Source organism: Pseudomonas sp. Gutcm_11s (genome assembly GCF_028649395.1).
Taxonomy (GTDB): Bacteria; Pseudomonadota; Gammaproteobacteria; order Pseudomonadales; family Pseudomonadaceae; genus Aquipseudomonas.
Map to the genome: position 1 here is coordinate 1 of NZ_JAQSUW010000013.1, position 55343 is coordinate 55343.

Annotated in this window: 55 protein-coding genes (1 of these 55 running past the window's edge); 32 read left to right on the forward strand and 23 right to left on the reverse strand. The window is 65.0% G+C overall.

Annotated features, from left to right (window positions below):
- The coding region (locus PTT45_RS09845) for a VWA domain-containing protein (protein WP_273813019.1) at positions 1 to 3300 on the forward strand (3300 nt) is incomplete at its 5' end.
- 106 nt (positions 3301 to 3406) lie between these two features.
- Positions 3407 to 3748, forward strand: coding sequence for a tryptophan synthase subunit beta (locus PTT45_RS09850; RefSeq protein WP_273813020.1), 342 nt, complete (start codon positions 3407 to 3409; stop codon positions 3746 to 3748).
- Positions 3749 to 3821: 73 nt separating this feature from the next.
- Here the strand turns inward: PTT45_RS09850 and lapD are convergent, their stop codons facing one another.
- From lapD to PTT45_RS09870, 4 genes are all read right to left on the reverse strand, one after another.
- The gene (gene lapD, locus PTT45_RS09855) at positions 3822 to 5771 is read right to left on the reverse strand and encodes a cyclic di-GMP receptor LapD (protein WP_273813022.1); all 1950 of its coding nucleotides are present in this window, start codon (positions 5769 to 5771) and stop codon (positions 3822 to 3824) included.
- A 9-nt stretch (positions 5772 to 5780) separates the two neighbouring features.
- Positions 5781 to 6479 carry a cysteine protease LapG gene (lapG, locus tag PTT45_RS09860; RefSeq protein ID WP_273813023.1) on the reverse strand — a complete coding sequence of 233 codons (699 nt, stop codon included), beginning with the start codon at positions 6477 to 6479 and terminating at the stop codon, positions 5781 to 5783.
- Positions 6480 to 6549: 70 nt separating this feature from the next.
- Complete coding sequence (locus PTT45_RS09865; protein WP_273813025.1) at positions 6550 to 6954, reverse strand: YbaN family protein; 405 nt, start codon at positions 6952 to 6954, stop codon at positions 6550 to 6552.
- Between the two features lie 9 nt (positions 6955 to 6963).
- A complete protein-coding gene (locus PTT45_RS09870; protein WP_273813026.1) occupies positions 6964 to 7551 on the reverse strand; it encodes a YecA family protein in 588 nt (195 codons plus the stop codon).
- A gap of 129 nt (positions 7552 to 7680) precedes the next feature.
- On the opposite strand from PTT45_RS09870, the gene recQ reads away from it, so the two are divergent.
- The 7 genes from recQ (at position 7681) to PTT45_RS09905 (ending at position 16121) form a co-directional block, all read left to right on the forward strand.
- Complete coding sequence (gene recQ / locus PTT45_RS09875; protein WP_273813028.1) at positions 7681 to 9819, forward strand: DNA helicase RecQ; 2139 nt, start codon at positions 7681 to 7683, stop codon at positions 9817 to 9819.
- Positions 9820 to 10070: 251 nt separating this feature from the next.
- Complete coding sequence (locus tag PTT45_RS09880; protein ID WP_273813029.1) at positions 10071 to 11231, forward strand: GGDEF domain-containing protein; 1161 nt, start codon at positions 10071 to 10073, stop codon at positions 11229 to 11231.
- A gap of 84 nt (positions 11232 to 11315) precedes the next feature.
- Positions 11316 to 12320 carry a DUF2804 domain-containing protein gene (locus tag PTT45_RS09885; RefSeq protein WP_273813030.1) on the forward strand — a complete coding sequence of 335 codons (1005 nt, stop codon included), beginning with the start codon at positions 11316 to 11318 and terminating at the stop codon, positions 12318 to 12320.
- 119 nt (positions 12321 to 12439) lie between these two features.
- Complete coding sequence (locus PTT45_RS09890) at positions 12440 to 12874, forward strand: MarR family transcriptional regulator (protein WP_273813031.1); 435 nt, start codon at positions 12440 to 12442, stop codon at positions 12872 to 12874.
- Positions 12875 to 13104: 230 nt separating this feature from the next.
- The gene (locus tag PTT45_RS09895) at positions 13105 to 15120 is read left to right on the forward strand and encodes a FimV/HubP family polar landmark protein (RefSeq protein WP_273813032.1); all 2016 of its coding nucleotides are present in this window, start codon (positions 13105 to 13107) and stop codon (positions 15118 to 15120) included.
- 96 nt (positions 15121 to 15216) lie between these two features.
- Positions 15217 to 15495, forward strand: a complete 279-nt coding sequence (locus PTT45_RS09900; RefSeq protein WP_273813033.1) for a SelT/SelW/SelH family protein — start codon at positions 15217 to 15219, stop codon at positions 15493 to 15495.
- Positions 15496 to 15617: 122 nt separating this feature from the next.
- Positions 15618 to 16121 (forward strand): hypothetical protein, encoded by a 504-nt coding sequence (locus PTT45_RS09905; RefSeq protein WP_443218170.1) that lies wholly within the window; start codon positions 15618 to 15620, stop codon positions 16119 to 16121.
- Here PTT45_RS09905 and PTT45_RS09910 read toward each other — a convergent pair.
- The 3 genes from PTT45_RS09910 to PTT45_RS09920 form a co-directional block, all read right to left on the reverse strand.
- Positions 16114 to 16986 (reverse strand): DMT family transporter, encoded by an 873-nt coding sequence (locus PTT45_RS09910; protein WP_273813034.1) that lies wholly within the window; start codon positions 16984 to 16986, stop codon positions 16114 to 16116. The two genes, PTT45_RS09905 and PTT45_RS09910, sit on opposite strands and share 8 nt — an antisense overlap.
- A gap of 44 nt (positions 16987 to 17030) precedes the next feature.
- Positions 17031 to 17366 carry a tRNA-binding protein gene (locus tag PTT45_RS09915; RefSeq protein WP_273813035.1) on the reverse strand — a complete coding sequence of 112 codons (336 nt, stop codon included), beginning with the start codon at positions 17364 to 17366 and terminating at the stop codon, positions 17031 to 17033.
- A gap of 90 nt (positions 17367 to 17456) precedes the next feature.
- On the reverse strand, positions 17457 to 18200 hold the full coding sequence (locus PTT45_RS09920; RefSeq protein ID WP_273813037.1) for a helix-turn-helix domain-containing protein: 744 nt from the start codon (positions 18198 to 18200) through the stop codon (positions 17457 to 17459).
- A gap of 132 nt (positions 18201 to 18332) precedes the next feature.
- On the opposite strand from PTT45_RS09920, the gene PTT45_RS09925 reads away from it, so the two are divergent.
- Genes PTT45_RS09925 through PTT45_RS09935 form a run of 3 tightly spaced genes read left to right on the forward strand, consistent with a single transcriptional unit; the run spans position 18333 to position 21076 of the window.
- The gene (locus PTT45_RS09925; RefSeq protein ID WP_273813039.1) at positions 18333 to 19142 is read left to right on the forward strand and encodes a UDP-2,3-diacylglucosamine diphosphatase; all 810 of its coding nucleotides are present in this window, start codon (positions 18333 to 18335) and stop codon (positions 19140 to 19142) included.
- Positions 19139 to 20203, forward strand: coding sequence for a glycosyltransferase family 4 protein (locus tag PTT45_RS09930; protein WP_273813041.1), 1065 nt, complete (start codon positions 19139 to 19141; stop codon positions 20201 to 20203). Before PTT45_RS09925 ends, PTT45_RS09930 begins: the two co-directional genes overlap by 4 nt.
- A 42-nt stretch (positions 20204 to 20245) precedes the next feature.
- A complete protein-coding gene (locus tag PTT45_RS09935) occupies positions 20246 to 21076 on the forward strand; it encodes a class I SAM-dependent methyltransferase (protein WP_273813043.1) in 831 nt (276 codons plus the stop codon).
- On the opposite strand, the gene PTT45_RS09940 is transcribed toward PTT45_RS09935, so the two are convergent.
- The 4 genes from PTT45_RS09940 to PTT45_RS09955 form a co-directional block, all read right to left on the reverse strand.
- Positions 21066 to 22454 (reverse strand): adenylate/guanylate cyclase domain-containing protein, encoded by a 1389-nt coding sequence (locus PTT45_RS09940; protein WP_273813044.1) that lies wholly within the window; start codon positions 22452 to 22454, stop codon positions 21066 to 21068. The genes PTT45_RS09935 and PTT45_RS09940 overlap by 11 nt on opposite strands.
- 144 nt (positions 22455 to 22598) lie before the next feature.
- Entirely contained in the window at positions 22599 to 23174 is a 576-nt protein-coding gene (locus tag PTT45_RS09945; RefSeq protein ID WP_273813045.1) for an HD domain-containing protein, read from the reverse strand.
- 85 nt (positions 23175 to 23259) lie between these two features.
- A complete protein-coding gene (locus PTT45_RS09950) occupies positions 23260 to 23577 on the reverse strand; it encodes an Mpo1-like protein (protein WP_273813046.1) in 318 nt (105 codons plus the stop codon).
- A gap of 110 nt (positions 23578 to 23687) precedes the next feature.
- Positions 23688 to 23888 carry a hypothetical protein gene (locus PTT45_RS09955; RefSeq protein WP_273813047.1) on the reverse strand — a complete coding sequence of 67 codons (201 nt, stop codon included), beginning with the start codon at positions 23886 to 23888 and terminating at the stop codon, positions 23688 to 23690.
- Positions 23889 to 24071: 183 nt separating this feature from the next.
- Between PTT45_RS09955 and PTT45_RS09960 the strand changes: the two genes are divergently transcribed.
- Positions 24072 to 25073 (forward strand): AraC family transcriptional regulator, encoded by a 1002-nt coding sequence (locus PTT45_RS09960; RefSeq protein ID WP_273813048.1) that lies wholly within the window; start codon positions 24072 to 24074, stop codon positions 25071 to 25073.
- A gap of 163 nt (positions 25074 to 25236) precedes the next feature.
- On the opposite strand, the gene PTT45_RS09965 is transcribed toward PTT45_RS09960, so the two are convergent.
- Positions 25237 to 26691, reverse strand: a complete 1455-nt coding sequence (locus PTT45_RS09965; protein WP_273813049.1) for a TrkH family potassium uptake protein — start codon at positions 26689 to 26691, stop codon at positions 25237 to 25239.
- Positions 26692 to 26874: 183 nt separating this feature from the next.
- Here PTT45_RS09965 and PTT45_RS09970 point away from each other — a divergent pair, with 183 nt between their 5' ends.
- Together PTT45_RS09970 and PTT45_RS09975 are read left to right on the forward strand one after the other, a co-directional pair.
- Complete coding sequence (locus PTT45_RS09970) at positions 26875 to 27234, forward strand: YkgJ family cysteine cluster protein (protein ID WP_273813050.1); 360 nt, start codon at positions 26875 to 26877, stop codon at positions 27232 to 27234.
- 80 nt (positions 27235 to 27314) lie between these two features.
- Entirely contained in the window at positions 27315 to 27872 is a 558-nt protein-coding gene (locus PTT45_RS09975; protein ID WP_273813051.1) for a nitroreductase family protein, read from the forward strand.
- A 7-nt stretch (positions 27873 to 27879) separates the two neighbouring features.
- Here PTT45_RS09975 and PTT45_RS09980 read toward each other — a convergent pair whose 3' ends face one another.
- From PTT45_RS09980 to PTT45_RS10005, 6 genes are all read right to left on the reverse strand, one after another.
- Positions 27880 to 29196: a sensor histidine kinase gene (locus PTT45_RS09980; protein ID WP_273813052.1), complete on the reverse strand. Its 1317-nt coding sequence runs from the start codon at positions 29194 to 29196 to the stop codon at positions 27880 to 27882.
- A gap of 56 nt (positions 29197 to 29252) precedes the next feature.
- The gene (locus PTT45_RS09985; protein ID WP_273813053.1) at positions 29253 to 29681 is read right to left on the reverse strand and encodes a Spy/CpxP family protein refolding chaperone; all 429 of its coding nucleotides are present in this window, start codon (positions 29679 to 29681) and stop codon (positions 29253 to 29255) included.
- 132 nt (positions 29682 to 29813) lie between these two features.
- The gene (locus tag PTT45_RS09990; protein WP_273813055.1) at positions 29814 to 30491 is read right to left on the reverse strand and encodes a response regulator transcription factor; all 678 of its coding nucleotides are present in this window, start codon (positions 30489 to 30491) and stop codon (positions 29814 to 29816) included.
- A 40-nt stretch (positions 30492 to 30531) separates the two neighbouring features.
- Positions 30532 to 30957, reverse strand: coding sequence for a hypothetical protein (locus tag PTT45_RS09995; protein WP_273813056.1), 426 nt, complete (start codon positions 30955 to 30957; stop codon positions 30532 to 30534).
- 51 nt (positions 30958 to 31008) lie between these two features.
- A complete protein-coding gene (locus PTT45_RS10000) occupies positions 31009 to 31308 on the reverse strand; it encodes a YciI family protein (protein ID WP_273813058.1) in 300 nt (99 codons plus the stop codon).
- Position 31309: 1 nt separating this feature from the next.
- Positions 31310 to 31900: a septation protein A gene (locus tag PTT45_RS10005; protein ID WP_273813060.1), complete on the reverse strand. Its 591-nt coding sequence runs from the start codon at positions 31898 to 31900 to the stop codon at positions 31310 to 31312.
- Positions 31901 to 31965: 65 nt separating this feature from the next.
- Between PTT45_RS10005 and PTT45_RS10010 the strand changes: the two genes are divergently transcribed.
- The 6 genes from PTT45_RS10010 to rluB all read left to right on the forward strand — a co-directional run bounded on the left by PTT45_RS10010 (position 31966) and on the right by rluB (position 36620).
- Positions 31966 to 32826 carry a PHP domain-containing protein gene (locus tag PTT45_RS10010; RefSeq protein ID WP_273813061.1) on the forward strand — a complete coding sequence of 287 codons (861 nt, stop codon included), beginning with the start codon at positions 31966 to 31968 and terminating at the stop codon, positions 32824 to 32826.
- Between the two features lie 13 nt (positions 32827 to 32839).
- The gene (locus PTT45_RS10015) at positions 32840 to 33472 is read left to right on the forward strand and encodes an L-threonylcarbamoyladenylate synthase (protein WP_273813062.1); all 633 of its coding nucleotides are present in this window, start codon (positions 32840 to 32842) and stop codon (positions 33470 to 33472) included.
- 56 nt (positions 33473 to 33528) lie between these two features.
- Complete coding sequence (locus tag PTT45_RS10020) at positions 33529 to 34287, forward strand: segregation and condensation protein A (RefSeq protein ID WP_273813299.1); 759 nt, start codon at positions 33529 to 33531, stop codon at positions 34285 to 34287.
- Positions 34288 to 35082: an SMC-Scp complex subunit ScpB gene (scpB, locus tag PTT45_RS10025; RefSeq protein ID WP_273813064.1), complete on the forward strand. Its 795-nt coding sequence runs from the start codon at positions 34288 to 34290 to the stop codon at positions 35080 to 35082. It abuts the gene before it with no gap.
- Positions 35083 to 35173: 91 nt separating this feature from the next.
- A complete protein-coding gene (locus PTT45_RS10030; RefSeq protein WP_273813066.1) occupies positions 35174 to 35359 on the forward strand; it encodes a DUF1289 domain-containing protein in 186 nt (61 codons plus the stop codon).
- 91 nt (positions 35360 to 35450) lie between these two features.
- The gene (gene rluB / locus PTT45_RS10035; RefSeq protein ID WP_273813068.1) at positions 35451 to 36620 is read left to right on the forward strand and encodes a 23S rRNA pseudouridine(2605) synthase RluB; all 1170 of its coding nucleotides are present in this window, start codon (positions 35451 to 35453) and stop codon (positions 36618 to 36620) included.
- 55 nt (positions 36621 to 36675) lie between these two features.
- On the opposite strand, the gene PTT45_RS10040 is transcribed toward rluB, so the two are convergent.
- The 5 genes from PTT45_RS10040 to PTT45_RS10060 form a co-directional block, all read right to left on the reverse strand.
- A complete protein-coding gene (locus PTT45_RS10040; RefSeq protein WP_273813069.1) occupies positions 36676 to 37602 on the reverse strand; it encodes a GGDEF domain-containing protein in 927 nt (308 codons plus the stop codon).
- Positions 37603 to 37806: 204 nt separating this feature from the next.
- Positions 37807 to 38547 carry a YciK family oxidoreductase gene (locus PTT45_RS10045; protein ID WP_273813070.1) on the reverse strand — a complete coding sequence of 247 codons (741 nt, stop codon included), beginning with the start codon at positions 38545 to 38547 and terminating at the stop codon, positions 37807 to 37809.
- Positions 38548 to 38578: 31 nt separating this feature from the next.
- Positions 38579 to 39250 (reverse strand): N-acetylmuramic acid 6-phosphate phosphatase MupP, encoded by a 672-nt coding sequence (gene mupP / locus PTT45_RS10050; RefSeq protein ID WP_273813071.1) that lies wholly within the window; start codon positions 39248 to 39250, stop codon positions 38579 to 38581.
- 5 nt (positions 39251 to 39255) lie between these two features.
- Positions 39256 to 39954, reverse strand: a complete 699-nt coding sequence (gene ubiG / locus PTT45_RS10055) for a bifunctional 2-polyprenyl-6-hydroxyphenol methylase/3-demethylubiquinol 3-O-methyltransferase UbiG (protein ID WP_273813072.1) — start codon at positions 39952 to 39954, stop codon at positions 39256 to 39258.
- A 31-nt stretch (positions 39955 to 39985) separates the two neighbouring features.
- Positions 39986 to 41314 carry a TRZ/ATZ family hydrolase gene (locus tag PTT45_RS10060; protein WP_273813073.1) on the reverse strand — a complete coding sequence of 443 codons (1329 nt, stop codon included), beginning with the start codon at positions 41312 to 41314 and terminating at the stop codon, positions 39986 to 39988.
- A gap of 238 nt (positions 41315 to 41552) precedes the next feature.
- Between PTT45_RS10060 and mtnA the strand changes: the two genes are divergently transcribed.
- The 11 genes from mtnA to PTT45_RS10115 form a co-directional block, all read left to right on the forward strand.
- Positions 41553 to 42629 (forward strand): S-methyl-5-thioribose-1-phosphate isomerase, encoded by a 1077-nt coding sequence (gene mtnA / locus PTT45_RS10065; protein ID WP_273813074.1) that lies wholly within the window; start codon positions 41553 to 41555, stop codon positions 42627 to 42629.
- Positions 42630 to 42854: 225 nt separating this feature from the next.
- The gene (gene gyrA, locus PTT45_RS10070; protein WP_273813075.1) at positions 42855 to 45629 is read left to right on the forward strand and encodes a DNA gyrase subunit A; all 2775 of its coding nucleotides are present in this window, start codon (positions 42855 to 42857) and stop codon (positions 45627 to 45629) included.
- A gap of 7 nt (positions 45630 to 45636) precedes the next feature.
- Entirely contained in the window at positions 45637 to 46722 is a 1086-nt protein-coding gene (serC, locus tag PTT45_RS10075) for a 3-phosphoserine/phosphohydroxythreonine transaminase (protein ID WP_273813076.1), read from the forward strand.
- Positions 46722 to 47819, forward strand: a complete 1098-nt coding sequence (gene pheA, locus PTT45_RS10080; RefSeq protein WP_192316769.1) for a prephenate dehydratase — start codon at positions 46722 to 46724, stop codon at positions 47817 to 47819. Before serC ends, pheA begins: the two co-directional genes overlap by 1 nt.
- Positions 47820 to 47845: 26 nt before the next feature.
- Positions 47846 to 48955: a histidinol-phosphate transaminase gene (hisC, locus tag PTT45_RS10085; protein ID WP_273813077.1), complete on the forward strand. Its 1110-nt coding sequence runs from the start codon at positions 47846 to 47848 to the stop codon at positions 48953 to 48955.
- A gap of 4 nt (positions 48956 to 48959) precedes the next feature.
- Positions 48960 to 51191, forward strand: coding sequence for a bifunctional prephenate dehydrogenase/3-phosphoshikimate 1-carboxyvinyltransferase (locus PTT45_RS10090; RefSeq protein WP_443218171.1), 2232 nt, complete (start codon positions 48960 to 48962; stop codon positions 51189 to 51191).
- Positions 51188 to 51856, forward strand: a complete 669-nt coding sequence (gene cmk, locus PTT45_RS10095; RefSeq protein WP_273813079.1) for a (d)CMP kinase — start codon at positions 51188 to 51190, stop codon at positions 51854 to 51856. Before PTT45_RS10090 ends, cmk begins: the two co-directional genes overlap by 4 nt.
- A gap of 146 nt (positions 51857 to 52002) precedes the next feature.
- Positions 52003 to 53682 carry a 30S ribosomal protein S1 gene (rpsA, locus tag PTT45_RS10100; RefSeq protein WP_043310839.1) on the forward strand — a complete coding sequence of 560 codons (1680 nt, stop codon included), beginning with the start codon at positions 52003 to 52005 and terminating at the stop codon, positions 53680 to 53682.
- A 171-nt stretch (positions 53683 to 53853) separates the two neighbouring features.
- Positions 53854 to 54138 (forward strand): integration host factor subunit beta, encoded by a 285-nt coding sequence (gene ihfB / locus PTT45_RS10105; RefSeq protein WP_021702346.1) that lies wholly within the window; start codon positions 53854 to 53856, stop codon positions 54136 to 54138.
- A gap of 33 nt (positions 54139 to 54171) precedes the next feature.
- Complete coding sequence (locus tag PTT45_RS10110) at positions 54172 to 54420, forward strand: lipopolysaccharide assembly protein LapA domain-containing protein (protein WP_273813080.1); 249 nt, start codon at positions 54172 to 54174, stop codon at positions 54418 to 54420.
- An 83-nt stretch (positions 54421 to 54503) separates the two neighbouring features.
- Positions 54504 to 55343 carry the 5' portion of an NAD-dependent epimerase/dehydratase family protein gene (locus PTT45_RS10115; protein ID WP_273813081.1) on the forward strand. The gene runs 129 nt beyond the window's last position, so the window shows 840 of its 969 coding nt (coding positions 1–840); the start codon lies at positions 54504 to 54506; the stop codon falls past the right edge of the window.

Sequence of the window (55343 nt, forward strand, 5' to 3'; positions counted from 1 at the left end):
CTGGTACTGAATATCCGCAACAACGATGGTGATGTGACCATCAATGGCCTGGATATCCAGGGCCAGGAAGAGATCCTCTACGAGAACGACCTAGCTTTGGGCAGCAGCCCGAATGCCGGCGCGTTGACGCAGACGGGGACCTTCACGATCTCGGCAGCGGATGGCATCCAGACCTTCAGTCTGAACGGCACCAACTACTCGCTGGCTCAGCTGCAGAACTCCGGTACCACCAACCTGTTGGTCGATAGCCCTGCGGGCACGCTGCGTATCACCGGGTACACCGGTACTTCCACTGGTGGCACCGTGTCGTACAGCTACGTGCTGGACACTCGGGTGGCCCATGCCAATGCGGGCGGTGAGAACTCGGTGCTGGAAAGCTTCAGTGTCAAAGTGACGGACGTGGATGGTGATTCGGATACCGACAGCCTGGATATCCGTATCGTCGACGATGTGCCGGATGCTGTGAGTGACACCAATGCCAGCACGGCCTCCGAAAGCCTGTTGACACTGAGCGGCAACGTGCTGACCAACGATACGCAGGGCGCCGACCGTGTGGCAGGCGGCCCGATCACTGCAGTGACGCTGACCGGCACCTACGGCACCCTGGTGCTTAATGCTGATGGCTCCTACACCTATACCCTGAATCCCTCTGATCCGCAGTTTGTGGCACTACCTGGTGGCGCTACCGGTACGGAGACCTTCACCTACACCCATACGGATGCCGACGGCGATGCCGATACCGCGCAACTGGTGCTGAATGTTCGCAACGACGACCAGGGTGTGACCATCAACGGACTGAACGTGCAAGGGCAGGAGGAGATCGTCAACGAGGATGATCTGCCGGCAGGCAGCAGTCCGAATGCGAGTGCTCTAACTCAGACGGGCACATTCGACATTGTGGCTGGGGATGGTATCCAGACCTTCAGTGTTAACGGCAGTAACTTCACGCTGGCCCAGCTACAGAACTCTGGCACCACTAATCTGGTGATTGATAGCCCTGCGGGAGTTCTGCGGATTACCGGCTTCAGCGGCTCGGCCACAGGCGGGACGGTGTCGTACAGCTATGTGCTGGATAGCCGGGTTGCACATGCCAACGGCGCTGGGGAGAACACAGCGCTTGAGAGCTTCGCGATTCAGGTGACCGATACGGATGGCGACTCGGATACCGAGAGCCTGGATATCCTGATTATCGATGACGTACCCAATGCGGTTAACCAGACGGTCAGCCAGCAAGCTACCCAGAGCACCAACACAAACCTGCTGTTGATTTTGGATGTCTCTGGCAGCATGGCTGATGATGCTGGGTTCGGTGGTTACACACGTCTAGAGGCAGCCAAGCAGGCGCTACTGGAGTTGCTGGAGCAGTACGATGCGCTGGGCAATGTGAAGGTATGCCTCGTGACATTTGCGAGTAATGCCACCATTGAAACGGGCTGGGTCGATATCGCCACTGCCAAGGCTGAGCTGCTCGGGCTATCCGCCGATGGTTATACCAACTATGAAGATGCGTTGGTCGATGCCGCGACGGCGTTTGCTCAATCCGGGAAGCTGACGGGGGCTCAGAACGTTGCCTACTTCCTCTCCGATGGCGTGCCAAATCCATCCAGCAGTGGTATCAACAGTACAGAGGAGGCTGCCTGGATCGACTTCCTCAACGGCAGTAATAACTCGGGTCCGGACAGCGGCGATATCAATGCGTTTGCCTTGGGAATGGGGCCTGACGTCGGAGCCTCGGCATTGAATCCGGTGGCCTACAACGGTGTGACCAACACCAATACTGGTGCGACCATCGTCGATGACTTCGGGCAGCTGGCCGCCACTCTGACCGCTACGGCTCAGGCCTCCCCGATTAACGGCAGCCTGGTGACTGGCGGTACCTTCGGCGCTGATGGCGGGTATGTGCTGTCCATTAGCGTGAATGGTGTGGTCTACACCTACAACCCTGCGGCAGGCGGTTCGATCAGCGTTAGCGGTAGCCCCAACAACGGTACGTTCGACACCAGCACCAATACTCTGACCGTCACCATGGGCGCCAATGGCAGCTTCGCGGTGGATATGGATAACGGCGCGTTCACCTACTCCCCGCCAGTGAGCGTGGGTGGTGCGGTTAACCAGAGCATTGGCTATGTCCTGCAGGACAACGATGGCGATACCGCGGGTGCCAACCTCACTGTGAATATCAGTCCAGCCAATGGACCGACGATCATTCGTGACGATCGTGTCATTACCAATGCCCCCACCGTGTCCGGTAATGATCCGATTCTGATACCCAAGTGGGCATTGCTGGCGAACGATACGAGCCCAAGCAATATGCTGCTTGCCATCACCGCAATCGGGGCTGCTCTGGATGGCTCGCTCGTTCCTCTGGATGCGTCGGCTTCCATCACGTTCAATGACAACGATAGCGATGGTGGCTCATTCCAGTACACCGCAGGTGGCGATACTGCACTGGTCGAGGTCCTGCGTGATCTCAGCGGAGATCTCGATGGCAGTTATCGCCACGACATCCTGGTTGGTCGCGACGGCAATAGTAGCGACACGATCAATGGGTGGGGTGGTGATGACATCCTCGTTGGTCTGGGTGGCGCAGATGAGCTCAATGGTGGTGAGGGCAACGATATCCTCAATGGTGGCGCTGGTAATGACACCCTCAATGGTGGCAACGGTAACGATACAGCCAGCTATATCGATGCCACGTCTGCAGTAACGGTATCGGTGAATGGCAACAACCAGGTCACTGGTGGTGCGGGTACCGATAGCCTGAGCAACATGGAGAACTTGATCGGCTCTAGTTATGGGGACACCCTGACAGGGGATGGCAATGCCAACATCCTCAGTGGCCTTGCCGGTAATGACACGCTGATTGGCAACGGCGGTGCAGATGTACTGATCGGAGGGGCAGGTAATGACACCATGAACGGTGGTGCCGGCAAGGATGTATTCCTGTGGAACTCCTCGGACACGGGTACGGACACCATCCAGGGCTTTACCAATAACTACAACGGCCATGTCAATGGAGATCAGCTCAATCTGTCGCAGATACTGTCGGGAGAAAATACCTCCGGGGGCATCGGTAATCTGCTGAGCTTCCTTGATATAAGCACTTCGAATCTGGGCGGCGGGGCGGCTTTGGATACAGTAATTAAGGTCAGCACTACCGCCGTTGCCGATCCTGCAGCGGCTGCCAATCAGACCATAGTGTTGCAGGACGTCAATCTCCTAGCGCTCTATGGCGGCACTGAGAGTGGGGCGATCCTGGGTATGCTGGGCGACGGTACGCTCAAGGTCGACGTGGCATAGCGTTGGGCGAGGCGTCCGCAGAGTCGACACCAGCGGACGCGCGCTTATATGATCAGCCCGCTACCCTTGTGGGGTAGCGGGCTTTTTTATGCCTGGAGGAAGCCACATGGTGTACGTGCAAAGGGATGCCGAGGGGCGGTTGCTGCGGGTGGAGCACGATCCGTTCGATGGTATGACAGAGACGCTGGCCGTCGAGAGCGAAGAGCTGCACAACTGGCTTGAGGCTCGCGAAGAGGTCAAGGAGCGACTGGCCAGCCTGAAAGAGTCCGACCTGGAACTGGTGCGGGTGCTGGAGGACGTGGTCAGCGTGTTGGTGGAGAAGGGGGTGATTCGCTACACCGACCTGCCCGAAGCCGCGCGGCGCAAGCTGGATCAGCGGGCCGTGACCCGTGCCGAGATCGAAGGCTTAGCCGGCCTGCTGGGCGATGAGGAAAACCAGCTGATCTGATCTGCTGGTCGGGCCTTGTGCGTTTCGCGGCAGAGGCCCGCCTGGCGATAGCCAGGCAGACCGATCACGGGCGCTATTCGCTCTGCCAGGGTGCCGGTGCTCCGATCAGGCGGCCCATGGCGCCGTGGATGCCCAGCTCCCGGAGCACGTTCAATTCACCTTCGGTTTCCACCATTTCGGCGATCAGCGGCAGGTCGATGCTGTTGGTTGCGCGGAATATCGCCTCGATGAACACGCGTTTGTCGTCTTCCTTGTCGATGGCGCGAATATAGCTGCCGTCGATCTTCAGATAGGCCAGGCCCAGGTGGGTCAGGTTGCCGATCAGGCTGAAACGTCCGCCGAAGTGCTGCAGGCCTAGCTGGTAGCCAGCGTCGCGTACTTGCTGGCTGAGTTTCTCCAGTTCCGCCGGCGGCGGCAGATAGCGCTCGTCCAGTTCCAGGGTCATCAGCTCGCCCTGCTGCGGGTTGGCCTTGAGTACATCCAGCAGCTTGCCCAGGCTGTCGGCGTCGCGCAGGGTAGCCGCCGACAGGCTGAGGGCAAGTGGCTGCGGATACTTGGCCAGGTGCGCCAGGCTGTGTTCGAGCATGGCCAGGTCGAAGCGTGCGGCCCAGCCCAGGCGTTCGATCCAGGGCAGGAAGCGGCCGGCAGCCACGGCTTCGCCATTCGGGTCGAGCAGGCGGGCCAGGACCTTCTGGTGCAGCACCTGAGTGGTGTCGGCGCAGGTGGTAACCGGTTGGAAGTACAGCTGCAGCATGCTCTGGTTGAGCGCATCGTCGATCCAGCGACGCCAGTCGTGCAGGCCTTGGCCGTTGCTGGTGTTGTAGTCGTCGAGGCGTTCCCAGGGCTTGCCGGCATGGCTCTGCGCCTGGGCCAGCGCCTGGTCGGCGCGACCGATGACGTTGGGCACTTCCTCGCCGGGCCTGAAGGCGGCTATGCCCAGGTGCGCGACGGGAGTGCAGTCGCTGGCGCCGGTCTGGCGCAGGCTCTCCAGGCCATCCACCAGCTCCTGGGCCAGGCGGTCGGCGTCCTCGCCGACCAGGCCGGGAGCGAGCAGGGTGAATTCGCCGCCGCGGCTGCGCGAGGCCAGCCAGTCCGCGGTGCCGCGTTGTTCCAACAGGCGCTTGAGCAGCTCGCCGATGCTGTAGATCAGGGCGTCGGTGCGTTGTCCGCCCATGCGCTGGTTGAGCCCGCCGAGGTCGTTGACGCGCAGGAACATCAGGTAGCCGGCGGCGTTCTGTTCGGTGACGGCCAACTGGTTGGCCAGCTTGATCTCGAACAGGCGGCGGTTGGCCAGGCCGGTGAGGCTATCCTGGTAGGCCTCTTCACGCAGTTTCTCGCTGCGCGCGGCTTCCTCGGCGAACAGCTGCTTGAGCTTCTCGACCATCTGGTTCATGGCCAGCACCACGCGCTTGAGCTCGGGGGTACGTGGCACGCGGGGCAGGGTGAAGAACTCGCGACGGGTGATGGCCTGAGCCTGCTGCACCATGTTGTCCAGCGGCCGTAGCTGGGTGCGCAGCAGCCAGCCACCGAGGATGGCGCTGATCACGCCGCACAGCAGCAGCCAGAGCAGGCTACCGATAGCGCTGTCCCACAGCTTGGCCAGGGCGAATTGCGGATGGCTGAGCACTTCGACCCGCGCGGCCTGCTCCCAGCCTCGCATGATCAGGGCGTCGCCGCCCTCGGGTTCGAGATCGACCAGGTCGACGAACCACTGCGGGACCCGCTCGGTGCTGGTACTGGTGCTGCGCTCGACTATCACTTCCTCGCCGGGAATGCGCACCACGCGGATGGTGGCGAAGTAGCCGCTGTCGAAGATCGAACTGACCATCAGCTCGATCATTGCCGGGTCGTCCACGTGCGGGGTCATCGAAAGACCGAGCGCGGTGGCGGCGTCCTGGGCGTGGGAGCGCAGCTGGCTGAGCAGTTGCTCGCGCGAGGTTTCCACGCTGGCGATGAAGCTGCCGGTGAAGGCCACCACGAGGAACAGGCAGATGGCTAGAAACAGCTGTTTCAACAGGGACATAGGCTTCTCCTAACCCTCACCGATGTCGAAGCCTTCGGCTCGCATCTTCTTCAACAGATCCTGCCAGCGCGACAGTTTCTTGGTATCGCTCTTCTTGCCAGTCTGCCCCGGCAGGTAGAGACCCTCGGCATTGAAGGCGTAGACCGGCAGCAGATCCTTGCGCTTGGACGCCGGGCGTATTTCGCCAATCAGGTTGTCCAGCACCAGCGGTTCGGCGCTGGGGCTGGAGTAGTAGGTGAGCACCATGTGCGCCTGGTTGTACTGCAGCGCCTTGACGTAGGTGATGCGCAGCTTCTCGCTGGGGACGCCCAGGCGGCGCAGGGTGAAGTACTTGGCGATGGAGTAGTCCTCGCAGTCGCCGGCGCCCTTGACCAGCGCCTCGACGGGGGTGGCCCAGTAGTCGTTCTGCCGCCAGTTGCGGATGTCGTCGGAGAAGCGGAACTGGCGATTGAAGAAGCGGTTGACCGTGGCCAGCTTCTCATTCTCCGGGAGGTTCTCGCTGGCACGGATCAGCTCGTCCCAGGCCTCGATACGGCCCTTGGCGGCGCCGAGGTTGCCGTAGCGCTGCTCGGCTTTCTGCAGGATCAGGCCGAAATCCCAGTTGGCGCTGGCGACCATGGCCAGCAGCAGGCCGAGCAGGGCGCCCAGGCGCAGTCTGCCGGCAGGCAGGCGCTTGGCTCGTCCTTGAGAACTCGGCCGGAGCTGCATGAAGAAGGTCTCCACGGGAGGTGGAGGAAGTGTAGGCAGTGGTGGGGATTTCTGCCGCTGCGCCTAGGCGTCAATCACGCGCGGGCAGGGTCTTCTGGCGCAGGATGTAGATACTCACCAGTACCGCGCTGGTGAGCATGAAGGCGCGGGCCCAGGGCATGGGCACCAGATAGCAGGACAGGGCGATGCTGGCCCACATCACCGCGATGGCGTAGACCTTGCCCTTGAGCGGGATGCCGTTGCCTTCCAGGTAGTCGCGAATCCACGGCCCGAGGTGCTTGTGGTTGACCAGCCAGAGGTAGAAACGCCGCGAGCTGCGCACGAAGCAGGCGGCGGCCAGCAGCAGAAAGGGCGTGGTCGGCAGCACCGGGACGAAGATGCCGATCACGCCCAGCGCCACGCTCAGCCAGCCGATCGCCAGCAGCGCATAGCGAACGCTGCGGTGGCGGCTCTGCTGGATATCGGCGTGCGCCATGGGCGCGCCTTAGTGGTGGCGCGGCTTGAGGAGCGCGGGCTTTTCTTCTGGAGCGTGGCAGAGCAGGAACAGGGCGGTGAGCAGTTCCGGAATCTGGTCGACCATGCTGTCCACCAGCTGGCGGTCGCGGGCGATCTCGGCGAATTCCGGCTGTTCGTCGAACAGGCCGGAGGCGACCATGATCGGCAGCAGTAGCTCGCTGACTTCGTCTTCGGAGTCCTCGAACCAAACGGTCTCGCGCAGGAACACGCCTTCCATGAAGCCGATGCACCAGCCGCGCAGGTCGGAGTCGTCGGGTTCGTCGCCCAGATCCAGGTCGCAAGGCACTTCCGGGTCATCGTCGCTGGCCAGTTGGCGGGCGATATGGGCCTTGAGCAGCTGCAGGGTGGTTTCGATCTCTTCGCGCTCGGCCTCGCTGCGGTAGTGCGGCGGCTCGGCGAACAGCGCGTCGATCCATTCGCGTTCCGGCACCTGCTCGGGGCAGATGGAGAGGGCGGTCAGATAGCCATGGGAGGCCACGTAGTCCAGAGCCTCCTCGTGCAGGTCGTCGGCATCGAGGAAGGCTTGCAGGCGGGACAATTGCTCGGCGAAGGACATCGTGGAACTACCTTGAGTGAGTAAACACCGGGATTCTAGCCGCCCATGCCCGCAAAAGCACGGCCGACGGGCGATGGCCTGGCACCTGGCCGGCTCGCGTATACTGCGCGGCTCGCAATGGAGACCGGCATGCTCGCGCAACAAGCCCTCAGCATCCTCAAGAACGTATTCGGCTACGACGCCTTCCGTGGCAACCAGGCAGCCATCATCGAGCGCGTCGCCGCAGGTGGCGATTCCCTGGTACTGATGCCCACCGGCGGCGGCAAATCGCTGTGCTACCAGGTGCCCGGGTTGCTGCGCGAAGGCCTGGCGGTGATCGTCTCGCCACTGATCGCACTGATGGACGATCAGGTCGCCACCCTCGACGAACTCGGCGTGGCCGCCGTGGCGCTGAACTCGACGCTGAGCAACGACGAGCAGCGCGATATCGCCGAGCGCATCCGCCGCAACGAGATCAAGTTCCTCTACCTGGCTCCCGAGCGCCTGGTGCAGCCGCGCATGCTGGATTTCCTGCAGCGCCTGCCGCAGGTCGCCCTGTTCGCCATCGACGAGGCACACTGCGTATCGCAGTGGGGCCACGATTTCCGTCCGGAATACCTGCAGCTGGGCCAGTTGGCCGAATTGTTCCCTGGTGTGCCGCGCATCGCCCTGACCGCCACCGCCGACATGCGGACCCGTGAAGAAATCGCCCAGCGCCTGCACCTGGAACAGGCCGAGCGTTTCCTCTCCAGTTTCGATCGGCCGAACATCTTCTACCGCATCCAACCCAAGGACCAGCCGCGCAAGCAGCTGCTGGCCTTCCTCGCCGCGCGCAAGGGCGATGCGGGCATCGTCTATTGCCTGTCGCGCAAGAAGGTGGAGGAGGTGGCCGACTTCCTCAGTGCCCAGGGCTTCCCGGCGCTGCCGTATCACGCTGGCCTGCCCAACGACCTGCGCGCCTATCACCAGAAGCGCTTCCTCAACGAGGAAGGGCTGATCATGGTGGCGACCATCGCCTTCGGCATGGGCATCGACAAGCCCAACGTGCGCTTCGTCTGCCACATGGACCTGCCCAAGAGCCTGGAGGCCTACTACCAGGAGACCGGCCGTGCCGGCCGTGACGGCCTGCCGGCGGACGCCTGGATGGCTTACGGCCTGCAGGATGTGGTGTTCCTCAAGCAGATGCTGGCCAACTCCGAGGGAGACGAGCGTCACAAGCGCATCGAGCAGCACAAACTGGACGCCATGCTCGCCCTCTGCGAGGAGATCCGCTGCCGCCGCCAGGCGCTGCTGGCCTACTTCGACGAAGTGTTGGAAAAGCCCTGCGGCCACTGCGACACCTGCGTCGACAATGTGCAGACCTGGGACGCCACCGAGCCGGCGCGCCAGGCGCTGTCGGCGATTTACCGAAGCGGCCAGCGCTATGGCGTGGGCCATCTGGTGGACATCCTGCTCGGCCGTGACAACGAGAAAATCCGCGCCTCCGGCCATCAGCACCTGCCGGTGTTCGGCATCGGCAAGACGTTGGCCGAGGACGACTGGCGCACGCTGTTCCGCCAGCTGGTGGCGCGCGGCCTGGCCGACGTCGACCTCGAGGGCTACGGCGGTCTGCGTCTTTCCGACAGCTGCCGCCCGCTACTGCGTGGCGAGGTGACCCTGGAGCTGCGTCGCGACCTCAAGCCGCAACAAGCAGCCAAGGCCAGCGGCAGCAGCGCCAGCCAACTGGTTCGCGGCGAGGAGCGCGAGCAGTGGGAAGCCCTGCGCGCCCTGCGCCGCAAGCTGGCCGAGGAGCACAGCGTGCCGCCCTACGTCATCTTCCCCGACTCGACCCTGCTGGAGATGCTGCGCAGCCAGCCGCGCAACCTCTCCGAAATGGCCCAGGTCAGCGGCGTCGGCGCGCGCAAGCTGGAGCGCTATGGCGAGGCCTTCCTCGAAGTGCTCAACGGCGGCGAAGCCGGCGAGGCGCCCAAGGCGGTCACCGATCTGCGTCATGAACTGGTCAGCCTGGCCCGTGCCGGCATGACGCCGGCACAGATCGCCAGCCAGCTGAACTGCGGCGAGAAGAGCGTGTACAACCTGCTGGCCGAGGCCATTGGCAGCCAGCAGCTGTCGCTGGAACAGGCGCTGGACCTGCCGGAAGAGCTGCTCGGCGAGATTCAGGACGCCTTCCTCGATGGCGAGGGCGAGCTGCCGCCAGTGGCGGCCATCGCCGAGCAGTTCGCCGGGCAGGTGCCGGAAGGCGTGCTGCTCTGTGTGCGTGCCGCGTTGCAGGCCGAGTTCGAGGTCTGAGAGCCCGCTCACGATCTCCTGGCTGTCGGCCATACGGCGTTAAAAGCGCCCTCGGAATGCTCATTTACCACTCGTAAACTGTGCTTCCTCGGGCGTTTTTGCCTTGTCTGGCTCTAATCCAGAAGATCGTGAGCAGGCTCTGACTGTCGCGGCGTTAACCATTCTTTACGTCGGAAAGTTGGCGACAAACTTGTGACGCGCATCACAAATGGATAGGGTGACCTCCAGGCGAGCAACGAGAGAGGTCACTGGTGTCGCCACATTCCGAATGGTTGGATGAGGTACGCCCCAACCCTTACGCCGAGCAGCTGTCCCAGGGCTTCCGCTGCCTGCGTTTCGTGCCCGCTATCGAACTTGAATACCGCGCCCACGTGCTGCGCGAGAGCTCCTACCTGCGGCGGGTGGCTCTGCTCTTCGCGGTGAGCGTGTGGGCACTATTCGTGGTCGCCGACTTCTGGATGCTCGATGCGCCCGTGCTCTATGCCGCATTCGCCATTCGCCTCGGCGTGCTGGGTCTGCTGCTGGTGTGTGGTCGCATGATCATCGGGCGCCGCTATCCACACCTGACCGGGCCGCTGAGCATCGCCTGCATTGGCTCCATGGGTCTGGGGGCGGCGGCGATCATCGCCCTGGCGCATCACCAGGCAGCGAATTTCCCCTACGAGGGGCTGCTGCTGGTGTGTATCGCCGCCTATTTCCTGGTCGGTCTGCGCCTGTCCGAGGCGTTGTTTACCTCGCTGTTGGTGGTGCTGGTGTACGGCGTGCTCGAAGTCCTGGTCGGGCTGGCGCCGGAGCGGCTGTTCAACAACCTGCTGTTCCTGCTGGTCGGCAACCTGATCGGTGCGGTGGGTTGCTACCTGCTGGAGCTCAAGTCGCGCGAGCAGTTCCTGGTCAGCCGCCTGATGGGCCTGCTGGTACACCGTGACAGCCTCACCGGCCTGCACAACCGCCGCAGCTTCGATCGCGAACTGCCCAAGCTCTGGCGCCTGGGCCTGCGCGAGGGGCGCTCAATCGCGCTGCTGCTCTGCGATGTCGACCACTTCAAGGCCTACAACGACCACTACGGCCACCAGGCCGGAGACCAGGCCCTGCGCCAGGTCGGCGAGGTGCTGCAGCAGGGTGGCCGGCGCCCCTTGGACATGGCCGTCCGCCTGGGCGGCGAGGAATTTGCCGTGCTGCTCTACGACATCTCGCCGGAGGAGGCGCGTCAGCGTGCCGAGACCCTGCGCCAGATGTTGGAGGAGCGCGCTATCGCCCACTGCGGATCGGCAGTGGCGGACGTGCTGACCCTGTCCATCGGCGTGGCCTGTCGCCCGCCGGCGGCGGATGAAGATCCCTTCGGCCTGTGCGCGCACGCCGACCGTGCCCTGTACGAGGCCAAGGCCTTCGGTCGTAATCAGGTCGTGACCTGAAGCGTCACACCGGCTGGCGTGAATGGTCGCTCTCGCCAGCCGGTCCGGCTGCTAGCATCGGCGCTTTCCCCAGGAAGCGCACTCATGGAACGACTGATCCAGGCCGGCGGCCAGCCTCACTACGGCATCTTCCCGGCTGCGCCGGGTGAAGTGAACTGGCGCGATTTCGACTTCCGCTCGCCCATGGGTCGGCGTCTGGGTGCCCTGGCCAAGTGGCGGCGTTTTCACCAGTTCCAGTACTTCGGCATCGTCAGCGACGAGCTGATCGGCGGCTGCGCGCTGGCCGATATCAGCCTGCTCAGCGTGGGTTTCGTCTATCTGTTCCATCCGGCCAGCGGACGCATGATCGAACGCCAGTTCAAGCGGCCGCTGGGCCTGGGCGCGGACTTCTCGCCGCGGCCCAACCAGGGCGCCTGCGAGCTGCGCAGCGGCGCCAATCTGCTGCGTCTGGACAACAGCGGCAGCGACAAGCGCCTGCTGGTGGAGCTGGATGACGGCACGCGCATCGAGGCGAGCTTCTCCGAGCAGCAGTTCCAGCCCATGTGCGTCTGCACCCCGACAGCCGTCAACGGCTGGGTCTATGCGCAGAAGGTCGCGGGGGTGCGTTGCACGGGTAGCGTGCGCAGCGCTCTGGGCGATTTCGATCTGCAGGCGCTGGGCGCCTTCGCCCATCACGATTGGTCGGCTGGCTACATGCGCCCGGAGACCTTCTGGAACTGGGCCTGCCTGTCCGGGCAAGTGGCTGGAACACGGGTCGGCCTCAACCTGTCCTGCGGGGTCAACGAGACCAGTTTCAGCGAGAACTGCTACTGGCTGGACGGCGAGCTGCTGCCGGTCGGCGGCGTGCATTTCCAGTTCGATCGCGACGACCCGCTGCAACCCTGGCGGATCGTTTCCGGTGACGGGCAGGTGGAGCTGACCTTCCATGGTCATGGTCTGCACCGTGAGCGCCTGAACCTGGGCGTGCTGGCGAGCAACTTCAAGCAGGTGTTTGGTTGCTTCCAGGGCACCCTGCGGCCGCCGGGCAGGGAGCCCCTGGTGATCGACAACCTGTGGGGCTTCGTCGAGGATCAGTATGTCAAATGGTGACGGCAGGCTTGGCGGCCGGCGCGGCTGGAGTTATGGTTAGTTGACTAATAATTAGGTTTTTCTGCTGTCCACGCACACTCAGGGGAGGGGACGGTAGCGGAAGCCAAAGAGAGTCTTCTATGCACAGTTTCGCGCACCACAGTTTTGGCATGCAGCTAGCCCAGCTTTCCCGCGCCTGGCGCGCCGAGCTGGACCGGCGTCTCTCCGGCTTAGGCCTGTCCCAGGCACGCTGGCTGGTGCTCCTGCACCTGGCTCTGCTCAAGGAGCCGCCGACCCAGCGTGAGCTGGCGCAGACCGTGGGGGTAGAGGGGCCGACCCTGGCCCGCCTGCTCGACGGCCTGGAGGCCCAGGAGTTGGTGCGACGCATTGCCGTGCCGGAGGATCGCCGGGCCAAGAAGGTGGTGTTGAGCGACAAGGCGCGTCCGCTGATCGAGCAAATCGAGAGCATCGCCCAGCAGCTTCGCCAGGAGCTGTTCGCCGGCGTCAGCGAGGAAGAACAGCGTCTATGTCAGGGCATCCACGCCCGCATCCTGAGCAATCTGGAAAAAATCTGATTAGTGCCAATTAGTTAGTGATGTTATTGTGCTATCTCGATTTTGCATAAGTGCCGATTGGCGTTCCCGCTGACGGTTTCTTAAGCTGACTTCATGCCCGTAGCTGTTGTGCTAGGGGCATGTCGGGTTGCAAGGGAAGGCCTGCCCGTCATCTTTTCCACCCACCAGGCCTGCCGGGGATAAGCATTCCCAGGGACAGCGGGCCGGTGCGTGTGACCGGGAGAGGCCGCATGGCTCGAATCCGTGACCTGCTCCTGACCCTGGCGTCGGGGTCGGCGTTCTACTCGGGGCTGGTTCCCGCCCTGGGCCTGGGCGAGATCAACTTGCACTCGGCGCTCAACCAGCCGCTGGACGCAGAGATCGAGCTGTACCAGATCGGTGATCTCGGCAGCGACGAGATCAAGGTGCGTCTGGCTTCGGCCGAGGAATTCAACCGGGCCGGTGTCGAGCGTTACTACTTCCTCAACGATCTGCGTTTCGCCCCCATGCTCGATGGCGGGCGTACACGTATCCGCGTGGTCTCCAGCAAACCGGTGCGCGAGCCGTATCTGAACTTCATCGTCGAGGTGGCGCGTCCCGGTGGCACGCTGCTGCGCGAGTACACGGTACTCATCGATCCGCCAGGCATGACCTATGGCCAGCAGGCCTCGCCGCAGGCGCCCGCCCGGGTCGAGCGCAACGAAGTGGCGGCCCGCCTGGCGGCACCGCGTGCGGTGCCACCAGCCATTCGTGGCGAGCGCTATCGCGTGCAGCGTGGCGACAGCCTGTGGAGCATCGCCGGTCGCCTGCAGGGCGCCGGCGCCACGGCCAGCCGCGAAGCGCTGATGGCCGATATCCATGCCCTCAATCCCCAGGCCTTCGCCGGTGGTGACATCAATCGCCTGCGCGCCGAGGCCGAGCTGCTGCTGCCGGACTCCGTAGCGGCAGGTGCGTCTCCAGCGCCGGTGTCCGCTCCCGTGATGCAGCAGCCGGTAGTCGATGCACCGGCAGGCAATGTGGTGCAGGAGTCGGTCGAGATTGAGCAGCGCCAGGCCGATGCCGAACTGGTCGAGGTCACTGCGCAGAATCAGGCCCTGCAGGACAATCTGGTCGCATTGCAGGACCAGCTGTCGCAGCTGCAGGCGCAGATGGCCGAGAAGGATCGCCAGCTGCAGCAGATCCACGATGAATTGCAGCAACGCCGTGAAGCGCCGCCGGCGCCGGTCGCCGAGTCTGCGCGGCTGCCAGTTGCCCCGGCTCCCGTGGCTGTGGAGAAAGACAGCGGCAGCCTGATGATGTGGTTGCTCGGCTCCGCGCTCGGCCTGCTGTTGCTGGCTGCGGCCTGGCTGCTGGGTCGCCGCCGTACCCCGGCGAAGCCGGCCGAGCCTCAGCGCCGTGCGGCAGCTCCCGTCGTGCGTCCGCAGGTGCGTGTGGTGGCCGCTGCCCCCGTACGTGCCGAGGCGGAGCCGGAAGAGCCGCCGGCTCCGGCTCCCGGCCTGACCCCGCCGCGCCTGCCGACTGGCGTGGCCGACCCGCTGGAAGGCGCCAACATCTACATCGCCTACGGTCGCTTCTCCGAGGCTGCCAGTGCGCTACGCAAGGGCATTGCCCTGCAGCCGGCGCGCCTCGATCTGCGTCTGCGCCTGCTCGAGGTGCTCGGTGAGCTGGGCGATGGTTCCGCGTTCGCCGCCCAGCAGCAGGAGCTACAGGAAATGGGCGCCAGCCATATGCAGGTGGACCAGATCCGCGTGCGTTACGCCGCGACCCTGCGCCAGCCGCCGGAACAGGCACCGCTGGCCGATGCGGTACTGCAGCTGGATGATGTGAAGGCGCCGGTGGAGCCCCAGGACGAGTTCCAGCTCAATCTCGATGACCTGTCCCTGGACGCCGACTGGGGGCTGGCCAGTCCGTTCAAGCCCGAGCAGCCGGCGCGCAGCAAGGCGGTGCAGGAGCCGGCGTACGATCCGCACTTCCGCTCCAACCTGCAGCAGCTGCCGGATGTGCTGGAGATGGATCACATCGTCGAGGACTTCCGCCAAGAGCAGCTGCTGGACGACGAACTCACCGAGGCCTTCGCCAGTTCGGCGGAGAGCGATCTCGACCACCTGGCCGGCAATCGCGAGCATCTGGTCAAGCTGAACACGGCCCTGGCCTACATCGAACAGGGCGATATCGGCAGCGCCTGCGACATCCTCAACGAGGTGATCAGCAGCGGCGATGAACAGGAGCGTCAGCAGGCCCGGGAGCTGCTGGCCAAGATCGCCTGATTCGATTCAGGGCGGGAAGACAACGCCGCGGTAGAGCCGCGGCGTTGTCCTTTGTGGGGCGCTATGATGGCGGCCCTTTTCGTTATGGAGCGTTCCATGTCCAGCAAGCCCGAGGTCGTGATCACCTACTGCACCCAATGCCAATGGCTGCTGCGCTCGGCCTGGCTGGCCCAGGAGCTGCTCAGCACCTTCTCCGACGAGCTGGGCATGGTCAGCCTGCAGCCGGGCACCGGCGGGGTGTTCCGCATCGTCTGCGACGGCGTGCAGCTGTGGGAGCGCAAGGCTGATGGTGGCTTCCCCGAGGCCAAGGAGCTCAAGCAGCGCCTGCGCGACCTGATCGACCCGGAGCGCGACCTCGGCCACAACGACCGCTGAGCCTTTGTATCAACCTCTTTACCCGTCTTTTACCCGCCTCTGACGTTGCACCGGCGGGCCTCGCGGAATAATTGCCGCGAGGCCGCACTTGCCGGCCGCAATGATCGAACGAGGTGAATAACATGCGACGCCCCCTGCGCATCATCGGCCTGAGCCTGATGCTTTTCGGTATTTCCGGCAGCCTGCAGGCCGGGCCCGGAGGGCCGGGTGGCCCTGGGCCTGGCGGTCATCCGGGCGGCTCCTGGGGGCCGGGACCGAGCCCGCACGGTGGTGGTCATGGCTTGCCGTCCTTCGCACGCGAGCTGTGGATCGGCAGCATGCTGTACTTCGTCGCGGCCGGTACCTACTACCTGTGGAACTCCAATAGCCAGCGCTACGAGGTGGTCAGCCCGCCGCCGGCGGTGCAGGGCAATGCGGTAGCCAGCTACGAAGTGATCGCCTATCCGGCCAGTGGCCAGAGCGTCGACCAGCAGGGTCGCGATCGCTACGAGTGCCACAGCTGGGCGGTAGCGCAGAGCGGCTTCGATCCCGCCACAGCGACCCAGCCGGTCGGCGCCGAGAGTGCCGACCGTTATCGCCGGGCACTGGGCGCCTGCCTGACCGGGCGTGGCTACAGCGTCAACTGAGGTCGTCGACCGTGGCGGCGCGCTTGCTCAGGCGCGCCGAGAGGATGGTGGCGAGCAGGATCAGCGCGCCACCGAAGAGCATGCGCAGGCCCGGCTGCTCGTTGAAAATCCACCAGGCGAAGAGGATGCCGTAGACCGGCTCCAGGGCGAACACCACCGAGGCGCTGCGCGCGTTGAGCACGCGCAGGCTGGCGACGAACAGGCTGTGCGCCAGCGCCGTGCAAAGCAGGCCGAGCAGGGCGATCCACAACCAGTCCATGGGCCGCACATCGCTCAGCAGGCCGCCGGCCATTGGCAGGCATACCAGCACGATGCCGAGGTTCTGCCAGTAGGCCGCCTGGGCTGGCTTGATGCCGGCCGTGGTGGCGCGGTTGCCCACCGAGACCATGGCGAACAGCAGGCCGGACAGCACCGCCCAGCCCAGGCCGAGGGTGGCGTCGCTGCTGATGTCGAAGTGCGGAGTGACCAGCACCAGGCCCAGGCACACCAGCGCCACCACGCCCCATTCGGCGCGGCGGATGCGTTCGCGGAACAGCAGCCCCTCGAGCAGCACGGTGAAGGCCGGGAAGCTGGCGAAGCCGAGCGTGGCGATGCCGACGCCGGACACCTTGACCGCGATGAAGAAGGTCCACCAGTGCCCGCCCAGCAGCAGCCCTACCGCGGCCAGGGCCAGGCGCTGGCGATTGTTCAGGCGCGCGGCGGGCTCGCCGATGTGGGTGAACAGGCCCAGCGCGGCCATGGCGAACAGGGCGCGGCCGAACACGATCACCAGCGGTGCGGCCAGGGCCAGTTTGCCGAAGATGCCGGAGAGGCCGAAGAACACGGCGCCCAGGTGCAGGGCGAGAAGGGCGGTACGGTGTTGCATGCGGGTTCCAGACTGCGGAAAGGGTTGGGAATGTTGTGAGGCTATCAGGCCAGGCGAGCGCCGTTGGGCAATGGCCGGTCGAAGCTGGTCAGCACCACCTTGCCATCCTGATCGTAGACACCGGTCACCAGTACCTCCGAGCGTACGCCGGCCACGCGTTTCGGTGCGAAGTTGCACACGCACAGCACCTGGCGGCCGATCAGCTCCTCGGCGCCGTAGTGGGCGGTGAGCTGGGCGCTGGAAGCCTTCACGCCAAGCTCGCCGAGGTCCACTTCCAGCACGTAGGCCGGCTTGATCGCCTTGTCGTTGAGGCGGGCGCTGAGCATGGTGCCGACGCGCAGCTCCACGCGCTCGAAGTCCTGCCATTCGATGATCTGCATGCCGATTCTCCTAAGTGATCGGCCGAGTCTAGGCGCAGCACGGCATTCGCGTCTGTCGCGCGTCTCGCGGGATTTGTCGCAGGACTCGCGTCAGGCTCCGCTGCGCAGTTGCCGCGGGGTGACGCCGAATTCACGCACCAGCGCAGCGGTGAAGGCGCTCTGCGAGCCGTAGCCGACCCGCGCGGCCACTTCGCCGACAGGCAGGCGACTGCCGAGCAGCAGTTCGCGGCCCAGGCGCAGGCGGCGCAGGCGCACGTGGTCCATTGGCGTGTGACCGGTTTCGGCGAGGAAACGGGCATGGAAGCGTGCGCTGGACAGGCCGCACAGGCGCGCCAGGTCGGCGACCTGCAGCGGGTGGGCGCAGTGGCGTTCGATATAGGCATCGATCCTGGCCAGTGGCAGGCCGCTCGGAACGGCAGCCGCGGCATTGCTCAGGCTGGCCAGCAGCAGCGTGGCGCCTTGCTGCGCAATCACTTCGTCGTTGATCGGGCTGGCGGCGAGCCAGTCGACCAGTTGGCCCTGGGCCGGGTCCAGTTGCAGCCGGCCCGGCTTGTCCAGCAGGCGGCGGCTGGCGTCGGCATGGTGGCCGAGGCGTTGCTGCAGCCAGCCATCCATGGGTACGTCCAGCACCAGGCACTGGCTGCCCAGGGCGCTGGCGCAGGCGTGATGGGCGCCCGGTGGCACCACCGCCAGGCTCAGGCTGGAGACCTGGCAGCCACGTCCATCCACCTCGAAATCCAGCTGGCCGCTGAGGCCGAACACCAGTTGGGCGTGTTCGTGGCTGTGGGCGATCTGTTCGTGGTGGTAGTGGCGCAGGGAGAGCAGCTGGGACATGGCGGGCTCCTGATCGAGCGGCCAGTGTACACGCCGCGCCGCGCCGCCGGTTGTCACGCAATAGTCATGCGGATGTCATGGTTGTTTCACCGCTGCCGCGCAAGCTCGGCTAAACCCAGCCGGAGGCCGCCCATGAGCATCGCCGAGCGCAGCAAGCCCAGCCGCAAGCAGCATGTCCGCACCCTGTGGATTTCCGATGTTCACCTTGGTACACGCGACTGCCAGGCCGAGCGCCTGGCGGCCTTCCTCAAACGCTACCAGGCCGACCGGGTGTACCTGGTCGGCGACATCATCGACGGCTGGAAGCTGCGCGGTGGCATCTACTGGCCGCAGGCCCACACCAACGTGATCCGCCGCCTGCTGACCATGAGCAAGCGCGGCACCGAGGTGATCTACGTCACCGGCAACCACGACGAATTCCTGCGCCGCTACTCCACGCTGATTCTCGGCAACATCCAGCTGGTCGACGAGGCGATCCACGAGACCGCCGACGGCCGGCGCCTGCTGGTGATCCACGGCGACCAGTTCGATGTGATCACCCGCTACCACAAGTGGCTCGCCTTCCTCGGCGACTCGGCCTACGAGTTCACCCTGACCCTCAACCGCTGGCTCAACCACTGGCGCGAGCGCTGGGGCTACGGCTACTGGTCGCTGTCGGCGTTCCTCAAGCACAAGGTGAAGACGGCGGTGAACTTCATCAGCGACTTCGAGGAGTCCATCGCCCACGAGTGCGTCAAGCGCGGCCTGGATGGCGCCGTCTGCGGCCACATCCACCACGCCGAGATTCGTCAGGTCGGCGGTGTCGAGTACATGAACTGCGGCGACTGGGTCGAGTCCTGCACGGCGCTGATCGAGCATCTCGACGGCAGCATCCAGCTCTATCGTCTCGCCGAGGACCAGGAGCAGATCCCCGCGGTGGCGAGCATAGGGCAGGCGGCATGAGGGTACTGATCGTCAGCGATGCCTGGGCGCCGCAGGTCAATGGCGTGGTCACCAGCTTGCAGGCCCTGGTCAGCGAGCTGCGCGGGCTGGGGCACCTGGTCAAGGTGCTGTCGCCGCAGGATTTCCGCCATGTGCCGTGTCCGAGCTACCCGGAGATTCCCCTGGCCTGGGACCTGTGGCGGGTCGGCCCGGCGATCCGCGACTTTCGTCCGGACTGCGTGCACCTGGCCACCGAGGGGCCGCTGGGCTGGGCCGCGCGGAACTGGCTGACACGTCGTGGCCTGGCGTTCTCCAGCGCCATCCACACGCGTTTCCCCGAATACGTGAATACCCGCTGGCCGTGGATCGCGCTGCGCTGGGGCTACGCCTTCCTGCGCCGTTTCCATCGCCCCAGCCAGGCCGTGCTGGTCAGCACCGAGCGCCTGCGCGAGGAGTTCGCCGGCCAGGGGCTGAATCGCCTGCGGCTGTGGCGCAAGGGCGTGGATACCAGCCTGTTCCAGCCACGCGAGCGCCAGGCGGGTACGCCGGTGTTCCTCTATGTCGGCCGCCTGGCGGCGGAGAAGAACCTGCGCGCCTTCCTCGACCTGGATCTGCCGGGGGAGAAGCGCCTGGTCGGCGACGGCCCGGAACGCGAGGTACTGCAGCGCGACTACCCGCAGGCGCAGTTCTTCGGCTATCTGCAGGGCGGGGCCCTGGCGGAGCAGTTCGCTGCCGCCAGCGTGCTGGTGTTCCCTTCGCGTACCGACACCCTGGGCCTGGTGATGCTCGAGGCGCTGGCCTGTGGCACGCCGGTGGCGGCCTTTCCGGTGGCGGGGCCACTGGATGTGCTGCAGCCAGGGCTGACCGGGATCATGGATGAAGACCTGGCACAGGCCTGCCACGGGGCGTTGCAGCTGGATCGCCAGCTATGCGCCGAGCAGGCCGCGCGTCAGTCCTGGCGCGCTTCTGCGCTGGAATTCCTGAATTCGCAGCCACGGCTCGACGGTGAACCCCTCGGGCAAGTGTCGCCGCCGCGCCTGGTGGATCTGCCGAATGTAGGGCTTGACCTCAAGTCGACTTGAGTCGGCAAGCTGCTCCCATCAGCCATTCGATGGGAGCACCGCATGACCACGCCAAACCTGTTCGACAACCAGCAGCGCCTGTGGAATGGCCCGGGTGGCCAGGCCTGGGTCGATTCCCAGCAACTGCTCGACGCACTGTTTTCACCGCTGCTGCCACCGCTTTTGCAGGGCCTTGGTGCCGGCGCGCGGGTGCTGGATATCGGCTGCGGCACCGGGGCGACCAGCCTGGCCGCCGCCGATATCAGTGGTGATTGCCTGGGCATCGATATCTCGGCGCCCATGCTGGAACTGGCGCAAATGCGCGCTGAGAGTGCGGGCAATCCGGCGCGTTTCGTCTGCGCCGATGCCCAGGCGCATGACTTTGCCGAGAACTCCTTCGACTGGCTGATCTCGCGCTTCGGCGTGATGTTCTTCGCCGATCCACAGGCGGCCTTCGCCAATCTGCGGCGGGGGGCCGCCAGCGGGGCACGGATGCGACTGCTGGCCTGGCGTGGCGCCGAGGACAATCCCTTCATGGTCTGCGCCGAGCGTGCGGCGGCGCCCTGGTTGCCGGCGCTGCCGCTGCGCCGGCCCGGTGCGCCGGGCCAGTTCGCCTTCGCCGATGCCGCACGGGTGCACGGCATCCTGCAGGCCGCTGGCTGGGACGATATAGGGATTCGGCCACTGGACGTGCCGCTGAGCATGCCGGAAGCCGCACTGCAGCCCTACCTGAGCCGGCTGGGGCCGGTGGGCCTGGTGCTGCAGCAGTTACCGGAGGAGGAGAGAGCCGCGCTGCTGGCGCGGCTGCGGCAGGCCTTCGAGCCCTTCGTGAAGGGCGGCCGGGTCGAGTTCCCGGCGGCCTGCTGGCTGATCGAGGCGCGGGCTAGAGGATGACCTTGTCGCGCAGCTTCTCGGCGGCCAGGTTGAGGGCCTGGATGACCTTCTCCTTGTCGTAGTTCTGGATGCCGTTGGTATCCAGGTACATGGAGAAGCCCGGCATCTCGTGCTCGACGTAGCTGGAGCGGGCGCCCAGGTCGCGGCGGTGGTCCACCACATGGTAGATCTGCACCGGGCGGCTGAAGCCCTTGACCGCAATCTGGCCTTTGTCGCGGCACATGATCAGGTCTTTCACCAGCGAGTAGGTCTCGTGGGAGATGAGGATCTCGCCGGCCTCGGAAGAGCTTTCCAGGCGGCTGGCCAGGTTCACTTCGCGGCCGATGATGGTGTAGTCCATGCGCGTGTCGGCGCCGAAGTTGCCCACGGTGCAATAGCCGGTGTTGAGGCCCATGCGGATCTCCAGCGGCTTGGTGATGCCCTGGGCGCGCCACTGCTGGCGCAGCACCTTCATGTGCTTGCGCATGGCGATGGCCATGGAAACGGCGTTCACCGCGTCCTTCTTGGCGCCCTGGCTGCTTGGGTCGCCGAAGAACACCAGCACGCTGTCGCCGACGAACTTGTCGATGGTGCCGCCGTGCTTGAGGGCGATCTTCGACATCTCGTTGAGGTAGGTGTTGAGCACGTCGGTGAGCTGCTCGGCCTCCAGCTCTTCGGTCAGTTCGGTGAAGCCCTTGATGTCGGAGAAGAACACGGTGAGCTTCTTGCGCTGGGTCTCCAGGCGCACGTGCTTCTTGCCGCTGAAGATCATTTCCCAGACCTGCGGCGACAGGTACTTGGCCAGGTTGCGGGCCAGGCGTGCAGCCTTTTCCTGCTCGCGCTTGATCTCGCTGCGCGCCTGGTTCAGGCGCATGCCCTGCTCGTGGACGAAGAAGGCGGTGATGCAGACGTACAGGGTGGTAAGCAGGATGCTGACCAGCGACACCAGGTTGGGTGTGGCGACGTTGATCTCCGGGCGGATCAGCGCCGTGTTCAGCGCCACGCTGCCGGCGGCCACCAGCAGGGCGACGCCCATGTTGCGCAGCCCCCCGGCAACCAGTGAGCTGAAGCCCAGCGTCAGCAGGAACATCAGCGCCGGCACCACCGAGAAGCCCATCAGCACGACGGCGGCGCCGGCGTGGATGGCGTCGATGAACAGCAGGATCAGCGTGGTCTGCTGCGGGTAATCACGCTTGAAACGGTTGCCCAGGTGATGCGCCAGGTGCGGGTACAGCAGGGCGTAGGGCACCAGCCAGAGGATGTCGTAGCCGAAGTGGTTGACGTAGGTGCCGGCGGCCAGGGCGGCGGCAGGGGCGATATAGGCCAGCACCCGCGAATAGTATTCGCGCAGCAGCGGGGCAGAAGGTGCCTGGGGAGCTTCCCGGACGATAGGCTTCATGTATGCAGCGATCCCTGATGTTTTTCTGGCGCCTCTGACGGGCGTCTGGTCGGTCTGCAAGACCTGAGCCAGGAGTAATTCGGGCCGGGGGATCATAACCAGCCCATGGCCGGCGGCCAAGCTCGGCCGCCGGATGGCCGCGAATCAGCTCATGGCCGCCTTGTACAGCGACTGCTTGGGCTGGGCGAAGACGCGGCGCAGCATGGGTTCGAAGAACTCCAGCGGCAGTGCTTCGGCTTCCGGGTCGAAGGCCGCGGCGTCGTAGCGGGCGCAGAACTCGATGGTGGCCTGGAACTGCGGGTGATCCTTGAACTGCTCGCGCAGGTGCCGATCCATGCCCAGGTGGTGGAAGAAGTAGTAGCCCTGGAAGATCGCGTGTTTCTCGATCATCCAGTGGTTCTCCGGGCTGACGAACGGCTTGAGGATGGCTGCGGCGATATCGGCGTGGTTGTAGGAGCCGAGGGTATCGCCGATGTCGTGGAGCAGGGCGCAGACCACGTACTCCTCGTCCCGGCCATCGCGGTGGGCGAGGGTGGCGGTCTGCAGCGAGTGGGTCAGGCGGTCGACCGGGAAGCCGCCGAAGTCACCATCCAGCAGGCGCAGGTGGGTGAGGATGCGATCCGGCAGCAGTTTGGCGTACTGGGCGAAATCCTTGGCGATGATGGCCCAGTCGTCTGCCGTGCCGTCTTCCATATGGGTGAAGCGTGCGTGAGCGTTCATCCGGCTGTTCTCTTGTTGTTATGCAGGATCACGGAGGCGCTGCGGCGGGCACGGTCCCGCCAGCAGCACTGGCGTTGCCTTCGACTCAGAAGCGGATGCGGCCGGTGAAGGCGTCCTTGAGCATTACCCAGTCGCCCATGAGGCTGTACAGCGGGTACTTGAAGGTGGCCGGCTTGTTCTTCTCGAAGACGAAGTGGCCGACCCAGGCGAAGCCGTAGCCGGCGAAGGGCAGGGCCACCAGCCACAGCCACTGCTGGGTGACGATGGCGTAGGCGAGGATGCTCAGCACCAGCAGGCTGCCGACATAGTGCAGGCGGCGGCACACGTCGTTGCTGTGCTCCTGCAGGTAGTAGGGGTAGAACTCTGCGAAGCTGTTGAAGCGTGCGGTGGTTTCAGCGCTCATGGCGTACCTCCTGTCATTGTTGGTCGCAGTCTACGCGGGCGGTACCCGGCGGCCAGTGACATACAGTGCCAGTTTAGTATCCCAGCGCGCCGCCATTCAGGCGAGGCGGCTCACTTCTTGCCCGGGATGGGGAAGGACTTCAGCGCGTCGCGCAGGATCTTCCGGGCGACATCCTCGGGGCTGGACGGGGCCACATCGTTGAGCAGCGGCTGTTCCTCGGCATCTGCGTCGCCATTGTCCTGCGCGGGCTCGGCCGTGCTTCGGTCCAGGCGTTCCTCGGTCTCGCGCAGCTCGTCATCCGAACCGACCATGCTCATATCTTCCTGTGCTGGGTGGCCTGCGTTGTCAGCGGAATCCTAAACGACATTGCGCGCCAGCGCATGGGCCGAGGAGCGAGGGCGCGATTCACCTGGTCCATGATGGTATGGCTCCTGCGCCACGGGGTTAGTATTCTTGCGCCGCCAACCCGTGCGATTCATAGAACAACAAAGCCGATGAGCGAACGTACCACCTCTTCCAGCTGGGCTTCCGGCATCGTCCAGGCGCTGGAGCTGAGCGGCGTGGATTGCCGCCAGCTGTTCGAGCGCCTGGAGCTGGACTACCAGGCCCTCAACGACCCGGATGCGCGCTTTCCGCAGGACGCCATGACCCGTCTCTGGCACCTGGCCGTGGAAGCCTCCGGCAACCCGGCTATCGGCCTGAACATGGCGCGGGTGGTGCGGCCGTCGTCGTTCCACGTGGTGGGCTACGCGCTGATGTCCAGCCGCAACCTCCTGGAAGGTTTCAATCGCCTGGTGCGCTACCAGCGCATCATCGCCGAGGGCTCCGACCTCAGCCTGCGTCCACACCCGGAAGGCTACGAGCTGATCCTGGCGATTCACGGTGACCGCCTGCCGCCGGCCAAACAGAGCGCCGAGGCATCGCTGGCCTATTGCCTGGCCTTTTGCCGCTGGCTCACCGGCAAGTCGATCACGCCGCGCCGGGTGAATTTCCAGGGTGGCGCACCGGCCAATCGCGAGCTGTACCAGCAGGCGTTCCAGGCGCCGCTGGAGTTCAATGCCGAGCACTATTCGCTGCTGTTCTCCCGCACCGACCTGGAGGCGCTGCTGCCCAGCGCCAACGAAGCGCTGGCGCAGCTGCACGACCGTTTTGCCGGCGAGTACCTGGCACGCTTCTCCGAGAGCCGGGTGACCCACCAGGTGCGCCAGGTGCTGTGCCGCCTGCTGCCCCAGGGCGAGCCCAAGCGCGAGGCGGTGGCCCAGGCGCTGCTGCTGTCCGAGCGCACCCTGCAGCGTCGCCTACAGGAAGAAGGCACCAGCTACCAGCAACTGCTCGACGACACCCGCCGCGAGCTGGCCGAGCAGTACCTGGCCCAGCCCAACTTGACCCTGCTGGAAATCGCCTACCTGCTCGGCTTCGCCGATCCCAGCAACTTCTTCCGTGCCTTCCGCCGCTGGTTCGATGCCACTCCGGGCGAGTACCGCGCGCGGCTGTGAGACACGCAGGCAGCTCGGTGTGCGCAGCGTGGCAAAGCGTAGCGAGCGGCCTGCTGGCTAGGCGCCCCGCAGCGAAAGGCGAGACATAGCGTCTGCTAGGCGAGCCTTGAGCGAGGACGCAACGACGCCAGAGGGGCGCGCAGTAGCTTTGCCACGTTGCGCGTCAGTGGCGCCAGAAGGCGGGGAGCAGCAGCACCAGTACGGTGAGGATTTCCAGCCTGCCTAGCAGCATGCCGGCGCTCAACAGCCACTTGGCCGTGTCCGGCAAGCTGGAGAAGTTGCCGGCCGGGCCGATGACCGGTCCCATGCCCGGTCCCACGCCGGATACCGTGCTGGCCGCGCCGGACAGCGCGGTGATCCAGTCCAGCCCGCACAGGCTCAGCGCCAGCGCCAGGGCGGCGATGGTGATGGTGAAGAAGAACGAGAAGGCCAGGATCGAGCGGACGATGTCTTCGTCCAGGCGGTGGCGGTTGTACTGCTGCTTGATCACCGCGCGCGGGTGCACCAGCTGCATCAGGTTGGCCTTGAGCAGGATGAACGCGACCTGGAAACGGAACACCTTGAGGCCGCCGGCGGTGGAGCCGGAGCAGCCGCCGACGAAGCCCAGGTAGAAGAACAGCATGGTCGAGAAGCCGCCCCACAGGCTGTAGTCGCCAAGGGCGAAGCCGGTGGTGGTCATGATCGAGGTGGTGTTCACCGCCACGTGGCGCAGCGCCTCGAACCAGTGCAGCTTGGTGGTCAGGGTGTACCAGGTGGCCAGCACCAGCCAGCTGCCGATCAGCATGAACATGAAGCCGCGCACCTGCTCGTCACGGATCAGCGCGCGGAAGTTGCCGCGCAGGGTCGAGACGTAGAGCACGAACGGCAGGCTGCCGCAGATCATCACCACCACCGCCACCCAGTGCACGGCAGGCTGCTGCCACTTGGCCAGGGAGGCGTCCGAGGTGGAGAAGCCGCCGGTGGAGATGGCCGACATGGAATGGTTGATGGCATCGAACAGGCTCATGCCGGCCAGCCAGAAGCCCAGTACGCCCAGGGCGCTGAGGCCGACATAGGCCACCACCATGTACTTGGCCACCATGTGCGAGCGCGGCATGACCTTGTCCGAGCGGTCCGAGGACTCGGTCTGGAACAGGCGCATACCACCGATGCGCAGCATCGGCAGGATCGCCACGGCCATGGCGATGAAGCCGATGCCGCCGAGCCAGTGCAGCAGCGAGCGCCAGATCAGGATGCCCGGCGACATGCTGTCCAGCCCGGTGAAGATGGTCGCGCCGGTGGCGGTGATGCCCGACATGCTTTCGAAGTAGGCGTCGGTGAAGCTGGCGTGCTGGGTGAAGATGAACGGCAGGGTGGCGAAGATCGACACCAGTACCCAGCTGGAAACGGTCAGCATGTACATGTCGCGCGGGCGCAGCTGGCCGTGCTGCGGGCGGCCCTGGGCGATCATGGCGATGCCGGCGACGAAGGTGATCAGGCTCGACCAGAGGAAGGCGTTGATGCCCTGGGGCTGCTTGAACACCATCAGGGTGCCGACCGGGACCAGCATGCTCACCGCCAGGGTGACCAGGAAGATGCCGTTGATGAAGGCGAGAATGCGTAGGGTAGGCAGGGACATCGGGTTCCTTTCCGCGCAATTGCCTTGAGTCTAGTGCGCCGGACGGCGGGGCTGCGGTGGGGCGCCATTCTACCTTGGCGCCATGGCCTGTAAATCCGCTGTGTGGGGGCTTCACAACGGCGAGCCGATTCATAGAATACGCCTCCATTCGCCGGCACTCGCCCGGCCCATCCCGTCCGTGCCATGTCCGACAATCACCCCTGCCTCAGCTGTGGCGCCTGTTGCGCCAACTTCCGCGTGTCCTTCTACTGGGGCGAATGCCAGTCTTCCGGTGGCACGGTGCCTGACCACCTGGTCGAACAGATCGGTCCCTACCACGTGGCCATGCTTGGAACCACGACCAAGCCGGTGCGCTGCGTCGGGCTACAGGGCACGGTCGGTTGCGGCACCCGCTGCAGTATCTACGAGCAGCGCTCCAGCACCTGCCGGGAGTTCACCGCCAGTTGGGAGGATGGCCAGCACAATCCGCATTGCGACGCCGCTCGCGCCGCCTATGGCCTGCCGCCGCTCACGCCACCGCTGATGCCGGAACAGGTGGCCTGAGCGCCACCGGGTTAACGCCAGCTTTGGCGCGTAACGTCTGCAACCCCTAGAATGGCCGCCTGTTTCCCTGGGAGTCGGCCATGCAAGCCCTTGATCTGCTGCTCAACCGCGTTTCCGTCGGCCGCCTGTTGGCGCCGGCGCCGGATGCCGCCCAGCGCGAGCTGATGTTCCGCGCCGCGCTGCGTGCGCCGGACCATGGCCAGCTGCGGCCGTGGCGTTTCATCACCATCGAGGGCGAGGCGCGCGGGCGCCTGGGCGAGCTGTTCGCCCAGGCCCAGGCGCAGGACCCGACGAACAAGGCGGAGGTGCTGGACAAGGCCCGCGCCATGCCGCTGCGCGCACCGCTGCTGCTGGTCGTGGTGGCGTGCCTCAGCGAGCACCCCAAGGTGCCGCAGGAGGAGCAGATTCTGTCGGCCGGCTGCGCCGCCCATGGCGTGCTGCTGGCGGCCCAGGAGCTGGGTTTCGGCGCGATCTGGCGTACCGGCCCGCTGGCGCACCACCCGCACGTACTGGCCGGCCTCGGCCTGGCGGCCAACGAGAAGGTCGTCGGTTTCCTCTATCTCGGCAGCTTCGAGGGCGAGCGACGCAGCCCGCCGGCACTCGATACCGCGGGCTACGTCAGCGCCTGGCAGGGCTGACGGCTCGTCACTGCGGTAGCGGCAGCTCCAGGGTGGCGACGAAGCCGCCCTGCGGGTGATTGGCCAGCAGCAGTTTGCCGCCATGCCGCTCCGCCGCGCGGCGGGCGATGGCCAAACCCAGGCCGTGGCCCGGAGCATCCTGGTGCGGCGCGCGGAAGAATGGCTCGCCTAGGTGCTCGATGATCTCCGCCGGCGCGCCAGGGCCGTGGTCGCGCACGGCGATGTGCAGCCGCTCGGCCTGCGGCGTGACCTCCACCTCGATGGGTTGTCCTGCGGGATTGAAGCGCAGGGCGTTGCGCAGCAGGTTGTCCAGCGCGCGGCCGAGCATGTCCGGCCAGCCCTGTAGCGCTACCGGGCGGCTGTCCATGCGTACCTGCAGTTGCTGCTCGGGTGCGGCCAGGGCGGCATCCTCCAGCAAACCATCGAGCAACTGGCGCAGGTCCACCGGCTGCGGCGTGCCGGGGTCGGCGTCCAGGCGGGCGAGGGCGAGGATCTCGGCGATCAGCGCCTCCAGGCGATCGCACTCCTGGGTTAGGCGTCCCCACAGCTGCTCACGCTGGGCCGGCTCGGCACGTTCGGCCAGGGCCAGGGCCACGCGCAGGCGCGCCAGTGGCGAACGCAGCTCGTGGGAGACGTCCCGCAACAGCTGGCGCTGGCTGCCGATCAGGTCTTGCAGGCGCGAGCCCATGCGGTTGAAGTCGCGGGCCAGCACGCCGAACTCGTCACCCCGATTGGCCAGGCGCGCCAGGCTGTTCTGCTGGTAGGCAGCCTGGCCCAGGTCATGCACCGCACCGCGCAGACGGCCCAGCGGGCGGGTGATGGACAGGGTCAGCAACAGGCTGATGGCAGTCAGCACCACCAGGGCGATGGCCAGGGCGCTGAGCGGCCAGAACAGGCTCTGGCGGTGCCATTCCATCAGGTCTGGATGGGGAATACGGTAGATAAACAGGTAGGTCTGCCCGTTGGGCGCCTGGTATTCCTCGGTCAGCCGGCGCCAGGGCAGGCGGCGTTTGTCCTGGCGCGCCTCCAGCGCGGCAGCGCGCGGCGGGAAGGTGCCGTAGACCAGCGGCTGGCCACTGTCGTCGAGCACCTGGGTGTCGACCCGGTAGCGCATCTTGCGCCGCTCGAGGTAGCGCTGGGCGGCCTCCGGGCCCTTGCTCTGGTAGATGTCGCTCCAGCGCTCGGCGAGGTTGTCCAGGGCCGGGTGGTGGGCGAGTACCCAGGCGTCCTGGTTCAGCGCCCTGCCCAGCAGCAGCGAGAGGCCGGCGACCAGTGCCACGGCCAGCCAGAAGCTGGCGAAGATGCGCCAGAACAGTGAACGCATGGGAACTCCTCAAATAGCAAAGCCCGGCTCATGGAGCCGGGCCGGGTAACGCTGGATTATTGGGCCTGCTTGTCTTTCTCGGCTTTCCAGGCCTCGAACTCGGCACGTTCGGCGCGGCGTTTTTCCATATCGGCTTTGCGTGCGTCGAAGGTCTTCTGCTGCTCAGGGGTGAGGATCGCACGGAAGGCCTTGTCGTGCTCCAGGCGGGCGGTCTCCAGCTCCTTCTTCAGGGCATCACGATCGGCCTGGGGCAGCTTGTCCAGGTACTTCTGGGTGATCTCGCGCGGGTCGTCCTTGCGCTCGCGCATCAGCTTGCCAACCTGCTCGCGCTGCTCGGCGCTGAGATCCAGGTCCTTGAGCATCCGTCCGCCATGGCCGCGATGTTCGCCGTGCATCGGCTTGTTGCACGGGGAGCCTTCGGGCATGGCCAGGGCGATGGTCGGCAGGCTGGCGGCGAGAAGCAGGGCGGTGAGGGTCTTGCGCATGGTGTGTCTCCTTGTCTCGAAACCGGTGGGTTACCGGATGAGCTCAGTCTAGGGACGGCAAGGTCAAGCGCGGTCAGGCGAGGGTAAAGGCTCGGTAAAGGCTCAGAACCTGTTCAAAGTTTGCACAGGTTCTCAGGCGGCGTAGTAATAGCCGCGGCTGCGCAGGGCGACGATGCGCGGGCGGCCGTCCGGGTGCGGGCCGAGCTTCTTGCGCAGGTTGCTGACGTGCATGTCGAGGCTGCGGTCGTAGAGGGTCAGCTTGCGGCCCAGGGCGAGCTGCGAGAGCGCCTGCTTGTCCAGCGGCTCGCCGGGCTGTTGCAGCAGCGCCTCGAGGATGCGGCCCTCGGACAGGGTCAGGGTGATTTCGTGGTCGCCGATGCTGGCGACGCCGCGCTGCGGGCTGTAGCTGAGATCGCCCAGTTCCAGGCGCGAGGGCGCTGCCACCGGCTGACTGCGGCGCAGCACGGCGCGCAGGCGGGCGGTCAGCTCACGTGGGTCGCAGGGCTTGGCCAGGTAGTCGTCGGCGCCCAGCTCCAGGCCGAGGATGCGGTCCAGCGGCTCGCCGCGTGCCGAGAGCATCAGTACCGGCAGGTCGGCGTGCTCGGCGCGCAGCTGCTTGAGCAGCTCCAGGCCGCTGCCGTCGGGCAGCATCACGTCGAGGATCACCGCGTCCGGCGCCGGTTCGGCCAGTGCTGTGCGCGCGCTGATGCCGTCATGGCAGGCGCGCACATTGAAGCCTTCCTGCTGCAGCCAGCTGGCCAGCAGCTCGCAGAGTTCGCGGTCGTCGTCGATCAGCAGCAGGTCGGTCATGGTCGGGGCTGGTTCCGGGCGGGGAGTGGTTGAGCGCCGCTCAGACCCACTCGCTGCGGCGTTTGTTCCGGCCGCCAGCGCTCAGGCGACCGATGACGAAGGCGAGCAGGGCGGTACCGGAGCCGATGGCGAACCACAGTTGCTGTTCGCTGAGCAGGCGCGGCGGCTGTTCGGCCTGGGCCTGCTTGAGCTGCAGCTTGAGGCGCTGGTTGTCCTGGCGCAGGCGGCTAATCTGTGCGCCCTCGCGCTCCCCGGAGGCGGCGGCCTGCAGCTCGCCGAGCTGGCGCTGGCTCTCGGCCAGCTGCTGTTGCAGCGTGGCGACCTGGCTGGTGCTCTCGTGGGTTGGCGCCAGGGCTGGGGCCTGGGCCGGCACTGGGTTGAGCGGCAGCGGCTGGGATTCTTCGGCTTGCAGGACAGGCGTGACGCAGAGAGCGGAGAGCAACAGGTACAGCGGGCCTTGGCGCATGGGGATCTCCAGTTTGCGAATTATTCTTATGGGCCTGCGTCAGTCGTCAGATCAGGGCAGTACCTGCTTGAAGGGTTTGACCAGCACGTTGGCGTAGACGCCCGCGGCGCGGTAAGGGTCGGCGTCGGCCCAGCTCTGGGCGGCGGCCAAGGATTCGAACTCGGCGACGATCAGGCTGCCGGAGAAGCCGGCTGCGCCCGGGTCGTTGCTGTCGATGGCCGGGTGTGGGCCGGCGAGGACCAGGCGGCCTTCGCTCTTCAGCTGCTCCAGGCGGGCCAGGTGGGCCGGGCGAGTGGCCAGGCGTTTTTCCAGGGATTCGGGGGCGTCGCTGGCGATGATGGCGTAGAGCATGTCAGTCCTTGCTTTGCTGAGGGGCGTCGTCATGGATGTGGCGTGCCAGGTAGACACCTTGCGCGACCAGGAACAGCACGGTCATGCCGAGGCTGCCGAAGACTTTGAAGTCGACCCAGAAGTCGTGGAAGGTGAAGGCAACGAACAGGTTGGCGCAGCCGCTGAAGATGAAGAAGGCCACCCAGGCCAGGTTCAGGCGGCTCCAGATCTGCTGTGGCAGGTTGATCGCGTGGCCCATGACGCGCTGGATCAGCACCTTGTCGCCGATGAAGTGGCTACCGGCGAAGGCGAGGGCGAACAGCCAGTTGACCACCGGCGCCTTCCACTTGAGGAAGGTTTCGCTGTGGAAGGCCAGGGTCATGCCGCCAAAGACCAGGCAGGCGACCAGCGTCAGCCACTGGCCTTTCTCCAGTTTGCGCTGCAGCAGGAACAGGATGCCGTAGACCACGATCGAACTGATGATCAGCACCGCGGTGGCGCTGAATATGCCGCCCAGCTCGAAGGCCTGGCCGGCCAGTTCGACGTTGCGCGGATCGAGTTTGTAGACGATGAAGAACAGGATGAGCGGGACGAAATCGATGAATTGTTTCACGGCGGCAGCCAGAAGCGGGATGTGGCGGCATAATAACAAACAACCCCATTAACGAAAGACGCGCCATGAAGGTCGATCTGCACTGCCATAGCACCGCTTCAGACGGCGTTCTCGCGCCCGCCGAGGTGGTCGCGCGCGCCCACGGGCGAGGCGTCGAACTGCTGGCGCTGACTGACCACGACACTCTGGAAGGCCTCGACGAGGCGCGCAGCGCCGCCGAGCAGTTGGGCATGCGCCTGGTCAACGGCGTGGAACTGTCCTGCACCTGGGGTGGCGCGACCATCCATGTGCTCGGCTACGCCTTCGCCACCGATGCTCCGGCGCTGCGCCAGGCCATCGCGGAGCTGCACCAGGGCCGCTGGCTGCGTGCCGAGGAAATCGACCGGCGCCTGGCGGCTAAGGGCATGCCCGGTGCCCTCGAGGGCGCCCGCGCCATACAGCAGGGCCTGGGCGACAGCGGCAACGCGCCGGCGCGCCCGCACTTCGCCGAGTTCCTGGTGCGCGCCGGCCACGTGCGTGACCACGCCGAGGCGTTCCGTAAGTGGCTGGGCTCGGGCAAGCTGGGTGACGTCAAGCAGCACTGGCCGAGCCTGGAGCAGGCGGTCGGCACGCTCAAGGCGGCCGGAGCCTGGATCAGCCTGGCGCATCCCTGGCAGTACGATTTTACTCGCAGCAAACGGCGCCGCCTGGTGGCCGACTTCATCGCCGCCGGTGGCCATGCCCTGGAAGTGGTGAATGGCCTGCAGCCGGCCGAGCAGGTCGGCGGCCTGGCCATCCTGGCTCGCGAGTTCGGCATGCTGGCCAGTGTCGGCAGCGACTTCCACGCACCGGGAGACTGGTCGGAGCTGGGTATGTACCGTCCGTTGCCGGAAGATTTGTCTCCTCTATGGGAGCGCTTCGACCATGCACGCCTTGCTTCCGCCTGAACAGGGAGAGTTCATGAGCCAGTTTTTCCAGGTCCATCCGGAAAATCCCCAGCCGCGCCTGATCAAGCAGGCGGTGGAAATCCTCCGTAGCGGCGGGGTGATCGTCTACCCGACCGACTCCTCCTACGCCATCGGCTGTCTGATCGGTGACAAGGGCGCGGTCGAGCGCATCCGCCGCCTGCGCCAGCTGGACGACAAGCACAACTTCACCCTGGTGTGCAGCGACCTGTCGCAGATCGGCCTGTTCGCCAAGGTCGACACGGCGGCCTTCCGCCTGCTCAAAGCGCATACGCCCGGGCCCTACACCTTCATTCTTGGTGCCACCCGCGAGGTGCCGCGCATGCTGCTGCATCCCAAACGGCGCACCATCGGCCTGCGCGTGCCGTCCCATCCCATCGCCCTGGCCCTGGCCGAGCAGCTCGGTGAGCCGCTGATGAGCGTGAGTCTGATCATGCCCGGCGAAGATCTGCCGATGAGCGATCCCTACGAGATGCGCCAGGTTCTCGAGCATCAGGTCGACCTGATCATCGATGGCGGCTACGGCGGCCTGGAGGCATCCACGGTGATCAACCTGGCCGACGGCGAGCCGGAAGTGATCCGCGTCGGCTGCGGCGACCCGAGCCCGTTCCAGGAGGACGCCGCTTGAGCGAGCTTCCGGAGCAGGACAGCCAGGCCGGCGCCCAGCAGGAACTGCCGTTCGCCCTGGTCTATGGCCAGGCGGTTACCGCGCTGCCGCTGGACCTGTATATCCCGCCGGACGCCCTCGAAGTCTTCCTCGAGGCCTTCGAAGGTCCGCTAGACCTGCTGCTGTACCTGATCCGCAAGCAGAACATCGACATCCTCGACATCCCGGTGGCCGAGATCACCAAGCAGTACATGGGCTACGTCGAGCTGATGAAGTCGGTGCGCCTGGAGCTGGCGGCCGAGTACTTGGTGATGGCCGCCATGCTGGCCGAGATCAAGTCGCGCATGCTGCTGCCGCGCTCGGCCGAGGCCGAGGAGGAAGAAGATGACCCGCGCGCCGAGCTGATCCGCCGCCTGCAGGAGTACGAGCGCTTCAAGGCCGCCGCCGAGGGCATCGACGAGTTGCCGCGGGTCGGCCGCGACCTGCATGTGCCGAGCGTGGCGGCGCCCGATGCGCGGGCGCGCAAGCTGCTGCCGGACGTGAGCATGGAGGAGCTGCTGCTCTCCATGGCCGAGGTGCTGCGCCGCGCCGACATGTTCGAGAGCCACCAGATCACCCGCGAGACGCTGTCTACCCGCGAGCGCATGAGCGAGGTGCTGGAGCGCCTCAAAGGCGCCGGCTTCGTGCCTTTCGTCGAGCTGTTCGGCGCGGAGGAGGGGCGTCTCGGCGTGGTCGTCACCTTCATGGCGGTGCTCGAACTGATCAAGGAACAACTGGTGGAACTGGTGCAGAATGAGCCCTTCGCGCCTATCCACGTCCGTGCCCGAGCCGAATAGATGAACCTCGCCGATCCCCAAGAACTCGCCTCCCTGCTCGAAGCCTGGCTGCTCGCCTCGGGCCGGCCGCTGTCGCTGGAGCGTCTCGGCGAGCTGTTCGAGGAGGCAGAGCGCCCGGAGCCGGCGCAACTGCGCGAAGCGCTGGAAGTCTTGCGCCAGTCCTGCGCCGGGCGTGCCTACGAACTGAAGGAAGTGGCCTCCGGCTACCGCCTGCAGATTCGCGAGAAGTTCTCGCCCTGGGTCGGCCGCCTGTGGGAGGAGCGTCCGCAGCGCTATTCCCGCGCCATGCTCGAGACCCTGGCGCTGATCGCCTATCGCCAGCCGATCACCCGTGGCGAGATCGAGGATGTACGCGGCGTGGCGGTCAACAGCCAGATCATCAAGACCATGCTGGAGCGCGACTGGATTCGCGTGGTCGGTTATCGCGACGTGCCGGGCAAGCCGGCGATGTTCGCCACCACCCGGGTGTTCCTCGACTACTTCAACCTGAAGAGCCTGGAAGAGCTGCCGCCGCTGGCCGCCCTGCGCGAGCTGGAGCCGGAACCCATGCTGGCGCTGGACGACGACCTGCCAGTGCCGGCCGAGCTGCAGGCGCGGGTGGATGCCGAATCCGGCGAGGAGCCGGCCGAGCCGCGTGACGAAACCAGTTTCCGCAGCCTGCTGGCCGAGCTCGACCAGATGGAGCAGGGGCTGAAGATCGACTTCGACGACCTGCAGCGGGTTGAGGAAGATCCGGCAGAGGCACCGGGCGACGCTGAGGGCGAGGCGCTGGGCGCCGACGACACCCTGCATTGAGGAATTGGGCATCGCGGGCATTGAGACTTTCAATCCCGGCCTGAAGCCTTGTCGACCTATGCTGGCGGCGCCATTTCCTCAGGACGCCGTCATGAGCAAGAGCCCCTGTATCAAGGTCTGCGAGTTCGCCGCCGACATCTGCGTCGGCTGCGGGCGCAGCAAGCGCGAGATCAAAGCCTGGAAGAAGCTCGACAAGGCCGAGCGCTTCGCCCTGCTGGCGGAAGCCGACCTGCGCCTGTTGGCCTTCGAGGCGACCGGGCGGCGCAAGACCCGTTGAGCGGTCTATAGTCAGTCGGCCGTGCGTGTTGCCGGCGATCCGCGTATGATGCGCGGCCTTTTTGTCCTCAGTTACACCGGGAGGTGCCCAGATGAGCGAATCCGAACTAGAAACCGGCCCCAGCGGCGAGAAGCTGCAGAAAGTCCTGGCCCGCGCTGGCCTCGGCTCGCGCCGCGACATCGAGCAATGGATCACCGATGGCCGCGTCAAGGTCAATGGCGCTGTCGCCAGCCTCGGCGCGCGCGTCGAGCTGCGTGACGCCATCAGCGTCGACGGCCAGCTGCTCAAGCGTGAAGACATCACGCAGACCGTGCGCCGCGTGCTGATCTACAACAAGCCGGAAGGCGAGATCTGCACCCGTGACGACCCGGAAGGCCGCCCCACTGTGTTCGACCGCCTGCCGCGGCCGAAAGAGGGCCGCTGGATCAACATCGGTCGTCTCGACATCAACACCACCGGCCTGCTGCTGTTCACGACCGACGGCGAGCTGGCCAACCGCCTGATGCACCCTTCCTACGAGATGGACCGCGAGTACGCCGTGCGCGTGCGTGGTGAAGTCACCGAAGAGATGCTTGAGCAGCTCAAGGCCGGCGTGATGCTAGAAGACGGCCCGGCCAAGTTCACCGACATCAAGGAAGCACCGGGCGGTGAAGGCTTCAACCGCTGGTTCCACTGCGTGGTGATGGAAGGTCGCAACCGCGAAGTGCGTCGCCTGTGGGAATCCCAGGGCGTGGTGGTCAGCCGCCTGAAGCGCGTGCGCTTCGGTCCGGTGTTCATGACCTCCGACCTGCCGATGGGTCGCTGGCGCGAGATGGGCCAGCGCGAGCTGGACATCCTCAGCGAGGAAGTCGGTCTCAAGCCCATGGCTCTGCCGGCGATGAACGAGAAGACCCGCGACAAACTCGAGCGCCTGCAGCGCAAGGCCTCCCGGCCGATGAGCCGCAACGAGCGGCCCAAGCGCGTGCTGCGCCCGGCCCAGGACGGCGCGGCGGAAACCTCCGAGCAGCGTCCGGCCCGTGCCCCGCGTGGCGAAGATCGCCCGCAGCGCGCACCTCGCAAGCCGAGCGGCGAGCGTCGCGAAGGTGGTCGTGGTACTCCGGTGGCCGAGCGGCCTTCCGATGTGGAGCGCAAGCGCACTCCGCGTCCGGCGGGTGACGCGTCCGATCGTCCGGCCCGCAAGCCGCGTCCGGCTGCGCCGGGCGGCAACAAGCGGCCGCCGAGTGGCGATGGTCAGCGCCCAGGCTTCGGCCGCAAGCGCTGATTGCAGGCAATGAAAAAGGGGCTCCCAGGAGCCCCTTTTTGTTGTCCGGCGTTTCTCAGCCGGCCATCGACAGGCGATTGCGGCCTTCGCGCTTGGACACGTACAGCGCGTTGTCGGCGCGGCGCTGCAGGCTGTCGCTGGATTCGCCCGGCAGCAGGGTGGCGCAGCCGAGGCTGATGGACAGCTCCAGGGCGCGGCCTTCTTCCAGGTACTGCAGGCCCAGTACCGCCAGGCGCAGGCGCTCACCAACCATCTGTGCGGCTTCGCGGCTGGTGTTGGCCAGCAGCACGAGGAATTCCTCGCCGCCGTAGCGGAACACCATGTCGATGTTGCGCAGGCTGTTCTTCAGCGAACCGGCCACGGCTTTCAGCACTTCGTCGCCGGTGGCGTGGCCGAAGCGATCATTGATGTTCTTGAAGTGGTCGATGTCGAGCATCAGCACCGACAGCGGCTGCAGGCTGCGGCGGGCCAGGTCGATCTCGCGCTGCATGGCCTGGTTCATGGCGATGCGGTTGCCGGTATCGGTCAGCGGATCGCGCAGCGCGCTCTGCAGGGCGGCGCGGTAGAGCAGGGCGTTGCGCAGCGGGAACAGCAGGCTGGCCAGCAGCGACTCCAGCTGGCCCAGCTCTTCGTCGTTGAAGCGCTGATTGCGGCGGAAGGTCAGCTCGCCCAGGTACTCGCCCTGATGGCTCAGGCGGTAGCTGGCCGAGTGGTTGGCGCGTTCGCCGAGTTCCAGGCGCAGGTCGCAGGCGGCCAGCTGATAGCTCAGCGCGCTGATCGGGACCAGGCGTTGTACTTCATGGAAGAACAGGTCGAGGATGCGGTCGGCTTCCAGGGATGTCTGCAGTTGCAGGCTCAGTTGCTGGCGCAGTTGCGCCAGGCTGACCGGCTTGAGCAGCCGCTGAGTGCGGCTAGCATAGCCCAGGCGCTGCAGTTTGGCGGCATCGAAATCGATGGTGTTGGAAGGATTGTGCGGGACCATGTTGCTCGACCTCTGGCGCCGATGCGCCTTGACGATCGAGATACAGCGAATTCTGTGCCACTTTATAAAAAGTGTTTTAAATCAGTATCTTGAATCTAAATCTGCCGCTTCGTACGGCAAGAAATTGCCACCTCTTTGACGCGGGTGCTGGCAATTTGATGCCAGTCCTTAGCGAGCCGCCGGAAAACCGGCGGCCGCTTCGGCTCACTGTGCGTCGAATGCTTGGCCGTTGACGCCCTTGCTGTCCGGGCCCATCAGGTACAGGTAGACCGGCATGATGTCTTCCGGCAGCGGGTTGTTGGCCGGGTTCTCGCCGGGGTAGGCCTGGGCGCGCATGCCGGTGCGGGTGGCGCCGGGGTTGATGCTGTTGGAGCGAACCTGGGCGATGCCCTCGACTTCGTCGGCCAGGGTCTGCATCAGGCCCTCGGTGGCGAACTTCGACACGCCATAGGCGCCCCAGTAGGCGCGACCCTTGCGGCCGACGCTGCTGGAGGTGAACACCACTGAGGCGTCTTCCGACAGTTTGAGCAGCGGCAGCAGGGTGCTGGTCAGCATGAACATGGCGTTGACGTTGATCTGCATGACGCGCATGAAGTTGTCGCCGGACAACTGCTCCAGCGGCGTGCGCGGGCCGACGATGGCGGCGTTGTGCAGCAGGCCGTCGATGCGGCCGAACTCGGCTTCGATGGTGGCGGCCAGTTCGTCGTACTGGTGCGGCAGGGCGGTTTCCAGGTTGAACGGAATCACCACCGGCTGCGGGTGGCCGGCGGCCTCGATCTCGTCATACAGCTGGTTGAGGCTTTCCTCGGTCTTGCCCAGCAGCAGTACGGTGGCGCCGTGGGCGGCGTAGGTCTTGGCGGCGGCGGCGCCGATGCCGCGGCCGGCACCGGTGATCAGGATCACGCGACCCTTGAGCAGGTCGGGGCGGGCGCTGTAGTCGAACATGAGTGAAGTCTCGTTGATGCGTGAATAAGGGTCAGCAGCTGCACAGGGCGCGGTCGAGCACGGCGCGCAGCTCCAGGGGATGGTCCACCACCACATCGGCGCCCCAGTGGCGCGGATTGTCTTCGGGGTGGATGTAGCCGTAGGTGACGGCGGCGGTCTTGCAGCCGGCGGCGCGCCCGGCCTCGATGTCGCGGGCATCGTCGCCGACGAACAGGACGTCGGCGGGAGCCACGCCGATCTTCTCGCAGGCCAGCAGGAGCATGTCCGGCGCCGGCTTGCTGCGCGGCACGTGGTCCGGGCAGACCAGCACCGCCGAGCGCTCGGCGAGGTTCAGTTGCTGCATGATCGGTTCGGCGAAGGTCACCGGTTTGTTGGTGGCCACGCCCCAGATCAGGCGCGAGGCCTCGATGTCGCCGAGCAGCTCGAGCATGCCGTCGAACGGCTTGCTGAGTACCGCGCAGTGCTGCTGGTAGCGCTCGAGGAATTCCAGGCGCAGGGCCTCGAAGCCCTCGGCGCCGATTTCCATGCCGAAGGTGGCAGAGACCATGGCGCGGGCACCGCCAGAGACCACGTCGCGGATCAGTTGGTCGTCCACCGGCGCCAGATTGCGCGCGGCAAGCATGGCCTGGCACACGGCGACGAAGTCCGGCGCGGTATCCAGCAGGGTGCCGTCCATGTCGAAGAGAACCGCTCGCAGGGTCATGCGCCTTACTCCTCGCGCAGGGTCTGGATCATGTAGTTGACGTCCACATCCGCTTCCAGCTTGTAGTGCTTGGTCAGCGGGTTGTAGGTCAGGCCGATGATGTCCTTGACGGTCAGACCGGCGGCACGGCTCCAGGCACCCAGCTCGGAGGGGCGGATGAACTTCTTGAAGTCGTGGGTGCCGCGCGGCAGCAGGCGCATCACGTACTCGGCGCCGACGATGGCGAACAGGTAGGCCTTGGGGTTGCGGTTGATGGTGGAGAAGAACACCTGGCCGCCGGGCTTGACCATCTTGTAGCAGGCGCGGATCACCGAGGATGGATCGGGCACGTGCTCGAGCATCTCCAGGCAGGTGACCACGTCGAACTGGCCGGGCATCTCCTCGGCCAGCGCCTCGGCGGTGATCTGCCGGTACTCGACGTTCACCCCGGACTCCAGCTGGTGCAGCTGGGCCACGGCCAGCGGGGCCTCGCCCATGTCGATGCCGGTGACGTTGGCGCCGCGCTGGGTCATGGATTCGCTGAGGATGCCGCCGCCGCAGCCGACGTCCAGCACCTTCTTGCCGGCCAGGCCGACGCGCTCGTCGATCCAGTTGACGCGCAGCGGGTTGATGTCGTGCAGCGGCTTGAACTCGCTCTCGCGGTCCCACCAGCGGTGGGCGAGGGCCTCGAATTTGGCGATTTCGGCGTGGTCGACGTTGCTCATGGCGTGCTCTTAAAAAGTCTCGAAAACGAATTCAGTGTTTGGCAGCGATGCGCTCGCCCCAGGCGCGCGCGTTGGCGGAAATGCGCTGCTCGTCCAGGCGCGTCAGGCGACCGTCGTCGAGCAGTTGCTTGCCGCCGACCCACAGGTGCTTCACGCAGCTGCGGCTGCCGGCGTAGATCAGCTGCGAAACCGGGTCGTAGACCGGTTGCTGGGCCAGGCCGGAGAGGTCGAAGGCGACCAGGTCGGCCAGCTTGCCCCGTTCCAGGGAGCCGATGTCGTCGTCCAGGCCCAGGGCGCGGGCGCCGTTCAGGGTGGCCATGCGCAGCGCGGCGTGAGCATTCAGGGCGGTGGCGCTGCCGGCCACGGCCTTGGCCAGCAGGGCGGCGGTGCGGGCCTCGCTGAGCAGGTCCAGGTCGTTGTTGCTGGCGGCGCCGTCGGTGCCGATGGCGACGTTGACCCCGGCCTGCCAGAGCTTCTCCACCGGGCAGAAGCCGCTGGCCAGCTTGAGGTTGGACTCCGGGCAATGGATCACGCTGCTGTTGCTTTCTACCAGCAGGGCGATGTCTTCGTCGCTGATCTGGGTCATGTGCACGGCCTGGAAACGCGGGCCGAGCAGGCCCAGTTCGGCCAGGCGCTGTAGTGGGCGCATGCCGTGCAGCTCCAGGCTCTGCTGCACTTCGAAGGCGGTCTCGTGGACGTGCATGTGGATGCCGGCGTCCAGTTCCTCGGCCAGCATCAGCACTTGCTGCAGCTTGTCGTCGCTGACCGAGTAGGGCGCGTGGGGGCCGAAGGCGACCTTGATCCGTGGGTGCTGCTTGAGGTCGTCGAACAGGCGCAGGCCCTTGCGCAGGGCTTCCTCGGCATCGCGGGCGCCGGGAGTGGCGAAGTCCAGCACCGGGATGGTCAGCTGGGCGCGGATGCCGCTCTTGTGCACCAGTTCGCTGGCTACTTCCGGGAAGAAGTACATGTCGGAGAAACAGCTGATGCCGCCCTTGAGCTGCTCGGCGATGGCCAGTTCGGTGCCGTCGCGGACGAACTCCTCGTCGACCCACTTGGCTTCGGCGGGCCAGATATGGTCCTGCAGCCAGCTCATCAGCGGCAGGTCGTCGGCCAGGCCGCGGAACAGGGTCATGGCCGCGTGGCCGTGGGCATTGACCAGGCCGGGGGTGAGTACGCAGTCCGGCAACTCGCGCACTTGCGTGGCTGGATGGCGCAGGGCCTCGGCGCGTGGTGCGATCAGCACGATGCGGCCGGCGCGGATGCCCAGGCCATGTTCCCTGAGCACCACGCCAGCGGGTTCGACCGGCACCAGCCAGGTGGGCAGGAGCAGCAGATCGAGCGGCTGGCGCGGTTCGGGCATGGCATTTATCCGGGCAAATAAAAAGTGGCGGCAGTATAACTGAGAAGCTATCTGCGATCTGCTGCGCGTCGGCCGGGCGTCGTTGGTACTGTGCTCGAAATGCTCATTTACCATTCGTAAACTGCGCTTTCTCGCCCACTACCGCCTAGCCCTGCTCTAGCTCGCAAAATCGCAGATGAGCTTCTGTGGCGTGGCTCGCTATAATCCGCGGCTTTTCGTTTCACCTGGTGGGGATGTCATGCGCGACAGACTGTTGGCGGCAGAGAAGGTTAAGGCCATCGAGTGGCGCGAAGGCATGTTGTATCTGCTGGATCAGCGCGTGTTGCCGCGCGAGGAAACCTGGCTGGCCTACGATTCGGCTGCTGGCGTGGCTGCGGCCATCCAGAGCATGGTGGTACGTGGCGCGCCGGCCATCGGCATCGCCGCTGCCTTCGGTCTGGTGCTGGGCGCGCGGGCGCGCCTGGAGGAGGGCGGTGACTGGCGGGCGGCTTTGGAGAGTGACTTCAAGGTGCTGGCCGACTCGCGGCCGACCGCGGTCAATCTGTTCTGGGCGCTGGATCGCATGCGCGAGCGCCTGCAGCGGCTCAAGGCGAGCGAGGATGCGCTGGCGGTGCTGGAGGCCGAGGCAATCGGCATCTTTGACAGCGACCGCGAGGCCAACCTGACCATGGCCCAGCTGGGCATGGAGCTGATTCGCAAGCATCAGGACGGTCCGCAGAAGCTGCTCACCCACTGCAATACCGGCGCCCTGGCCACAGGCGGCTTCGGCACCGCGCTGGGTGTTATCCGCGCCGCACACCTGAGCGGGCTGGTCGAGCGGGTCTACGCCGACGAGACCCGGCCCTGGCTGCAGGGCTCGCGCCTGACTGCCTGGGAGCTGGCGGGCGAGGGCGTGCCGGTCAGCCTGAATGCCGATTCTGCCGCCGCGCACCTGATGAAGACCGAAGGCATCACCTGGGTCATCGTCGGCGCCGATCGCATCACCGCCAATGGTGACGTGGCCAACAAGATCGGCACCTATCAGCTGGCGGTCAACGCCATGCACCACGGCGTGCGCTTCATGGTGGTGGCGCCCAGCTCGACCATCGACATGAGCCTGGAAGATGGCGAGGACATCCCGATCGAGGAGCGCGATGGTCGCGAGCTGCTGGATATCGGCGGCCAGCGCATCGCCGCCGACGTGCATGCAGTCAACCCGGTGTTCGACGTGACGCCGGCCGACCTGATCGACGCGATCATCACCGAAAAGGGCATAGTCGAGCGGCCGGATGCGGCGAAAATGGCGCAACTCATGTGCCGCAAGCGCCTGCACTGAGGGCTGTGGTCGCGCTGCCTGGCGGGGTAGGTCTGCACGGGTGATTGTGGTAAGCTCCGGCAGTTCTCGGGTGGCTCCGTGCGGGCCACTCCAATAGCGCCAATAACCGACTTAACTCGTTGATTTGTCGTGAGTCGCCGCCAAGCAGGGGCGACTACGGCGGACTCCGGTCTTGCCCAGGAAGGGTGCGACGGGGTTTCACCAGAATAAGGAACCAGGCTTCTCATGGGCGAACTGGCCAAAGAAATCCTCCCGGTCAATATCGAAGACGAGCTGAAACAGTCCTACCTCGACTACGCCATGAGCGTGATCGTCGGGCGTGCGCTGCCGGATGCGCGCGACGGCCTGAAGCCGGTGCACCGTCGCGTGCTCTACGCCATGAGCGAGCTGGGCAACGACTGGAACAAGGCGTACAAGAAATCCGCCCGTGTGGTCGGTGACGTGATCGGTAAATACCACCCGCACGGCGACACGGCTGTCTACGACACCATCGTGCGTATGGCTCAGCCGTTCTCCCTGCGCTACATGCTGGTCGACGGCCAGGGCAACTTCGGTTCGGTGGACGGCGACAACGCCGCGGCCATGCGATACACCGAAGTGCGCATGGCCAAGCTGGCCCACGAGCTGCTGGCCGACCTGGACAAGGAAACCGTCGACTGGGTGCCCAACTACGACGGCACCGAGCAGATCCCGGCAGTCATGCCGACCAAGATCCCCAACCTGCTGGTCAACGGATCAAGCGGTATCGCCGTGGGCATGGCGACCAACATTCCGCCGCACAACCTGACCGAGGTGATCGACGGCTGCCTGGCGCTGATCGACAACCCCGAGCTGACCGTCGACGAGCTGATGCAGTACATCCCCGGTCCGGACTTCCCCACCGCGGGCATCATCAACGGTCGTGCCGGCATCATCGAGGCCTACCGCACCGGCCGTGGCCGCATCTACATGCGTGCCCGTGCAGTGATCGAGGACATGGACAAGGGCGGCAGCCGCCAGCAGATCATCGTCACCGAGCTGCCGTACCAGCTGAACAAGGCGCGTCTGATCGAGAAGATCGCCGAGCTGGTCAAAGAGAAGAAGATCGAAGGCATCACCGAACTGCGCGACGAGTCCGACAAGGACGGCATGCGCATAGTCATCGAGCTGCGTCGTGGTGAAGTTGGCGAGGTGGTGCTGAACAACCTCTACGCCCAGACCCAGATGCAGAGCGTGTTCGGCATCAACGTCGTGGCTCTGGTCGACGGCCAGCCGCGCATGCTGAACCTCAAGGACATGCTCGAGGTGTTCGTCCGTCACCGCCGTGAAGTGGTGACCCGCCGGACCGTCTACGAGCTGCGCAAGGCCCGTGAGCGTGGCCACATCCTCGAAGGCCAGGCCGTCGCCCTGTCGAACATCGATCCGGTGATCGAACTGATCAAGACCTCGCCGACCCCGGCCGAGGCCAAGGAACGCCTGATCGCCGCGGCCTGGGAATCCAGTGCCGTGGAGGCCATGGTCGAGCGCGCCGGTGCCGACTCCTGCCGTCCGGAAGATCTGGATCCGCAGTTCGGCCTGCGCGAAGGCAAGTACTACCTGTCGCCCGAGCAGGCCCAGGCCATCCTCGAGCTGCGCCTGCACCGCCTGACCGGTCTGGAGCACGAGAAGCTGCTGTCCGAGTACCAGGAAATCCTGACTCAGATCGGCGAGCTGATCCGCATCCTGACCAGCCCAGAGCGCCTGATGGAAGTCATCCGCGAGGAGCTGGAGAAGGTCAAGGCCGAGTTCGGCGACGCCCGTCGTACCGAAATCATGGCCTCGCAGACCGACCTGACCATCGCCGACCTGATCACCGAGGAAGAGCGCGTCGTCACCATCTCCCACGGCGGCTACGCCAAGTCCCAGCCGCTGGCCGCCTACCAGGCCCAGCGTCGCGGCGGCAAGGGCAAGTCGGCCACTGGGGTGAAGGACGAGGACTACATCGAGCACCTGCTGGTCGCCAACAGCCATGCCACCCTGCTGCTGTTCTCCAGCAAGGGCAAGGTGTACTGGCTGCGTACCTTCGAGATTCCGGAAGCCTCGCGTACTGCGCGTGGCCGTCCGCTGGTCAACCTGCTTCCGCTGGACGAGGGTGAGCGCATCACCGCCATGCTGCAGATCGACCTCGAGGCCGTGCGTGCACGCTTCGCCGACGAAGAGAACGATGACGACGACGTCGTCGCCGAGCAGGTTGCTGAAGTGGTCGAGGTGGAGGAAGCCGAAGAAGGCGACGACTCCGACTTCAGCCAGGACGAGCCGACCGGTGCCTACATCTTTATGGCTACCGCCTACGGCACGGTGAAGAAAACTCCGCTGATCCAGTTCACCAAGCCGCGTTCCAACGGCCTGATCGCCCTGAAATTGGAAGAGGGCGACTCGCTGATCGCTGCCGCCATCACCGACGGTTCGAAGGACGTGATGATGTTCTCCGACGCCGGCAAGGTGATCCGCTTCAAGGAAAGCAAGGTGCGCATCATGGGCCGCCTGGCCCGCGGCGTGCGCGGCATGCGCCTGGCCGACGAGCAACGCATCATCTCCATGCTGATCCCGGAAGTTGGCGCGCAGATCCTCTCCGCCTCCGCGCGTGGCTACGGCAAGCGCACCCCGCTGGCCGACTACCCGCGCCGCGGTCGTGGTGGCCAGGGCGTGATCGCCATGGTCATCAACGAGCGTAACGGCAAGCTGGTCGGCGCCGTGCAGGTGCTGGATGGCGAGGAAATCATGCTGATTTCCGACCAGGGCACCCTGGTGCGTACCCGTGTCGATGAAGTCCGCGGCGCTGGCCGTAATACCCAGGGCGTGATCCTGATCAAGCTGGCCGACGACGAGACCCTGGTTGGCCTGGAGCGAGTCCAGGAGCCGTCCGGCTCGGATGACGACGACATCGAAGGCGAAGTGCTTGCCGAAGGCGCCGAGACCGAACAAGTGGAAGTGGCGGACGAGGGCGAGACCCCGGTAGACGCCCCAAGCGACGAAGAGTGAGATTGACGTGAGCAAACGCGCCCATAACTTCTGCGCCGGCCCGGCCGCGCTGCCGACCGCCGTACTGCAACGCGCCCAGGCCGAGATGCTCGACTGGCAGGGCAAAGGCCTGTCCGTGATGGAGATGAGCCACCGCAGCGACGAGTACGTGGCCATTGCCGAGAAGGCCGAGCAGGACCTGCGCGACCTGCTGAGCATCCCGAACGACTACAAGGTGCTGTTCCTGCAGGGTGGTGCCAGCCAGCAGTTCGCCGAGATTCCGCTGAACCTGCTGCCGGAAGACGGTACCGCCGACTACATCGAGACCGGCATCTGGTCGAAGAAGGCCATCGAAGAAGCGCGTCGCTACGGCAACGTCAATGTCGCCGCCAGCGCCAAGGGCTACGACTACTTCGCCATCCCCGGGCAGAACGAGTGGCAGCTGTCGAAAGACGCCGCCTACGTGCACTACGCCAGCAACGAGACCATCGGCGGCCTGCAGTTCGACTGGATTCCCGAGGTGGGCGATACCCCGCTGGTGGTGGACATGTCCTCGGACATCCTCTCCCGCGAAGTCGACGTGTCCAAGTTCGGCCTGATCTACGCTGGCGCGCAGAAGAACATCGGCCCGAGCGGCCTGGTTGTTGCCATCGTCCGCGAAGACCTGCTGGGCCGCGCCCGCAGCGTCTGTCCGACCATGCTCAACTACAAGATCGCCGCCGACAACGGCTCCATGTACAACACCCCGGCGACCTACTCCTGGTACCTCTCCGGCCTGGTCTTCGAGTGGCTCAAGGAGCAGGGTGGCGTCGCTGCGATGGAGCAGCGCAACAAGGCCAAGAAGGACCTGCTGTACAAGGCCATCGACGCCAGCGACTTCTACAGCAACCCGATCGCCGCTAACGCCCGTTCCTGGATGAACGTGCCGTTCCGCCTGGCCGACGAGAAGCTGGACAAGGCCTTCCTGGCCGGCGCCGACGCTCGCGGCCTGCTCAATCTGAAAGGCCACCGTTCGGTGGGCGGCATGCGTGCCTCCATCTACAACGCCACCGGCCTGGATGCCGTGGAGGCTCTGGTGGCCTACATGGCCGAGTTCGAGAAGGAGCACGGCTGATGAGCGACGCCGATCAGCTCAAGGCGCTGCGGGTTCGCATCGACAGCCTCGACGAGAAGATCCTCGAGCTGATCAGCGAGCGCGCACGCTGCGCCCAGGACGTGGCGCGGGTGAAGATGGCTTCCCTGCCGGAAGGTGAGAAGCCGGTGTTCTACCGCCCCGAGCGCGAAGCCTGGGTGCTCAAGCACATCATGGAGCTGAACAAGGGGCCGCTGGACAACGAGGAGATGGCGCGGCTGTTCCGCGAGATCATGTCCTCCTGCCTGGCCCTCGAGCAGCCGCTGAAGATCGCCTATCTGGGCCCGGAAGGTACTTTCTCCCAGGCTGCGGCGCTGAAGCACTTCGGCCACGCCGTGATCAGCCAGCCGATGGCGGCGATCGACGAGGTGTTCCGCGAAGTGGCCGCCGGCGCGGTCAACTTCGGCGTGGTGCCGGTGGAGAACTCCACCGAGGGTGCGGTCAACCACACCCTGGACAGCTTCCTCGAGCACGATATGGTCATCTGCGGTGAGGTGGAGCTGCGTATCCACCACCACCTGCTGGTCGGCGAGACAACCAAGACCGACAAGATCACCCGCATCTATTCCCATGCCCAGTCCCTGGCCCAGTGCCGCAAGTGGCTGGATGCGCACTACCCGAACGTCGAGCGCGTGGCTGTTTCCAGCAATGCCGACGCGGCCAAGCGGGTGAAGAGCGAGTGGAACTCGGCGGCGATCGCCGGCGACATGGCGGCCAATCTCTATGGCCTGACCAAGCTGCAGGAAAAGATCGAAGATCGCCCGGACAACTCCACGCGCTTCCTCATCATCGGCAGCCAGGAAGTGCCGCCGACCGGCGACGACAAGACTTCGGTCATCGTCTCCATGCGCAACAAACCGGGTGCCCTGCACGAGCTGCTGGTGCCGTTCCATACCAATGGTATCGACCTGACCCGCATCGAGACCCGTCCGTCGCGCAGCGGCAAGTGGACCTATGTGTTCTTCATCGACTTCATGGGGCACCACCAGGATCCGCTGATCAAGGACGTGCTGGAAAAGATCAACGGCGAAGCCGTCGCCCTGAAAGTGCTGGGTTCCTACCCGAAAGCGGTTCTCTGAGCCGCGTGATTGTCTGAGGAGAGCTCATGAGCTGCGACTTCCTCGCCCTGGCCGTGCCGGGCGTGCAGAAACTCTCGCCCTACGTGCCGGGCAAGCCGGTCGATGAACTGGCCCGCGAGCTGAATCTCGACCCTGCCGGCATCGTCAAGCTGGCCAGCAACGAGAACCCGCTGGGCCCGTCGCCCAAAGCGCTGGAGGCGATCCGCGCCGAACTGGCCGAGCTGACCCGCTACCCGGATGGCAACGGTTTCGAACTGAAGTCCAGGCTGGCCGCGCGCTGTGGCGTGACTGTGGCCCAGGTGACCCTGGGCAACGGCTCCAACGACATCCTCGATCTGGTCGCGCGCGCCTGGCTGGCGCCGGGGCTGAATGCCGTATTCAGCCAGTACGCCTTCGCCGTTTATCCGATTGCTACCCAGGCGGTCGGCGCCCAGGGCAAGGCAGTGCCGGCCAAGGATCATGGGCACGACCTGGAAGCCATGCTGGCGGCCATCGACGCCAATACCCGTGTGGTGTTCATCGCCAACCCGAACAACCCGACCGGCACCTGGTTCGGCCCGGCTGCGCTGGAGTCCTTCCTCGCTCGCGTGCCGGAGAACGTGCTGGTTGTGCTGGACGAGGCCTATATCGAGTACGCCGAGGGTGACGAGCTGCCGGATGGCCTCGATTACCTGGCGCGCTACCCGAACCTGCTGGTCTCGCGCACCTTCTCCAAGGCCTATGGCCTGGCTTCGCTGCGCGTCGGCTATGCGCTGAGCTCGCCGCAGGTGGCGGATACGCTCAATCGCGTGCGCGCGCCGTTCAACGTCAACAGCCTGGCCCTGGCCGCCGCCTGCGCGGCGCTGGACGATGCCGACTATCTGGCTGCCAGTCGCCGTACCAACGATGCCGGCATGGCGCAGCTGGAGGACGGTTTCCGTCGCCTGGGTCTGAGCTGGATTGCTTCCAAGGGCAACTTCATCGCTGTCGACTTCGCGCGTGATGCCGCGCCGATCAATCAGGCGCTGCTGCGCGCTGGGGTAATCGTGCGTCCGGTGGCCGGTTACGGCATGCCGACCTTCCTGCGCGTGTCCATCGGCACCGAGGCGGAGAACGCCCGCTTCCTCGAAGCGCTGGAGCAAGTGCTCCGTGGTTGATGCAATGCCGCTGCAACAAGCTTCGCGCAGACTCGGCCGCCTGGTGGTGGTGGGGCTCGGCCTGATCGGTGGCTCCTTCGCCAAGGGTATGCGCGAGAAGGGGCTGTTCGATGAGGTGGTGGGCGTGGATCTGGATGCCGAGTCACGGCGCCTGGCTGTGGAGCTGGGCGTGGTCGACCGCTGCGAGAGCGAGCTGGCGGCCGCCTGTCAGGGCGCCGCGGTGATCCAGTTGGCGGTGCCTATCCTGGCTATGGAAAAGGTGCTGGCCCAGCTGGCTGCGCTCGATCTGGGCAATGCCGTGCTCACCGATGTGGGTAGCGCCAAGGGCAATGTGGTGCGCGCGGCGCGCCTGGCCTTCGATGGCAAGGTGTCGCGCTTCGTTCCGGGGCATCCCATCGCCGGCTCCGAGCAGAGCGGGGTGGAGGCCTCCAACGCCGGACTGTTCCGTCGCCACAAGGTCATTCTCACGCCGCAGGCCTCTACCGATGCCGAGGCGCTGACGCTGATCGACGGTCTGTGGCGCGCCCTCGGTGCCGACGTAGAGCACATGGAGGTGGAGCACCACGATCAGGTGCTGGCCGCCACCAGCCATCTGCCGCACCTGCTGGCCTTTACCCTGGTCGATTCGCTGGCCAAGCGCAGCGAAAACCTTGAGATATTCCGTTACGCCGCCGGCGGTTTCCGCGACTTCACGCGGATTGCCGGCAGCGACCCGGTGATGTGGCACGACATCTTCCTCGCCAACCGCGAGGCGGTGTTGCGCACCCTCGACGCATTTCGCGACGACCTCGACGCCCTGCGCGGCGCGGTCGACGCTGGGGACGGGCATCAGTTGCTGGGCGTGTTCACCCGCGCCCGGCATGCCCGCGAGCATTTCAGCAAAATCCTGGCCCGCAGGGCCTATGTGGACGCCATGCACTCGAATGATCTGATCTACCTCGCCAATCCTGGTGGCTCTCTCTCCGGCCGCATCCGCGTGCCGGGCGACAAGTCCATCTCGCACCGCTCGATCATGCTCGGCTCGCTGGCCGAAGGCACCACTCAGGTGGAAGGCTTCCTCGAGGGCGAAGACGCCCTGGCCACTCTGCAGGCCTTCCGCGACATGGGCGTGGTGATCGAAGGTCCGCATCACGGCAAGGTGACCATTCACGGCGTGGGTCTGAATGGCCTGAAACCGCCGCCCGGCCCGCTGTACTTGGGTAACTCCGGCACCTCCATGCGCCTGCTCTCCGGCCTGCTGGCTGCGCAGCCGTTCGATACCGTGCTGACCGGCGACGCCTCGCTGTCCAAGCGCCCGATGAACCGCGTGGCCAAGCCGCTGCGCGAGATGGGTGCGGTGATCGAGACCGGCCCGGAAGGCCGTCCGCCGATGCACATCAAGGGCGGCCAGCGTCTGACCGGCATGAGCTACGAGATGCCGATGGCCAGTGCTCAGGTCAAGTCCTGCCTGCTGCTGGCCGGCCTGTACGCCGCCGGCGAGACCTCTGTGACCGAGCCGGCGCCGACCCGCGACCACACTGAACGCATGCTGCGTGGCTTCGGTTACCCGGTGACCGTGGACGGCAACGTTGCTACCGTCGAATCCGGCCACAAGCTCGGCGCCACCCATATCGAAGTGCCGGCGGACATTTCCTCGGCTGCCTTCTTCCTGGTCGCCGCCAGCATCGCTGAGGGCTCCGAGCTGGTGCTGGAGCACGTCGGCATCAACCCGACCCGCACCGGCGTGATCGACATCCTCAAGCTGATGGGGGCCGACCTCACTCTGGAAAACCAGCGTGAAGTCGGCGGTGAGCCGGTTGCGGACATCCGTGTGCGCGCCGCCAAGCTCAAGGGTATCGACATCCCGGAAGATCTGGTGCCGCTGGCCATCGACGAGTTCCCGGTACTGTTCGTCGCTGCCGCCTGCGCCGAAGGGCGCACCGTGCTGCGTGGCGCCGAAGAGCTGCGAGTCAAGGAATCCGATCGCATCCAGGTCATGGCCGATGGGCTGATCGCCCTGGGCGTGAAGGCCGAGCCGACCCCGGACGGCATCATCATCGAGGGCGGTGCTTTTGGTGGTGGCGAGGTGTGGAGCCATGGTGACCACCGCATCGCCATGTCCTTCAGCGTGGCCTCGCTGCGCGCCGGTGCGCCGATCCGTATCCACGATTGCGCCAACGTCGCTACATCCTTCCCCAACTTCCTCGGCCTTGCCGCGCAGGTCGGCATCCGTGTGGCGGAGGAGGGCAAGGCATGAGCGCTGTAGTCATCACCATCGACGGGCCGAGCGGCTCGGGCAAGGGCACCATTGCTGGTCTGCTGGCCAGCAAGCTGGGTTGGAACCTTCTGGACTCGGGCGCCCTCTATCGTCTGCTGGCGTTTGCTGCCGGCAACCACGGCATCGACCTGACCAATGAAGAAGCGCTGAAGGCACTGGCCGCCCATCTGGACGTTCAGTTCATCGACAAGCGCATCATCCTCGAGGGTGACGAAGTCACCGACGCCATCCGTAACGAGCAGGTCGGTGCCGGCGCCTCCATGGTCGCTTCGCTGCCGGCGGTGCGTGAGGCGCTATTGCAGCGCCAGCGCGCTTTTCTCGAGGCGCCGGGCCTGGTGGCCGACGGTCGCGACATGGGAACCGTGGTGTTCCCGGACGCTCCGCTGAAGATCTACCTGACTGCCAGCGCCGAGGAGCGTGCCCGTCGGCGCTATCTTCAGTTGAAAGGAAAAGTTGGAGGTGTTAGCCTGCCGAGTCTGCTAGACGAGATTCGTGCGCGCGATGAGCGTGACATGCAGCGTGCAGTGGCTCCTCTGAAGCCGGCGATCGACGCCATTCAACTGGACTCCACCGAGCTGAGCATTGAGCAGGTAATGGAAAGAATTCTCAGCGAGGTCGCCAATCGCGATCTCGCAGGGCAATGAGCCACGGCTGACTTAAGTCGAAAGGCTCGCAAGGAGGCGTGCGGGAGACCAGTCATAGTCCCGCAGGCCTCTTTTTACATGAACGAACCCACATTGTCTGGAGTGTGGTTTGGGCGAATCCCCGCCCTTGATCAACAGGAATCAACATGAGCGAAAGCTTTGCAGAACTTTTTGAAGAAAGCCTGAAATCCCTCGACATGCAGCCGGGTGCCATCATCACCGGCATCGTGGTCGACATCGACGGTGACTGGGTCACCGTGCATGCCGGCCTGAAGTCTGAGGGCGTCATCCCGCTCGACCAGTTCTTCAACGAACAAGGCGAGCTGACCATCAAGGTCGGTGACGAAGTCCACGTTGCGCTGGACGCAGTGGAAGACGGCTTCGGTGAAACCAAGCTGTCCCGCGAGAAAGCCAAGCGTGCCGAGTCCTGGCTGGTTCTGGAAGCCGCTTTCAATGCTGAGGAAGTGGTCAAGGGCGTTATCAACGGCAAGGTCAAAGGCGGCTTCACCGTTGACGTCAACGGCATCCGCGCGTTCCTGCCGGGCTCCCTGGTCGATGTACGTCCGGTGCGTGATACCACTCACCTGGAAGGCAAAGAGCTGGAGTTCAAGGTCATCAAGCTGGACCAGAAGCGCAACAACGTTGTCGTTTCCCGTCGCAGCGTGCTGGAAGCCGAGAACAGCGCCGAGCGCGAAGCTCTGCTGGAATCCCTGCAGGAAGGCCAGCAGGTCAAAGGTATCGTCAAGAACCTCACCGACTACGGTGCGTTCGTTGACCTGGGCGGCGTAGATGGTCTGCTGCACATCACCGACATGGCCTGGAAGCGCATCAAGCACCCGTCCGAGATCGTCAACGTTGGCGACGAGATCGACGTCAAGGTTCTGAAGTACGACCGCGAGCGCAACCGCGTCTCCCTGGGTCTGAAGCAGCTGGGCGAAGATCCATGGGTCGCCATCAAAGCGCGCTACCCGGAAGGTACTCGTGTTACCGCCAAAGTCACCAACCTGACCGACTACGGCTGCTTCGCCGAGCTGGAAGAAGGCGTGGAAGGTCTGGTGCACGTATCCGAGATGGATTGGACCAACAAGAACATCCACCCGTCCAAAGTCGTTCAGGTTGGCGACGAAGTGGAAGTTCAGGTTCTCGACATCGACGAAGAGCGTCGTCGTATCTCCTTGGGCATCAAGCAGTGCAAGTCGAACCCGTGGGAAGACTTCTCCGGCCAGTTCAACAAGGGCGACAAGATCTCCGGCACCATCAAGTCGATCACCGATTTCGGTATCTTCATTGGTCTGGACGGCGGCATCGACGGTCTGGTTCACCTGTCCGACATCTCCTGGAACGAAGTGGGCGAAGAAGCCGTACGTCGTTTCAAGAAGGGCGACGAGCTGGAAACCGTCATCCTCTCCGTTGATCCGGAGCGCGAGCGCATCTCCCTGGGCATCAAGCAGCTGGAAGACGATCCGTTCTCCAACTACGCCTCCCTGAACGAGAAAGGCACCATCGTGCGCGGTACCGTCAAGGAAGTGGACGCCAAGGGCGCCGTGATCAGCCTGGGTGGCGACATCGAAGGCATCCTGAAAGCTTCCGAAATCAGCCGTGACCGCGTTGAAGACGCCCGTAACGTGCTGAAAGAAGGCGACGAAGTCGAAGCCAAGATCATCAGCATCGACCGCAAGTCCCGCGTTATCAGCCTGTCCGTCAAGTCCAAAGACGTCGAAGACGAAAAGGACGCGATGAAAGAGCTGCGTAACAAGCAGGAAGCCGAAACCACTGGTCCGACCACCATCGGTGATCTGATCCGTGCTCAGATGAACCAGAACTAAGTTCAGGTGCTTCTGGAAAAAGGGCGACTTCGGTCGCCCTTTTTCATTTGTGCCGTGCGATGTCTTCGTCGCGGCATTTCCCCTCTTGACATTCGGGCTATCCAAACATTGGCAGGCGTGCTAAAAACACCCTACTAGATGATCTAGCCGCTTGAAAAAGAAGGGAAAACCATGACCAAGTCGGAGTTGATCGAGCGTATTGTCAATCACCAGGGGCTACTGTCTTCGAAGGACGTGGAACTGGCGATCAAGACCATGCTGGAGCAGATGTCCCAGGCTCTGGCTACTGGTGATCGCATCGAAATTCGCGGCTTTGGTAGTTTTTCCCTGCACTATCGTGCACCCCGCGTGGGGCGTAATCCTAAAACCGGTGAGTCCGTGCGCCTGGATGGCAAGTTCGTGCCGCACTTCAAGCCTGGTAAGGAGTTACGTGATCGCGTCAATGAGGATGAGTGAGCCGTTCTCGGTGCGATTCGCAAGGAGCTAAATATGCTGAATGGCATTAGACGCCTAATTTGGCTTGGAGCTCTCGTGCTGGTCGGCATGATTATTCTGGCCCTCATGCTGCAGAACCCCCAGCGTTCCCAATTTCATTTCCTGTTCTGGGTTACCCCGGAGCTGCCGTTTTCCATTTTTCTGATCATGGCCTTTGTGCTTGGCTTGCTGGGCGCATTACTGCTCAGCCTTTGGGCCTCAGCTCGCAGAGCTATTGGGATTAAAGCTAACAAGGCTGATTGAGTTTTTATGAATTGCTGTGCCTTGTGGCTGGTTTCTGAGTGGCGAAAAGATCGATTTGCTGTACTGCCGTGGAGTGCACGTCCATGATGCGTGTGCTGGTGACGGGGGCCTCCGGGTTTATCGGTGGGGCATTGCTTCGGCGCCTTGCCGCTGAGCCTGCCATTCAAGTGGTTGCAGGTGTGCGGCGCCAGTCGCCCGGGCTTGGTGACGGCCACTATGACTTCCTCGAGATGGGCAATATCGAGGATGCGCTGATCGAGCCTAAGCAGTTGCAAGGGGTGTGCGCGGTCATACATACGGCAGCGCGAGTTCATGTGATGCATGAGCAGTCCCAAGATCCGCTGGCCGAGTTTCGCCGGGTGAATGTTGACGGTACCTTGACTCTCGCTCGTGCGGCTGCGACTGCAGGCGTGCGACGTTTCGTGTTTCTTAGCTCTATCAAGGTCAATGGCGAATCGAGCCTGCCTGGCTCGCCTTTTCACGCAGATGCATTGCCGGCACCTACGGACCCCTATGGCGTATCGAAGTACGAGGCCGAGCAGGGGCTTCGCCAGATTGCTCGTGAAACTGGCATGGAGGTAGTGATAGTTCGTCCTCCGCTGGTCTACGGCCCTGGGGTGCGCGCCAACTTTCTCAGCATGATGCGATGGCTGCAGCGTGGTATCCCTCTGCCGCTCGGGCGCATCGACAATCGGCGCAGCCTGGTAGCCCTAGACAATCTGGTCGATCTGCTGGTGTGTTGTATCAGACATCCCGCAGCGGCTAACCAGATTTTTCTCGTTAGCGATGGCGAGGATTTATCTACCAGCGAGCTGCTGCGTCGCCTGGGTTTTGCGCTGAATCGACCGGCTCGCCTCTGCGGTTGGGCGTCCCCTTTACTGCGGATGCTGCTGCGAGTTACGAGGCGTGATGCCCTGATACTG

What these genes read in the sequence shown, in the direction of transcription:
- PTT45_RS09850 (WP_273813020.1), top strand. Translation starts at nt 3,407, where the DNA reads ATGGTGTACGTGCAAAGGGATGCCGAGGGGCGGTTGCTGCGGGTGGAG.
- lapD (WP_273813022.1), bottom strand. Translation starts at nt 5,771, where the DNA reads ATGTCCCTGTTGAAACAGCTGTTTCTAGCCATCTGCCTGTTCCTCGTG.
- lapG (WP_273813023.1), bottom strand. Translation starts at nt 6,479, where the DNA reads ATGCAGCTCCGGCCGAGTTCTCAAGGACGAGCCAAGCGCCTGCCTGCC.
- PTT45_RS09865 (WP_273813025.1), bottom strand. Translation starts at nt 6,954, where the DNA reads ATGGCGCACGCCGATATCCAGCAGAGCCGCCACCGCAGCGTTCGCTAT.
- PTT45_RS09870 (WP_273813026.1), bottom strand. Translation starts at nt 7,551, where the DNA reads ATGTCCTTCGCCGAGCAATTGTCCCGCCTGCAAGCCTTCCTCGATGCC.
- recQ (WP_273813028.1), top strand. Translation starts at nt 7,681, where the DNA reads ATGCTCGCGCAACAAGCCCTCAGCATCCTCAAGAACGTATTCGGCTAC.
- PTT45_RS09885 (WP_273813030.1), top strand. Translation starts at nt 11,316, where the DNA reads ATGGAACGACTGATCCAGGCCGGCGGCCAGCCTCACTACGGCATCTTC.
- PTT45_RS09890 (WP_273813031.1), top strand. Translation starts at nt 12,440, where the DNA reads ATGCACAGTTTCGCGCACCACAGTTTTGGCATGCAGCTAGCCCAGCTT.
- PTT45_RS09895 (WP_273813032.1), top strand. Translation starts at nt 13,105, where the DNA reads ATGGCTCGAATCCGTGACCTGCTCCTGACCCTGGCGTCGGGGTCGGCG.
- PTT45_RS09900 (WP_273813033.1), top strand. Translation starts at nt 15,217, where the DNA reads ATGTCCAGCAAGCCCGAGGTCGTGATCACCTACTGCACCCAATGCCAA.
- PTT45_RS09905 (WP_443218170.1), top strand. Translation starts at nt 15,618, where the DNA reads ATGCGACGCCCCCTGCGCATCATCGGCCTGAGCCTGATGCTTTTCGGT.
- PTT45_RS09910 (WP_273813034.1), bottom strand. Translation starts at nt 16,986, where the DNA reads ATGCAACACCGTACCGCCCTTCTCGCCCTGCACCTGGGCGCCGTGTTC.
- PTT45_RS09915 (WP_273813035.1), bottom strand. Translation starts at nt 17,366, where the DNA reads ATGCAGATCATCGAATGGCAGGACTTCGAGCGCGTGGAGCTGCGCGTC.
- PTT45_RS09920 (WP_273813037.1), bottom strand. Translation starts at nt 18,200, where the DNA reads ATGTCCCAGCTGCTCTCCCTGCGCCACTACCACCACGAACAGATCGCC.
- PTT45_RS09925 (WP_273813039.1), top strand. Translation starts at nt 18,333, where the DNA reads ATGAGCATCGCCGAGCGCAGCAAGCCCAGCCGCAAGCAGCATGTCCGC.
- PTT45_RS09930 (WP_273813041.1), top strand. Translation starts at nt 19,139, where the DNA reads ATGAGGGTACTGATCGTCAGCGATGCCTGGGCGCCGCAGGTCAATGGC.
- PTT45_RS09935 (WP_273813043.1), top strand. Translation starts at nt 20,246, where the DNA reads ATGACCACGCCAAACCTGTTCGACAACCAGCAGCGCCTGTGGAATGGC.
- PTT45_RS09940 (WP_273813044.1), bottom strand. Translation starts at nt 22,454, where the DNA reads ATGAAGCCTATCGTCCGGGAAGCTCCCCAGGCACCTTCTGCCCCGCTG.
- PTT45_RS09945 (WP_273813045.1), bottom strand. Translation starts at nt 23,174, where the DNA reads ATGAACGCTCACGCACGCTTCACCCATATGGAAGACGGCACGGCAGAC.
- PTT45_RS09950 (WP_273813046.1), bottom strand. Translation starts at nt 23,577, where the DNA reads ATGAGCGCTGAAACCACCGCACGCTTCAACAGCTTCGCAGAGTTCTAC.
- PTT45_RS09955 (WP_273813047.1), bottom strand. Translation starts at nt 23,888, where the DNA reads ATGGTCGGTTCGGATGACGAGCTGCGCGAGACCGAGGAACGCCTGGAC.
- PTT45_RS09960 (WP_273813048.1), top strand. Translation starts at nt 24,072, where the DNA reads ATGAGCGAACGTACCACCTCTTCCAGCTGGGCTTCCGGCATCGTCCAG.
- PTT45_RS09965 (WP_273813049.1), bottom strand. Translation starts at nt 26,691, where the DNA reads ATGTCCCTGCCTACCCTACGCATTCTCGCCTTCATCAACGGCATCTTC.
- PTT45_RS09970 (WP_273813050.1), top strand. Translation starts at nt 26,875, where the DNA reads ATGTCCGACAATCACCCCTGCCTCAGCTGTGGCGCCTGTTGCGCCAAC.
- PTT45_RS09975 (WP_273813051.1), top strand. Translation starts at nt 27,315, where the DNA reads ATGCAAGCCCTTGATCTGCTGCTCAACCGCGTTTCCGTCGGCCGCCTG.
- PTT45_RS09980 (WP_273813052.1), bottom strand. Translation starts at nt 29,196, where the DNA reads ATGCGTTCACTGTTCTGGCGCATCTTCGCCAGCTTCTGGCTGGCCGTG.
- PTT45_RS09985 (WP_273813053.1), bottom strand. Translation starts at nt 29,681, where the DNA reads ATGCGCAAGACCCTCACCGCCCTGCTTCTCGCCGCCAGCCTGCCGACC.
- PTT45_RS09990 (WP_273813055.1), bottom strand. Translation starts at nt 30,491, where the DNA reads ATGACCGACCTGCTGCTGATCGACGACGACCGCGAACTCTGCGAGCTG.
- PTT45_RS09995 (WP_273813056.1), bottom strand. Translation starts at nt 30,957, where the DNA reads ATGCGCCAAGGCCCGCTGTACCTGTTGCTCTCCGCTCTCTGCGTCACG.
- PTT45_RS10000 (WP_273813058.1), bottom strand. Translation starts at nt 31,308, where the DNA reads ATGCTCTACGCCATCATCGCCAGCGACGCCCCCGAATCCCTGGAAAAA.
- PTT45_RS10010 (WP_273813061.1), top strand. Translation starts at nt 31,966, where the DNA reads ATGAAGGTCGATCTGCACTGCCATAGCACCGCTTCAGACGGCGTTCTC.
- PTT45_RS10015 (WP_273813062.1), top strand. Translation starts at nt 32,840, where the DNA reads ATGAGCCAGTTTTTCCAGGTCCATCCGGAAAATCCCCAGCCGCGCCTG.
- scpB (WP_273813064.1), top strand. Translation starts at nt 34,288, where the DNA reads ATGAACCTCGCCGATCCCCAAGAACTCGCCTCCCTGCTCGAAGCCTGG.
- PTT45_RS10030 (WP_273813066.1), top strand. Translation starts at nt 35,174, where the DNA reads ATGAGCAAGAGCCCCTGTATCAAGGTCTGCGAGTTCGCCGCCGACATC.
- rluB (WP_273813068.1), top strand. Translation starts at nt 35,451, where the DNA reads ATGAGCGAATCCGAACTAGAAACCGGCCCCAGCGGCGAGAAGCTGCAG.
- PTT45_RS10040 (WP_273813069.1), bottom strand. Translation starts at nt 37,602, where the DNA reads ATGGTCCCGCACAATCCTTCCAACACCATCGATTTCGATGCCGCCAAA.
- PTT45_RS10045 (WP_273813070.1), bottom strand. Translation starts at nt 38,547, where the DNA reads ATGTTCGACTACAGCGCCCGCCCCGACCTGCTCAAGGGTCGCGTGATC.
- mupP (WP_273813071.1), bottom strand. Translation starts at nt 39,250, where the DNA reads ATGACCCTGCGAGCGGTTCTCTTCGACATGGACGGCACCCTGCTGGAT.
- ubiG (WP_273813072.1), bottom strand. Translation starts at nt 39,954, where the DNA reads ATGAGCAACGTCGACCACGCCGAAATCGCCAAATTCGAGGCCCTCGCC.
- PTT45_RS10060 (WP_273813073.1), bottom strand. Translation starts at nt 41,314, where the DNA reads ATGCCCGAACCGCGCCAGCCGCTCGATCTGCTGCTCCTGCCCACCTGG.
- mtnA (WP_273813074.1), top strand. Translation starts at nt 41,553, where the DNA reads ATGCGCGACAGACTGTTGGCGGCAGAGAAGGTTAAGGCCATCGAGTGG.
- gyrA (WP_273813075.1), top strand. Translation starts at nt 42,855, where the DNA reads ATGGGCGAACTGGCCAAAGAAATCCTCCCGGTCAATATCGAAGACGAG.
- pheA (WP_192316769.1), top strand. Translation starts at nt 46,722, where the DNA reads ATGAGCGACGCCGATCAGCTCAAGGCGCTGCGGGTTCGCATCGACAGC.
- hisC (WP_273813077.1), top strand. Translation starts at nt 47,846, where the DNA reads ATGAGCTGCGACTTCCTCGCCCTGGCCGTGCCGGGCGTGCAGAAACTC.
- PTT45_RS10090 (WP_443218171.1), top strand. Translation starts at nt 48,960, where the DNA reads ATGCCGCTGCAACAAGCTTCGCGCAGACTCGGCCGCCTGGTGGTGGTG.
- cmk (WP_273813079.1), top strand. Translation starts at nt 51,188, where the DNA reads ATGAGCGCTGTAGTCATCACCATCGACGGGCCGAGCGGCTCGGGCAAG.
- rpsA (WP_043310839.1), top strand. Translation starts at nt 52,003, where the DNA reads ATGAGCGAAAGCTTTGCAGAACTTTTTGAAGAAAGCCTGAAATCCCTC.
- ihfB (WP_021702346.1), top strand. Translation starts at nt 53,854, where the DNA reads ATGACCAAGTCGGAGTTGATCGAGCGTATTGTCAATCACCAGGGGCTA.
- PTT45_RS10110 (WP_273813080.1), top strand. Translation starts at nt 54,172, where the DNA reads ATGCTGAATGGCATTAGACGCCTAATTTGGCTTGGAGCTCTCGTGCTG.